59 protein-coding genes and 1 other annotated feature (2 of these 60 cut by a window edge) are annotated in these 57,671 nt (G+C 38.1%); of the genes, 13 read left to right on the top strand and 46 right to left on the bottom strand.

Features of this window, described 5'->3' with window-relative positions; genetic code table 11:
* Positions 1 to 739 carry the 3' end of a metallophosphoesterase gene (locus tag IGJ14_RS02985; RefSeq protein ID WP_430608264.1) on the top strand. 803 nt of this gene lie to the left of the window's left edge, so 739 of the gene's 1,542 nt are visible here — the last part of the coding sequence; the start codon falls outside the window, past its left edge; its stop codon occupies positions 737 to 739.
* Between the two features lie 135 nt (positions 740 to 874).
* Here IGJ14_RS02985 and IGJ14_RS02980 read toward each other — a convergent pair whose 3' ends face one another.
* The 4 genes from IGJ14_RS02980 to IGJ14_RS02965 form a co-directional block, all read right to left on the bottom strand.
* Positions 875 to 2,320, bottom strand: a complete 1,446-nt coding sequence (locus IGJ14_RS02980; RefSeq protein WP_066025120.1) for a glycoside hydrolase family 1 protein — start codon at positions 2,318 to 2,320, stop codon at positions 875 to 877.
* A gap of 205 nt (positions 2,321 to 2,525) precedes the next feature.
* Complete coding sequence (locus tag IGJ14_RS02975; RefSeq protein WP_195274196.1) at positions 2,526 to 3,338, bottom strand: amino acid ABC transporter substrate-binding protein; 813 nt, start codon at positions 3,336 to 3,338, stop codon at positions 2,526 to 2,528.
* A gap of 18 nt (positions 3,339 to 3,356) precedes the next feature.
* Complete coding sequence (locus IGJ14_RS02970; protein ID WP_010736165.1) at positions 3,357 to 3,992, bottom strand: amino acid ABC transporter ATP-binding protein; 636 nt, start codon at positions 3,990 to 3,992, stop codon at positions 3,357 to 3,359.
* A gap of 20 nt (positions 3,993 to 4,012) precedes the next feature.
* Positions 4,013 to 4,654, bottom strand: a complete 642-nt coding sequence (locus IGJ14_RS02965; protein WP_010736166.1) for an amino acid ABC transporter permease — start codon at positions 4,652 to 4,654, stop codon at positions 4,013 to 4,015.
* A gap of 91 nt (positions 4,655 to 4,745) precedes the next feature.
* Positions 4,746 to 4,976: a binding site (T-box leader), on the bottom strand.
* A 93-nt stretch (positions 4,977 to 5,069) separates the two neighbouring features.
* Between IGJ14_RS02965 and IGJ14_RS02960 the strand changes: the two genes are divergently transcribed.
* Positions 5,070 to 5,555: a YbaK/EbsC family protein gene (locus tag IGJ14_RS02960; protein ID WP_195274198.1), complete on the top strand. Its 486-nt coding sequence runs from the start codon at positions 5,070 to 5,072 to the stop codon at positions 5,553 to 5,555.
* Between the two features lies 1 nt (position 5,556).
* Here IGJ14_RS02960 and IGJ14_RS02955 read toward each other — a convergent pair whose 3' ends face one another.
* The 3 genes from IGJ14_RS02955 to IGJ14_RS02945 all read right to left on the bottom strand — a co-directional run bounded on the left by IGJ14_RS02955 (position 5,557) and on the right by IGJ14_RS02945 (position 8,633).
* On the bottom strand, positions 5,557 to 7,632 hold the full coding sequence (locus IGJ14_RS02955) for a DNA topoisomerase III (protein WP_195274200.1): 2,076 nt from the start codon (positions 7,630 to 7,632) through the stop codon (positions 5,557 to 5,559).
* Complete coding sequence (locus tag IGJ14_RS02950; RefSeq protein WP_066025124.1) at positions 7,565 to 7,942, bottom strand: DUF1033 family protein; 378 nt, start codon at positions 7,940 to 7,942, stop codon at positions 7,565 to 7,567. Before IGJ14_RS02950 ends, IGJ14_RS02955 begins: the two co-directional genes overlap by 68 nt.
* A gap of 124 nt (positions 7,943 to 8,066) precedes the next feature.
* Positions 8,067 to 8,633: a TetR/AcrR family transcriptional regulator gene (locus IGJ14_RS02945; RefSeq protein WP_010736170.1), complete on the bottom strand. Its 567-nt coding sequence runs from the start codon at positions 8,631 to 8,633 to the stop codon at positions 8,067 to 8,069.
* Between the two features lie 146 nt (positions 8,634 to 8,779).
* On the opposite strand from IGJ14_RS02945, the gene IGJ14_RS02940 reads away from it, so the two are divergent.
* On the top strand, positions 8,780 to 10,042 hold the full coding sequence (locus IGJ14_RS02940; protein WP_195274202.1) for a multidrug efflux MFS transporter: 1,263 nt from the start codon (positions 8,780 to 8,782) through the stop codon (positions 10,040 to 10,042).
* A gap of 51 nt (positions 10,043 to 10,093) precedes the next feature.
* Here the strand turns inward: IGJ14_RS02940 and mnmA are convergent, their stop codons facing one another.
* The 4 genes from mnmA to IGJ14_RS02920 all read right to left on the bottom strand — a co-directional run bounded on the left by mnmA (position 10,094) and on the right by IGJ14_RS02920 (position 13,854).
* Positions 10,094 to 11,215 carry a tRNA 2-thiouridine(34) synthase MnmA gene (mnmA, locus tag IGJ14_RS02935; RefSeq protein WP_195274204.1) on the bottom strand — a complete coding sequence of 374 codons (1,122 nt, stop codon included), beginning with the start codon at positions 11,213 to 11,215 and terminating at the stop codon, positions 10,094 to 10,096.
* A 199-nt stretch (positions 11,216 to 11,414) separates the two neighbouring features.
* On the bottom strand, positions 11,415 to 12,038 hold the full coding sequence (locus IGJ14_RS02930; RefSeq protein ID WP_195274206.1) for a hypothetical protein: 624 nt from the start codon (positions 12,036 to 12,038) through the stop codon (positions 11,415 to 11,417).
* A gap of 945 nt (positions 12,039 to 12,983) precedes the next feature.
* Positions 12,984 to 13,250, bottom strand: a complete 267-nt coding sequence (locus IGJ14_RS02925; protein ID WP_108143881.1) for a hypothetical protein — start codon at positions 13,248 to 13,250, stop codon at positions 12,984 to 12,986.
* Between the two features lie 337 nt (positions 13,251 to 13,587).
* On the bottom strand, positions 13,588 to 13,854 hold the full coding sequence (locus IGJ14_RS02920; RefSeq protein ID WP_019724199.1) for a hypothetical protein: 267 nt from the start codon (positions 13,852 to 13,854) through the stop codon (positions 13,588 to 13,590).
* Between the two features lie 648 nt (positions 13,855 to 14,502).
* On the opposite strand from IGJ14_RS02920, the gene IGJ14_RS02915 reads away from it, so the two are divergent.
* The gene (locus tag IGJ14_RS02915; protein WP_430608261.1) at positions 14,503 to 16,425 is read left to right on the top strand and encodes a hypothetical protein; all 1,923 of its coding nucleotides are present in this window, start codon (positions 14,503 to 14,505) and stop codon (positions 16,423 to 16,425) included.
* Between the two features lie 150 nt (positions 16,426 to 16,575).
* On the opposite strand, the gene IGJ14_RS02910 is transcribed toward IGJ14_RS02915, so the two are convergent.
* Together IGJ14_RS02910 and IGJ14_RS02905 are read right to left on the bottom strand one after the other, a co-directional pair.
* Positions 16,576 to 17,172: a metallophosphoesterase gene (locus IGJ14_RS02910; protein WP_019724421.1), complete on the bottom strand. Its 597-nt coding sequence runs from the start codon at positions 17,170 to 17,172 to the stop codon at positions 16,576 to 16,578.
* Between the two features lie 92 nt (positions 17,173 to 17,264).
* Positions 17,265 to 18,536, bottom strand: coding sequence for an MFS transporter (locus IGJ14_RS02905; protein ID WP_267472068.1), 1,272 nt, complete (start codon positions 18,534 to 18,536; stop codon positions 17,265 to 17,267).
* A 91-nt stretch (positions 18,537 to 18,627) separates the two neighbouring features.
* Here IGJ14_RS02905 and IGJ14_RS02900 point away from each other — a divergent pair, with 91 nt between their 5' ends.
* Positions 18,628 to 19,407, top strand: a complete 780-nt coding sequence (locus IGJ14_RS02900) for a hypothetical protein (protein ID WP_065096113.1) — start codon at positions 18,628 to 18,630, stop codon at positions 19,405 to 19,407.
* Positions 19,408 to 19,549: 142 nt separating this feature from the next.
* Here IGJ14_RS02900 and IGJ14_RS02895 read toward each other — a convergent pair whose 3' ends face one another.
* The 4 genes from IGJ14_RS02895 to IGJ14_RS02880 form a co-directional block, all read right to left on the bottom strand.
* Positions 19,550 to 19,897, bottom strand: a complete 348-nt coding sequence (locus tag IGJ14_RS02895; protein WP_010736189.1) for a DUF1831 domain-containing protein — start codon at positions 19,895 to 19,897, stop codon at positions 19,550 to 19,552.
* A gap of 75 nt (positions 19,898 to 19,972) precedes the next feature.
* Entirely contained in the window at positions 19,973 to 21,103 is a 1,131-nt protein-coding gene (locus IGJ14_RS02890; RefSeq protein ID WP_104776630.1) for a cysteine desulfurase family protein, read from the bottom strand.
* 165 nt (positions 21,104 to 21,268) lie between these two features.
* The gene (locus tag IGJ14_RS02885; RefSeq protein ID WP_019723536.1) at positions 21,269 to 22,249 is read right to left on the bottom strand and encodes a ribose-phosphate diphosphokinase; all 981 of its coding nucleotides are present in this window, start codon (positions 22,247 to 22,249) and stop codon (positions 21,269 to 21,271) included.
* A 77-nt stretch (positions 22,250 to 22,326) separates the two neighbouring features.
* Positions 22,327 to 23,181 (bottom strand): dihydrolipoamide dehydrogenase, encoded by an 855-nt coding sequence (locus tag IGJ14_RS02880; RefSeq protein ID WP_065096112.1) that lies wholly within the window; start codon positions 23,179 to 23,181, stop codon positions 22,327 to 22,329.
* Positions 23,182 to 23,417: 236 nt separating this feature from the next.
* On the opposite strand from IGJ14_RS02880, the gene IGJ14_RS02875 reads away from it, so the two are divergent.
* Positions 23,418 to 25,325 carry a M13 family metallopeptidase gene (locus IGJ14_RS02875; protein WP_195273810.1) on the top strand — a complete coding sequence of 636 codons (1,908 nt, stop codon included), beginning with the start codon at positions 23,418 to 23,420 and terminating at the stop codon, positions 25,323 to 25,325.
* Positions 25,326 to 25,513: 188 nt separating this feature from the next.
* Here IGJ14_RS02875 and IGJ14_RS02870 read toward each other — a convergent pair whose 3' ends face one another.
* The 7 genes from IGJ14_RS02870 to IGJ14_RS02840 all read right to left on the bottom strand — a co-directional run bounded on the left by IGJ14_RS02870 (position 25,514) and on the right by IGJ14_RS02840 (position 29,868).
* Entirely contained in the window at positions 25,514 to 25,600 is an 87-nt protein-coding gene (locus IGJ14_RS02870) for a putative holin-like toxin (RefSeq protein WP_396349504.1), read from the bottom strand.
* A 301-nt stretch (positions 25,601 to 25,901) separates the two neighbouring features.
* Positions 25,902 to 26,264, bottom strand: a complete 363-nt coding sequence (locus IGJ14_RS02865; RefSeq protein ID WP_195273811.1) for a hypothetical protein — start codon at positions 26,262 to 26,264, stop codon at positions 25,902 to 25,904.
* A 13-nt stretch (positions 26,265 to 26,277) separates the two neighbouring features.
* Positions 26,278 to 27,015, bottom strand: coding sequence for a hypothetical protein (locus tag IGJ14_RS02860; RefSeq protein ID WP_195273812.1), 738 nt, complete (start codon positions 27,013 to 27,015; stop codon positions 26,278 to 26,280).
* A 718-nt stretch (positions 27,016 to 27,733) separates the two neighbouring features.
* On the bottom strand, positions 27,734 to 28,285 hold the full coding sequence (locus IGJ14_RS02855) for a cysteine hydrolase family protein (RefSeq protein ID WP_195273813.1): 552 nt from the start codon (positions 28,283 to 28,285) through the stop codon (positions 27,734 to 27,736).
* A 12-nt stretch (positions 28,286 to 28,297) separates the two neighbouring features.
* Positions 28,298 to 28,990 carry a 5'-methylthioadenosine/adenosylhomocysteine nucleosidase gene (locus IGJ14_RS02850; RefSeq protein ID WP_195273814.1) on the bottom strand — a complete coding sequence of 231 codons (693 nt, stop codon included), beginning with the start codon at positions 28,988 to 28,990 and terminating at the stop codon, positions 28,298 to 28,300.
* Positions 28,991 to 29,007: 17 nt separating this feature from the next.
* Positions 29,008 to 29,292: a cell wall synthase accessory phosphoprotein MacP gene (macP, locus tag IGJ14_RS02845; RefSeq protein ID WP_010736198.1), complete on the bottom strand. Its 285-nt coding sequence runs from the start codon at positions 29,290 to 29,292 to the stop codon at positions 29,008 to 29,010.
* A 12-nt stretch (positions 29,293 to 29,304) separates the two neighbouring features.
* Entirely contained in the window at positions 29,305 to 29,868 is a 564-nt protein-coding gene (locus IGJ14_RS02840; RefSeq protein ID WP_034688952.1) for an NUDIX hydrolase, read from the bottom strand.
* A gap of 217 nt (positions 29,869 to 30,085) precedes the next feature.
* On the opposite strand from IGJ14_RS02840, the gene IGJ14_RS02835 reads away from it, so the two are divergent.
* The gene (locus IGJ14_RS02835) at positions 30,086 to 30,742 is read left to right on the top strand and encodes a 5-bromo-4-chloroindolyl phosphate hydrolysis family protein (protein ID WP_023519185.1); all 657 of its coding nucleotides are present in this window, start codon (positions 30,086 to 30,088) and stop codon (positions 30,740 to 30,742) included.
* Between the two features lie 89 nt (positions 30,743 to 30,831).
* Positions 30,832 to 32,031 carry a toxic anion resistance protein gene (locus tag IGJ14_RS02830; protein WP_010736201.1) on the top strand — a complete coding sequence of 400 codons (1,200 nt, stop codon included), beginning with the start codon at positions 30,832 to 30,834 and terminating at the stop codon, positions 32,029 to 32,031.
* A gap of 64 nt (positions 32,032 to 32,095) precedes the next feature.
* Here the strand turns inward: IGJ14_RS02830 and IGJ14_RS02825 are convergent, their stop codons facing one another.
* The 4 genes from IGJ14_RS02825 to sapR form a co-directional block, all read right to left on the bottom strand.
* Positions 32,096 to 33,475 carry an APC family permease gene (locus IGJ14_RS02825; RefSeq protein ID WP_019724164.1) on the bottom strand — a complete coding sequence of 460 codons (1,380 nt, stop codon included), beginning with the start codon at positions 33,473 to 33,475 and terminating at the stop codon, positions 32,096 to 32,098.
* 43 nt (positions 33,476 to 33,518) lie between these two features.
* Entirely contained in the window at positions 33,519 to 34,385 is an 867-nt protein-coding gene (locus IGJ14_RS02820) for a GRP family sugar transporter (RefSeq protein WP_019724165.1), read from the bottom strand.
* Positions 34,386 to 34,717: 332 nt separating this feature from the next.
* Complete coding sequence (gene sapS / locus IGJ14_RS02815; protein WP_010736205.1) at positions 34,718 to 35,743, bottom strand: two-component system sensor histidine kinase SapS; 1,026 nt, start codon at positions 35,741 to 35,743, stop codon at positions 34,718 to 34,720.
* A gap of 17 nt (positions 35,744 to 35,760) precedes the next feature.
* Positions 35,761 to 36,435 carry a two-component system response regulator SapR gene (gene sapR / locus IGJ14_RS02810; protein WP_010736206.1) on the bottom strand — a complete coding sequence of 225 codons (675 nt, stop codon included), beginning with the start codon at positions 36,433 to 36,435 and terminating at the stop codon, positions 35,761 to 35,763.
* A 635-nt stretch (positions 36,436 to 37,070) separates the two neighbouring features.
* Between sapR and IGJ14_RS02805 the strand changes: the two genes are divergently transcribed.
* Complete coding sequence (locus IGJ14_RS02805; RefSeq protein ID WP_010736207.1) at positions 37,071 to 37,901, top strand: manganese catalase family protein; 831 nt, start codon at positions 37,071 to 37,073, stop codon at positions 37,899 to 37,901.
* Between the two features lie 50 nt (positions 37,902 to 37,951).
* On the opposite strand, the gene IGJ14_RS02800 is transcribed toward IGJ14_RS02805, so the two are convergent.
* The 3 genes from IGJ14_RS02800 to IGJ14_RS02790 form a co-directional block, all read right to left on the bottom strand.
* On the bottom strand, positions 37,952 to 38,158 hold the full coding sequence (locus IGJ14_RS02800; RefSeq protein ID WP_023519183.1) for a hypothetical protein: 207 nt from the start codon (positions 38,156 to 38,158) through the stop codon (positions 37,952 to 37,954).
* A gap of 189 nt (positions 38,159 to 38,347) precedes the next feature.
* Entirely contained in the window at positions 38,348 to 38,803 is a 456-nt protein-coding gene (locus IGJ14_RS02795) for an arginine repressor (RefSeq protein WP_010736209.1), read from the bottom strand.
* Between the two features lie 57 nt (positions 38,804 to 38,860).
* Entirely contained in the window at positions 38,861 to 39,511 is a 651-nt protein-coding gene (locus IGJ14_RS02790) for a GyrI-like domain-containing protein (protein ID WP_065095720.1), read from the bottom strand.
* A gap of 209 nt (positions 39,512 to 39,720) precedes the next feature.
* On the opposite strand from IGJ14_RS02790, the gene IGJ14_RS02785 reads away from it, so the two are divergent.
* Complete coding sequence (locus IGJ14_RS02785) at positions 39,721 to 41,103, top strand: MFS transporter (protein WP_065095719.1); 1,383 nt, start codon at positions 39,721 to 39,723, stop codon at positions 41,101 to 41,103.
* Between the two features lie 174 nt (positions 41,104 to 41,277).
* On the top strand, positions 41,278 to 42,384 hold the full coding sequence (locus IGJ14_RS02780; RefSeq protein WP_065095718.1) for an NAD(P)/FAD-dependent oxidoreductase: 1,107 nt from the start codon (positions 41,278 to 41,280) through the stop codon (positions 42,382 to 42,384).
* Between the two features lie 65 nt (positions 42,385 to 42,449).
* On the opposite strand, the gene IGJ14_RS02775 is transcribed toward IGJ14_RS02780, so the two are convergent.
* The 6 genes from IGJ14_RS02775 to IGJ14_RS02750 form a co-directional block, all read right to left on the bottom strand.
* Entirely contained in the window at positions 42,450 to 43,058 is a 609-nt protein-coding gene (locus tag IGJ14_RS02775) for a LysM peptidoglycan-binding domain-containing protein (RefSeq protein WP_023519180.1), read from the bottom strand.
* Positions 43,059 to 43,435: 377 nt separating this feature from the next.
* The gene (gene queG, locus IGJ14_RS02770; protein ID WP_065095717.1) at positions 43,436 to 44,602 is read right to left on the bottom strand and encodes a tRNA epoxyqueuosine(34) reductase QueG; all 1,167 of its coding nucleotides are present in this window, start codon (positions 44,600 to 44,602) and stop codon (positions 43,436 to 43,438) included.
* A 15-nt stretch (positions 44,603 to 44,617) separates the two neighbouring features.
* Complete coding sequence (locus tag IGJ14_RS02765) at positions 44,618 to 45,364, bottom strand: hypothetical protein (RefSeq protein WP_010736215.1); 747 nt, start codon at positions 45,362 to 45,364, stop codon at positions 44,618 to 44,620.
* A 273-nt stretch (positions 45,365 to 45,637) separates the two neighbouring features.
* Positions 45,638 to 46,573, bottom strand: coding sequence for a metal ABC transporter substrate-binding protein (locus IGJ14_RS02760; protein ID WP_065095716.1), 936 nt, complete (start codon positions 46,571 to 46,573; stop codon positions 45,638 to 45,640).
* 31 nt (positions 46,574 to 46,604) lie between these two features.
* A complete protein-coding gene (locus tag IGJ14_RS02755) occupies positions 46,605 to 47,462 on the bottom strand; it encodes a metal ABC transporter permease (RefSeq protein WP_019723140.1) in 858 nt (285 codons plus the stop codon).
* Positions 47,459 to 48,205, bottom strand: a complete 747-nt coding sequence (locus IGJ14_RS02750; protein WP_065095715.1) for a metal ABC transporter ATP-binding protein — start codon at positions 48,203 to 48,205, stop codon at positions 47,459 to 47,461. Before IGJ14_RS02750 ends, IGJ14_RS02755 begins: the two co-directional genes overlap by 4 nt.
* A 242-nt stretch (positions 48,206 to 48,447) precedes the next feature.
* Here IGJ14_RS02750 and IGJ14_RS02745 point away from each other — a divergent pair, with 242 nt between their 5' ends.
* Complete coding sequence (locus IGJ14_RS02745) at positions 48,448 to 49,818, top strand: amino acid permease (RefSeq protein ID WP_065095714.1); 1,371 nt, start codon at positions 48,448 to 48,450, stop codon at positions 49,816 to 49,818.
* 337 nt (positions 49,819 to 50,155) lie between these two features.
* On the opposite strand, the gene IGJ14_RS02740 is transcribed toward IGJ14_RS02745, so the two are convergent.
* The 8 genes from IGJ14_RS02740 to IGJ14_RS02705 all read right to left on the bottom strand — a co-directional run bounded on the left by IGJ14_RS02740 (position 50,156) and on the right by IGJ14_RS02705 (position 56,983).
* Complete coding sequence (locus IGJ14_RS02740; protein ID WP_065095713.1) at positions 50,156 to 51,514, bottom strand: HAMP domain-containing sensor histidine kinase; 1,359 nt, start codon at positions 51,512 to 51,514, stop codon at positions 50,156 to 50,158.
* Complete coding sequence (locus IGJ14_RS02735; protein ID WP_065095712.1) at positions 51,511 to 52,167, bottom strand: response regulator transcription factor; 657 nt, start codon at positions 52,165 to 52,167, stop codon at positions 51,511 to 51,513. The genes IGJ14_RS02740 and IGJ14_RS02735 overlap by 4 nt, the downstream gene beginning before the upstream one ends.
* Before the next feature lie 12 nt (positions 52,168 to 52,179).
* Complete coding sequence (locus IGJ14_RS02730; protein WP_065095711.1) at positions 52,180 to 53,412, bottom strand: ABC transporter permease; 1,233 nt, start codon at positions 53,410 to 53,412, stop codon at positions 52,180 to 52,182.
* A 6-nt stretch (positions 53,413 to 53,418) separates the two neighbouring features.
* Positions 53,419 to 54,102 (bottom strand): ABC transporter ATP-binding protein, encoded by a 684-nt coding sequence (locus IGJ14_RS02725; protein WP_019723145.1) that lies wholly within the window; start codon positions 54,100 to 54,102, stop codon positions 53,419 to 53,421.
* On the bottom strand, positions 54,089 to 55,342 hold the full coding sequence (locus IGJ14_RS02720; protein ID WP_065095710.1) for an efflux RND transporter periplasmic adaptor subunit: 1,254 nt from the start codon (positions 55,340 to 55,342) through the stop codon (positions 54,089 to 54,091). The genes IGJ14_RS02725 and IGJ14_RS02720 overlap by 14 nt, the downstream gene beginning before the upstream one ends.
* Before the next feature lie 60 nt (positions 55,343 to 55,402).
* Positions 55,403 to 55,633, bottom strand: coding sequence for a hypothetical protein (locus IGJ14_RS02715; protein WP_019723147.1), 231 nt, complete (start codon positions 55,631 to 55,633; stop codon positions 55,403 to 55,405).
* Between the two features lie 233 nt (positions 55,634 to 55,866).
* Positions 55,867 to 56,226: an MmcQ/YjbR family DNA-binding protein gene (locus tag IGJ14_RS02710; RefSeq protein WP_065096214.1), complete on the bottom strand. Its 360-nt coding sequence runs from the start codon at positions 56,224 to 56,226 to the stop codon at positions 55,867 to 55,869.
* A gap of 130 nt (positions 56,227 to 56,356) precedes the next feature.
* Positions 56,357 to 56,983 (bottom strand): pentapeptide repeat-containing protein, encoded by a 627-nt coding sequence (locus IGJ14_RS02705; RefSeq protein WP_065096215.1) that lies wholly within the window; start codon positions 56,981 to 56,983, stop codon positions 56,357 to 56,359.
* Between the two features lie 231 nt (positions 56,984 to 57,214).
* Here IGJ14_RS02705 and IGJ14_RS02700 point away from each other — a divergent pair, with 231 nt between their 5' ends.
* Entirely contained in the window at positions 57,215 to 57,391 is a 177-nt protein-coding gene (locus tag IGJ14_RS02700; RefSeq protein ID WP_019724362.1) for a hypothetical protein, read from the top strand.
* Between the two features lie 125 nt (positions 57,392 to 57,516).
* Here the strand turns inward: IGJ14_RS02700 and IGJ14_RS02695 are convergent, their stop codons facing one another.
* Positions 57,517 to 57,671 carry the end of a DUF7006 family protein gene (locus IGJ14_RS02695; RefSeq protein WP_019724361.1) on the bottom strand. The gene runs 229 nt beyond the window's last position, so only the last 155 of its 384 coding nucleotides appear in the window; its start codon lies off the right edge, out of view; its stop codon occupies positions 57,517 to 57,519.

Below are 57,671 nucleotides of genomic sequence, written 5' to 3'. Positions count from 1 at the left end.
TGGAACGTTGCGAGCCGTTTTTGCAGGGCATTATCACAAAACAATCGGTAAGGTTTCTTACCCACAGTATTTTGGCAAAGTCCCAGTTTATTCTTCTGGCAGTGCTTCTCAAAAAACTTACTTAACTGCAGAAGTCGATCATTCAAAAAATGAGATGAAAATCTATCGAGTGATTGGCAATGTTTGGGAAAAGAAACAACTCATTGATACAATTGCTATAAATTCGAAAGGACTCACTGCTGTGAATGATGACAGAGACTACCAACAGCAAAAAGAATTGGCTAATAGAGTAGGTAATTCTTATCACATCATTAATTCTCTTAATAATAGTAGAGCGCTAGATGATTCAGCAAGTAGTGATGATGTCATCTATTTTAATGAACATCGGAATACGAACCAACAATGGAGATTTGTATTCTATGAGGCTAACAATTCCTTTGTCATCCATAATCGAGCAAATAATTTTTCAATGTATGAATCAGATAGTAAATGGGATGGCTTCTCTATTGTACGCACTGGGGTTTTAAATGCTTCAGATAAACGAGCACAATGGCGAGTAGTAAGCGCAGGAAATGCCTATGGAACCATTCCTTTGTACAAGTTCAGAAACGTTCGAAGCGGAAAACTACTTACACTAAATTCATATAGTGGGAAATTGACGGATGCCGCAATCGGCGCAACATTATTGACTGCACCTGATTTTGGTGTAACGGTGCTTCAACAATTTATGTTAGACTAGTGATCAACAGAAATTCTAGGTGATGTAAAAGCTAAAAGACAAACAAAAAGGAACAAAAGATGAGCAGAACCTCCTCTTTTGTTCCTTTTTTTAAAATTGTGCCATCCACTTTAGTACGTATTCTTCGTGCAATATTTATTGGTTCCCAATATTCGCGCCATTCTCACGAATTACTTGTTGGTACCAGTAATAGCTATCTTTTTTGTAGCGATCAAGTGATCCTTCTTGTGTTTCATCCTGATCTACATAAACGAAGCCATAGCGTTTTTGGTAGCCATTTAACCAGCTCAGCAAGTCTGTGTAAGACCATGTGCAATAGCCCAAGACTTCTGCACCATCTGAAATAGCTTCTTTGATGGCTTTGACATGACTTTCCAAGTAGTTGATACGGTAGTCATCATGGATTTTTTTATCTTCTGTCAATTTGTCATATTCACCTAAACCGTTTTCCGTGATCAACACAGGGATACGGTAGCGACTCGTGATTCGTCGCAAAGCAATACGTAAACCTTCTGGATCGATTTCCCAATCCCAATTTGTACGTTCGACAAATGGATTTTCTACTTTTTTGTACATGCCAGGCACGCCTGTTTCTTCTGATGAGCCTTTTTTACCTGTAGTATTCATCTTACCAGCACCGACACCATCTAATGGATTAAAGGCATTCGTTGCTGTTTGGTAGTAGTTGATGCCTAAAAAGTCAGGTTTCGCAGATGCTAATAGCTCCTCATCGCCTTCTTCAATCGTTGGCGCCCACCCTTGTTCTTCCAAGAATTTCATCGCAGCGATTGGATATTTGCCCCACATATAAACATCCATCCAATAATGTGCCATCAAATCTTCCGCATTTTCAGCAGCCAAAATGTTCTTTGGATCACTGTCGATCGGATAGTTTGGCGTATACGCAAAACTTGGTCCGATTTTCCCAGGCATATCCATTTCATGGAACGCATTGATCACTGCTGCATTAGCTAAGTTGGCAATGTGGTTCACTTGGTACATTCGTTTTGGATCAGTCACTCCTGGAGGATGTACCGCTAATAAATAACCGAGTGAAGTAAAAATATTTTGTTCGTTCAAACTAACCCAATAGTGGACTTTGCCACGAAATGCTTCGAATAATGTTTTTGCATAGTTCGTAAAATCTTCGATGATCTGACGAGATTCCCATCCTTGGTATTCATCTTGCAATGCTTGTGGCAGATCCCAATGATACAATGTCAGCATTGGTTCAATGTCGTGTTTGATCAATTCATCAATCAAATCCATATAGAAAGCTAAGCCTTCTTGATTGATCTCGCCGCGGCCATTTGGAAAAATACGTGTCCAAGCTACAGAGAAGCGATACGTTTTCAAACCTTGTTCTTTCATTAAGGCAATATCTTCTTTATAACGATGGTAATGATCAACAGCTAAGTCGCCATTTGTTCCTTTAAATGTCTTACCTGGAATACGAACAAAGCGATCCCAAACAGACTCACCTTTTCCGCCCTCTTGCCATGCGCCTTCTACTTGATAGGCAGCTGAAGCAGATCCCCAAAGAAAATCATCAGGAAATGCCGTTAATTTTTGGTGTTCCATGAACATCTTCCTTTCCTAGTTCAATCTTTACCTCTTTAGAATAACACGAAACCCTTTTCATTACCAAGTAGATTTTTGACATTTCTAAATAAAAGTCTAGTCATTTAAAAAATAAGTCCAAAACAAACAAAAAAAGCGGAGCAGCAGATGCTGTTCCACTATTTTGACTTCCCCTATGATTCGATCCTTCATGTCATCCTGTTACCTATTCTGGTGTGACATCTTCACCAAACCACTTCTCTGAGATCTTTTTAAATTTTCCGTTTTCAACCAATTCGGCTATGCCATCATTGACTTTTTCCACAAGTATTTCGTCATTTTTTCGCGCACCGACAGCAAAATCTTCTCCATCAAAGTCCCCTTTGATCACATTGAAATTGTCTAATTCGTCTCGTATGTTCAAAAAATACTCGGCATAGACTTTGTCGATCAACACACCATCTGTACGGCCACTTTTCAAATCGATCAATGCTTCATTGAAGCTTGCGTACAAAACTGCCTCTTGATTTTTCACATAGTCTTTGAGTATTTCTGGATGTCTGACAAACATATCATAACCAGAAGAACCGTTTTGTGCCCCTAAGATTTTGTCTTGCATTTGTTCAAAGCTTGTAATACCAGAAATTTTTGGTGTGATCAACACTTGATCATTTTTCATATATGGTTTTGTAAACAAGACTTTTTCTTCACGTTCTGGCGTTTTTGAATACCCGTTCCAGATCAAATCAATTGTTCCGTTGTTTAATTCGAACTCCTTCATTGACCAGTCAATTGGTTGGAACTCAACAGTAATGCCATATTCATCAAAGACAGCTTTCGCTAACTCAATATCAAATCCTGTCAGTTTACCATCTTTATCACGAAAACCCATTGGTACAAAGCTGTCGTCTAGTCCTACGATAATCTTTTTTTCTTCATTGATTCTTGACCAGCTTTCTGTCGCTGTCCGCTCATTCGTGCAGCCAGTTAAAAAGAAAAAACCAATCAAAGCTAAAATCAAAAAGCTGAATTTTTTCATTTTCTCCCCACCGCTTTCCTACTTACTTGGCATAACTTTGATCAATTGATCCCCAACGTTTTCAGCAAAGACTAAATCGTGGGTCACGATGATTTGTGTCACGCCTTCTTCTTTTAATGAAAGAATCAACTTCTCTACTTGTTGGCGTAACTCTGGATCTAATGCACTCGTCGGTTCATCATAAGCTAACACTCGTGGGTTCATCGCTAACGCACGAGCAATGGCCACACGTTGTTTTTGTCCTCCAGATAATTGATAAGGATAATTTCCTAATAAATCACGAATCCCTAATGAGTCCGCTAATTCCTCCGCCTTTTTCGTGTATTCTTCTTTACTTTGTTTCAACACCATTTTAGGTGCCAAAGTAATATTGTCAAAAATACTCAAGTGTGGGAAAAGCTGGAAATCTTGAAACACGACGCCTACCACTTGTTCTTCTGTTTTCAATTCAAAAGGGTCAAATTTCGTGCCATCCAGGTAAAACTCACCACTGTCAGCTTTTTCTAAACCGGCTAAAATCCGTAACATCGTTGTTTTACCGCCTCCTGACGGTCCGCCGATCGCTAATGTTTGTCCTTCCGGTATTACTAAATCAAAATCTTTGATCACTTGTTTGTCACCAAATGATTTACTAATCTTTTTTAATTCAATCATCGCTGTTCCCTCCTCGTTTCTTAGCGGTAATAATTTAATTTTTCTTCAATTTGCTTCAACACGATCGTCAGCACTCCTGTTAGTGCGAGATAGATCAGTGCCACGCCAAGCAATGGAAGTAAACTTGCATCTCTCTCCATCGCGATCTTACCCGCTCGCATCACATCACCTAAACCTAAGATGTAGATCAACGAAGAATCTTTCACTAGATTGATGACTTCATTGCCGACAGAAGGTAACACGATTTTTGTTACTTGCGGAATAATGATTCTTGTCACTGTTTGGAAAGGACTCAACTGTAAGACTTGAGCTGCTTCATACTGCCCTTTAGGGATCGACTGGATACCACCACGGAAAATCTCAGCAAAATAGGCAGCATAATTTAAAACGAATGCGATTAAAGCAGCTTCGAAACGATCAAACACGATCCCGATCGTTGGCAAGCCGTAAAACACGAAGATCAATTGTAATAATAGCGGTGTTCCTCGCATGATCCAGACATACGTTTGTAGGAAATAACGGATCGGTTTAAAATGTAACGACAACCCTAAGGCTAAAATAATTCCTAATGGCAAAGAACCAATCAAGGTAAAGGCAAATAATTTCAAGGTTGTCAGCGCCCCTACTAACAACTGTGGCATCACTTCTAATAAATCATTCATTTTCTTTTCCTCCTCTTTTCTTTAAAGGGGTACATTGTTAGCTGTCCCTTCCAACCACATGAAAAACAAAAAAAGTCCTTTGATCCGAAGATCAAAGGACGCAAAATACGTGGTTCCACCTTTTTTTATTAGTTTCTCGCAAAACTAACCTTATCTGGTCGTCTAACAACGACCGCAGCTATAACGGGCTTCCCGGATTTTCTTACTGGCTGTTCAGAAAATCGACTCCAAGATGTGTTTCACAATCAGTTATTGCCTCTTCTCACCAACCAGAGACTCTCTTCAAACACTTAATTGCTACTCTTCTTTTCGATGTCTTTTATTTAACTTAATGAGTAATTTACCTGATTCATTTTTATTTGTCAATCTTTTTTGTGCTAAAATAAATAAAAAAATGAATGGAGGGTTGTTTTTTATGTGTCATGCCACGAAACAAGAGGCCTATGAATTACTTGATCTTTTGGCGATCAATTACCAAGAAGTAAGCCATCCAGCCATTACTTCTGTCAAAAATCTAACTTTTACTTTGCCAGGTCCACAAGTCAAAAATCTTTTGGTCAAATCAAAGAAAGGCAAACAAATTTATTTTGTCGTCTTACCTGATGAAAAACAAGCCGACTTGAAGTTATTGGCAGAACAGTTGAATGAAAAACGTTTATCGTTTGTGTCAGAAGACCAAGTCAAACAGTTGTTACATGTTCCGCCAGGTACCGTCAATCCATTTGCCTTAGTCAACGATTTAGAAAACGAGATCCAAGTCGTCATTGATTCCTCGATCGATCGCAAAGATACCGTGGGCTTTCATCCAAACAGCAACACCAGTACCATCATTTTTCCCTTTGCAGATTTTGAGCGACTACTCGCTCATGTGGATCATCTGCCAAGGTATGAAGTCTTGTAACTTAATTATTCTTCATCGCAGCTTTTAAGGCTGCTGCTAATGGGCTTTCTTCCGGTTCTTCTGCTTGAGAATATTTCTTCATCAAGCGACGTTCTTCATGTTTTGTCATTTTTTTCTTCTGCTCTTTTTTCCCTAGCATCTTCTCTGTCGTCCCGTCAAATTTACAACGGAAGTAAGCGCCATTTTTGCCTTCAATGATCTCCATTTTGCGGTGACATTGTGGACAACGATGGTTAGAGACTTTCGGATCTTTCCGACGACGATAGCTACAATCTTGATTCGTACACACATAGATTTTGCCATCTTTTGTGTTCTTCTCACGAAGATTCGAGCCACAATCCGGACATTTCTTTTGGGTAATCGAAAAATCTTGGTATTCTTGCTTACTTGTTTTGATTTCTTGGACAAGTCGCTTCGTTTCTTTTTCGATGGATTGTAAAAAGACGTTGGCTTGTTTTTTTCCAAGCGCGATCGCTTCTAGATCTCTTTCCCAACTTTCAGTCAAATCTGGTGTCACAAGTGATGGATTGACCAGTTCTAACAACTGCTTGCCCTTCGGTGAGACTTGTAAGCCTTGCGGTGTGCGTTCCATCAATTCGGATTTGATCAACTTTTCAATGATCTCCGCACGAGTCGCGGGCGTGCCTAAACTGTGTTTTTCCATTAAGCCTAACAGACTTGCTTCCGTCAAAGGTTTCGGCGGTGCTGACAATTCTTTTTTGATCGTAAAATCAGGTTGGATACGCATGTCTTTTTTCCAGTCAAACGAATCCACATGACTTTCAGCAGAGGTTTTCCAACCAGCTTCCAACACCCGGTTTTGGCGGAAAACAAATTGTTCGTTCCCAAATACGACAGTGATTTTCGTTTGACTGATTTTATGTGGTTCTGCAAATAAGCCTAAGAATCGTGTCACGATCATTTGGTAGATTTTTTGTTCTTCGTTACTTAATTTTTCATAGCGTGGACGATTTTCCGTCGGTAACAAAGCATGGTGATCTGTTACTTTACTATCTTGGAAGACACTCGTTTGACGAACCACTGCCCCATTCTTCAAATAAGTTTTCACTTCTGGTGCAAAATCGCTGATGGCTTGAAGTCTTTCTTTCATGGTATTTTTCATATCATTCGTCAAATATTTACTATCTGTTCGTGGATAGGTGACGATCTTGTGCGTTTCGTATAAACTTTGAACAAGTCCTAACGTTTTCTTTGCAGAATAGCCATAACGTTGGTTGGCTTCTCGTTGGATCTCCGTGAGATCATAAGGCAGAGGAGCTTTTTCTGTCTTTGTTTTTTCTTCAATGTTGACTACTGTTCCCTTACTCTGACTAAGGGTTTTAACAAACGCTTGGGCTTCTTCATGGGATTTCAAAGCAAACTGGTTTTTTTGGACCATTTTTGCTTGTTCATTGCCGACTGTCAATGAAATCGTAAAATACGTTTGTGGTCGGAACGATTCGATTTTCTTTTCCTGATTACGCACTAAAGCTAAGGTTGGGGTTTGTACCCGACCCGCTGATAAATTGTCTTGATATTTTACTGTCAGTGCACGTGTCACATTCAATCCGACCAACCAATCTGCTTTTGCCCTAGCCAAAGCAGACTCATACAGCGCATCATAGCTTTTAGCTGGTTTCAATTGGCTGAAACCTGTCTTGATTGCTTTGTCCGTTTGAGAGGAGATCCACAAACGTTTCACCGGCTTATTGAAGTGAACGTATTCCAAGATCCAACGTGCAACGAGTTCTCCTTCACGTCCGGCATCTGTGGCGATCACTGCTTCTGAGACATCTTTACGACTAGCCAATTGCTTGATGGCTTTCAATTGATGACCAGTTTTTGGTAAGGGTTTGATCCCTAGTTTTTTAGGGATCATCGGCAAGGTTTCCATCTGCCAGCTTTGCCATTCCTTATTTAGGTCTTCTGGCATCTTTAGACCTAATAAATGACCAAGGGCCCAAGTCACGATCACCTTGGGTCCTTCGTAATAGTTTTTGTGTTTTTGATTAGCACCAAGCACCTTGCTTAGGTCTTTCGCAACGCTTGGCTTTTCCGCTAGAATTAGTTGTTTCATAAAAATCCTTTCTGCTTTCCAAAGTAATCGGTTGATAATCTTTCAGCAAAGCAAGTCCTTTGTATTGCTGCAAATCATCATCGCATTCTTCACACCAGCGCTCATCGCCATCATTCCAAAAAGCGCTAAGAAAATTATTTTTGGCATGGATATACTCATAGTTGTCTTTAATGGCCAGCCATTTTTCTTCATAGTTTTGTTGTGCTTCTTCAAAAGAGGTGAAAGTTTCCTCCATTTGAATATCTTCTTGCCAATCTTCAAAGAACCACCAAGGCTCATTATCACCGAACATTGTAATTACTTGATACATACATGCGCTCCTTTTCTCAGGTCATCTTAAAAACATATTAGTCACTTTCCAAGAAAGTTGCAAGAAATTTTGCTTAAAAGGGGCTTTTTATGAATGTTCAGAAAATTAATTTAAATGATGCCTTTTATTTTATTGGTAAAGTTGCAATAAAGTCGTCGATCATCCAGACATAACTTTCTTCTGGAGAAACATTCGGTTCATTGGTAAAGTACCCTAAAAAACGTAACGAAAGGTACCCATGGATCATACTTCGCAGTTCTCGACTTCGATGGACCTTTTCTTCTTTCGACAAAGAAAAAGCGTCAAATATTTGTAAAATGATTTGGTTCGTTTCGTGTATTCCCTCTAATAGAATTTCTTCATTTGTATGCGGTACACTGATCAGCAGTTCATAGACTGCCTGATTTTGAAACGCAAATGACTGATAGGTTTGCGCGTACGCTTGGATCGCTTCTCCTTTACTTTTCCCAACTAACACTCGACGTAATTGATCATTCAACTCCGTCAAAAGTTTCGCAGTCAATGCCGTTTTCACTTCTCGAATATTCTTAAAGTGGTTATAAAGCGACGGTGATTTGATATTCAATGCCTTAGCTAAATGTTGGAAAGTGATTTGCTGTACAGCCATCTCTTCTGCCAATTCTCGAAAGCAGTCGATGATTTTCTCTTGTGACAGCGTTCGTTTTTTCATTTGATTTCCCCTCTTATGGAATAAACTCAATCCCTTTCAGTTTACCATGAAAGACGAAGAGAAAAAAGACTTGTTGTTGATAAACTACACATTGTAGTTTATAATAAATAATTGTAGATGAAAATTTTCAGAAAGAAGGCTTTATTGTGGTTTCAAAAGTAAAGGATGCTGTATTCAGAAAAAGAGAACCTTGGGAGAAAAATCTAGTGGTTTTGTGGTTTGGTACATTTATGGCAGGGATTGGGTTTAGTCTAGTGATGCCTTTTATGTCACTTTACATAGATACGTTAGGAAATTACAGTACAGCACAATTGAATTTCTGGAGTGGCTTGACCTTCTCCTCTACATTCCTTGTTACTACCTTGATTTCTCCATGGTGGGGCCGTCTTGCCGATCAAAAAGGCCGAAAGTTGATGTTGTTACGCGCTTCTCTAGGGATGGCGGTAGTGATTTCCTTGATGGGACTAGTAACCAGCGTGTATCAATTAGTCGCATTACGTCTGTTGCAAGGGATTTTTTCCGGCTATATCAGTAACGCTACAGCTTTAGTCGCCACTGGCACCCCGAGAGAAAAAAGCGGCCAAGTACTTGGCACTTTGGCGACTGGCTCTGTGACCGGAACATTGCTCGGTCCTTTACTCGGTGGACTTTCTGCTTCTGCTTTTGGGTATCGCCCTACCTTCTTTATTACTGGGACAATTTTGTTCTTCGTTTTCTTACTTAGTTTATTTTTTGTCCATGAACAATTTGTTCCCGTAGAAAAAAGCGAGTTGGTTTCTGCTAAACAAATTTTCCGTGACCTGAAATACCCACATGTCGTCATCGGTATGTTCATTACGACAATGATCATCCAAGCATCAAACAATTCGATCAGTCCAATCATTAGTTTATATATCCGTCAATTGTTACATGGACACGGCAACGTCACGTTAATCAGCGGGATCATTGCTTCTATTCCCGGCATAGCCACCCTGATAGCCGCTCCTCGTTTCGGTCGCTTAGGCGATAAGATTGGAAGTGAACGAATCTTAGCCATCGGATTAGGCTTTGCCTTGATCGTCTATATCCCCATGGCTTTCGTAACGAATGTATGGCAACTTGCAGGACTACGATTTTTGATCGGGATTTCCGACGCTTGCCTCCTTCCAGCGGTGCAAGCATTGATTACTAAATACTCTCCCGCACAAGCTGCCGGAAGAATCTTTAGTTACAATCAATCCTTCCAAGCAACCGGGAATGTCGTTGGCCCATTGATTGGTTCAAGCGTTTCAAGTATCTTCGGTTATCGTGGTGTCTTTTTATCCACTTCCTTACTTGTACTTGCAAACTTTGTGCTTGTTCGCCATAATACGAAGGAGATTCATAAACAGGAAGAAACAAGCAATGGTCATGCTTTCGTCAATAAATAGCAAAAAAGCCACAGGATTCGTAAAAAAATCCTGTGGCTTTTTTAGATTATCTTAGACGTATTGCAAAACTTTCGCTTCTTGATACGCATGATCGATCAATCCGCCCCCTAGACATTCCATTCCGTCATAAAAAACAACGGCTTGTCCTGGTGTGATTGCGCGTACGGGTTCGTCGAAGATGACTTCTGCCCGATTATTTTCTAATAAGCGCACGGTTACCGGCACATCTTGTTGACGGTAACGGAATTTCGCTGTACATTTGAATTCTTTTGGCATTGGTTCATTCGTTGTAAAATGGATTTCGCTTGCATCTAAACTTGTTGCATACAATGCAGGATGATGGAACCCTTGTCCAACATATAACGTGTTCGTCGCAAGATCTTTTCCAACCACGAACCAAGGTTCTTGTGAATCGCCACCGCCGCCGATGCCTAAGCCTTGGCGTTGTCCGATCGTGTAGTACATCAAACCAGCATGTTCACCTTTGACTTCACCGTCAAGGGTCACCATATTGCCTTTTTTAGCTGGTAAATAGTTACTTAAAAATTGTTTGAAATTCTTTTCGCCGATAAAACAGATACCTGTTGAATCTTTTTTCTTCGCCGTTGCTAGCCCGGCACGTTCTGCGATCGCACGTACTTCTGATTTTTCCATACCGCCTAACGGAAACATCGTTTTTGCTAACTGTTCTTGTGACAATTGGCTAAGGAAATACGTTTGGTCTTTGTTATTATCGACCCCACGCAACATATGTGACACGCCATTTTCATCACGTGTGACTTGCGCATAATGGCCAGTAGCAACATATTCCGCTCCTAAGTCCAGTGCATAGTCTAAGAATGCTTTAAATTTGATTTCCTTATTACACATTACATCTGGGTTTGGGGTACGTCCCGCACGATATTCTGCTAAGAAATATTCAAACACACGGTCCCAATATTCCTTTTCAAAATTGACCGAGTAATAAGGAATCCCGATTTGGGCAGCGACTTTCGCTACATCCTTATAATCTTCTGTCGCCGTACAGACGCCATTTTCATCGGTATCATCCCAGTTTTTCATAAAGATCCCGATTACGTCATAGCCTTGTTCCTTTAACAAAAGTGCTGTTACAGATGAGTCAACACCGCCACTCATCCCAACGACAACGCGTGTTTTGCTGTTGTCTGTCATGGTATCACCATCATTTCAATTAGATTCTGAAACATCTACGAGTTGAAGGTCGCAACTTTTCAGTATTTTACATTATACGTCATCTTTCTGAAAATTTCACCCCTAAATATTCAATTTAAAAAAGCGACGTTTTTTAGTTGGCCCATTCTGTACTTTTCAGATACCAAAACTTTGCTATAAGAGGCGTTTTATTCATGATTTAGTTTCTTACTACATTCACCAAAAACAAAAGTAACAGCACAACATTGAAATATGTAGAAAACAAATAGTTGATAAACAATAAGTAAAATTTTCGCCGGCTAGTTTCAAGCTTTGTTGCGGCGTATAATCCAATCAAGCCAGTGATCACCATCAACATCAGTAAAGGAATCAAATAATAACTTTCGAATGAATGACTTTGAAAAATAATCAAATAATGAGCATAAATAAATGCGAGTGTAGAAATAGACATCGGGATGATCAATCCCATGATAAAGAATGCTTTCTTTTTCTCTAACTCATGAAGCGCGCCCACAATCAATACGTACGCCACAGGGAACAATAAATACTCCACCTTACCAAAGCTGACAAAACCTAATAAAGTTCCTAGTACAATACCGTACATCAAAACAAGATGAATGCCAATGAGCACTCTTTTTAAGAATGCTGAGGGGATTCTAGTTGAGTAAAACAAACTGATTCCACTGATGATCCACCAAGAATATTGGACTGTTGCAAATAACCAATAAAATTTGAAAACAAAAACTAAACTTCCTAATAGAAAACAAAGCGCCAATAGATAGAACGAAATATATTTATTCGGCATACTTTTTTTTACAAACATTCCACTCACTCCTTTTAAAAAATACTTATCTAGTAGAAAACCACCAGCCAAAGATACAGAACCAGTTAACCAAAATGATCAATACTTTTACCCAACCGAATTTTATTCCTGTTGAAAAAAATAAACTAATCCCACTCAAGAACCAGCAAATAGTGGAAATCATCAATTTAATCTCGCAAGTATATGGTGAATAAGGTAAAAAATAAAAACTCGCAAAAAAACTGACAAGCACATAAATAGTAGGCAAAAAAACTTAAATCTTTTAGGTTCAGTCGAAATCATTCATCTCACTTCTTTTTTCAACGATTAACGATCATAGCTTACTAGAAATAAACTCAATCACACGCATCAAACTCATAGCGGTCGCAAATCCATAATTTACGACTAAGAGAAATCCTTTCTGATAGTTAATCATCGTAAGACAGTTCGTAAAATAAATCCCCATAAGTCCGGGAATTACCATGTACAGGATAAATGCAAAACTTGAAAGTGGCTCTTCTCGATATAGAAAGCTCCCTATCATAAATAAGATAGACAACAGCATCGACAGACCCAATCCTATTTTATGGAATTTCATGGTGATCTCCTATTCATCTTTTATTCATTGTGGCGTTATGGTGCTTTTTTCTATGTAAAGTTACTGTTCATTTCATCAGTAATAGACACTTAGCCAAAAGAAAACAACCAACCGTAGATACAACTAAAGTTAAAAAAAACGACTAAGTTTTTTAAGACTTTACTTTCAATGAACGTTGAAAAAAATAAACTTATACTGCTAAGTAGCCAACAAATCGATGTCAATATTACTCACCATTCAATACGATAGCGACCTCCTTGAACCATACTGAACGTAATCACACTGATCGATAAGAGTAAAATAATCAATGAACAATATCTTTTGTATGTACTTTTCATTTCAATCTCCCTTTCAAGTAATATTTAACTCTATTTTTTGTTCAAAGTTAAAACAATTAATTGAATGAATTGTCCAATAATAATAAATGTAGCAAAAAAATAATTCAGAGAAACAATCATCCATTTGTATCGTCCAAGATTGGCTTTCATCGAATAATAAAACCCAGCTAATCCAGGAAATGTCATAATGAAAAATAATAAGACACTCTGAGGACTATCTCCATAAACGATTCCTCCAACAAAACAACAAATCGAAAAAAACATCGCAATTAATAATCTGAATTGATTATTCGTCATCTTATTCTCCTTTTAATTTTATGAATATCTGTAGTTTCAAAAATCATATATAAACCACCAACCATAAATACAGAAAATGTTGATGCTAATGACAATACGCTTCAGAAATTTATTACTGATCGCCCGACAAAAAAATAAACTAAATCCGCTTAGTATCCAACAACCGTAGACAATAATCCTTTGATATACAAGTGGATATAGTCTATAGGATAAAAAATAATGTCTAGCAAGTAGACATGAAAGTATCAATAATACAAACGACAAAATCCAATATTTTTTATTTTGAATCATTTTTTTCTCCTTCTTTCAATATCTTTCTTGATACGCCTGTTCCTTTTTATTTATAAAAAAATTGTAAGAAAACATAGACCAAATCCCATATGGTGAGCGTAGTCGCAAATAAATAATTCACGACTAACAGAGACCATTTCAAGTACCTTCTCATAGTGATTTTTGTGGTAAAATGGATTCCCGCAAGTCCTGGGATAATGATCACAAACACCAAGATGAAGCCGATATATCCTCCGTAATCTATGATTGCTCCCAATAAACATAAAATCGATAAAATCATAGAAACAATTAACCTGATTTTATAACCGTTCATCTAATCTTCCTTTCTTTTCACACCTTTTAGATAGTACCATTCATTGATTCAGCTGATTTTTATTCGTTGCGCTCTTACACCCTATAGAACCCTTGTTAAAAACTGGATTAACTACCTGATATGAAGATGCGTGGCGAATAAATAATTTACGATAAACAAAAAGATTTCAGATACCTAGCCATAGTGATTTTAGTTGTAAAATAGATTTCAAAAAATCCTGGAATAATTGTTAAAAAACTAACAACAATCCAATTAGTCCACGTCCATCAATCAGCGAACCAATAATACACAGAATAGATAAGGACATTGACATACACAAGCCGATTTTGTCCCATTCATAAGCTACTCCTTTCTTCGCTTCATTTAAAATAATCGAAGCTATTTTTGGATTAATAAAAAATTATACACCTAACAATCAAAAACCAATAAATAGTTATTTAAAATAAAAGTTAAAATAACTTTAAAATAAATCGATTAACTTGCAGATAAATAATAAAAAATCCTTCACACAAACTTTTAATGATAAACATAATTAGATAAAAGTTTTTCCATAAATCCATATAAAAAAACATATAAAATTAAAAAAATAGGTGTTTTTATAAATGTTTGTATGTTATTATTTTATCATAAAATTAAGGAGGAAATATCATGAAGCTCAAACTTTTTTTCACAACTTTTTTATTAATCGTTTCACTTCAATTCTCAAATATGCAGGTACATGCCGAAGCGGACTCTTATCAGTCTTTAGAGGATTATTATGAATTTTTCAAAAATGAATACGCTTCCTTCGAGCAGACATTTGAGGAATTTTCAGCTGGTTACTACAACCAGACACCTTATTTAGATGAGGATCACTTAAAAGAATATGCACATTCCGTCAATGACACGTATTTAACCGAGGAAGCAGAACGGTTAGCGAAAATCCCGCCACTATGGTCCTTCAATATTGGAAATTCTCTAGATAATATTACTTTTGAAAAGAAGCCGGAATATGGTACTTATGACTTATTGAATACGGTCCAGCCTGGAGATCTCATTTTTGAGGTAAATCGAGCGGATATTTTAGATCTCGGAGTGATTGTGCTTCATCATATAATGATTGTCGATGATATTGTTGAAGAAACTCATATAATCAATGGAAAAGAAGAAACCTTTACCTATATTCGAACAATTGAAGCAACAAAAGGAAACTTTGGTGCCAAAAGTGATGGCGTTGTCTACGGTGTATTAGATGACGAGCGTTTTGATTATACCAATGCCTCCATCCTAAGAGTTCCTGAGGCAACAGTGTTACAAAAACAAGCTGCTATTTTATTTATGAAAAGTCAATTAGGAAAAAGTTATTCTTTATCATTGTCGCTCGGACATCGGGATCGTACTTTTAGCAGACAAAGTTGGTACTGTTCCATGCTCGTATGGGCTGCTTACATGAACGCTACACCTGATGGCAACATTGATGACCTGACGCCTGGAGATGACCCAAATTTCCAAGGGATTGATCTTGAGTCTAAAGATGATCCGATCGAGGCGCCATCGATTACACCTAACGATATCTGGCGCTCCGATAAACTGGAAAAAATTAGTCCTTCGTTTCCTGAATACAATGATTATACAAAGAATATCACTTGGGCGGGGGGAGGTTCCCCCATGGAAGGTGAAGACTTTATTTTCAGTAGAAACTCTAACCTCTATTACCTTGAAAACGACTATCATTTCTTAGCCATCGATCAAAACAACCAACGTCCCTACACCAACAAATCCCTTACTCTCGGTCGTAACGCCAGTGGAAATGTTGTTGCACAATTAGATTTATTCACCAATTTCGCTTTGACTGATGAAGCGAAGCAAAAATACGCAGATAAAAATATCCCTGTTGTACCTAATGGTATTGAACTTGCGGATATCCCAAATTACGTGATGAATTGGATCAATCGCTATACTCAGTGTAGCTTTGATATTGTTTACTCAAAAGATATCACGACGGATAGTAATCACCTACGCTATAATCCAACTTATTCAAAAATCGATCAAAAAGCACATCCTTCATATGGCTATTTAGTTAGTCAAGTAGTACATACTCCTCCAGCATTTACTCAAAGAAAATTTGATTACACGGAGAATTTAAGTGTCTATGAAAATTATGATCTAGCCTATCCGAATCCATTGAATTATGATGTATCCTACACGAAGAACCGTCCGACTTGGTATTATTTCTTTAATAATTTCCATGCATTGATCAAGCTAGAAAATGGCACCTATCGCTCCGCTACTTATCTACGATTCCATGGCTCTTTCACTACGCCTGCTTCTCAGAGAAATGGGTATGGACTGAATCATGACTTTACAATGACCGATGAAGCCAAAACGATTTACCAAAACTATTACTATCATATCGGTGTCAACCAATCTGTGGATTACGCGATCGACTGGTTGAATCAATATACAAAAGAAGAGGTCCTTATCGTCTACTCAACAAATATCACGAATGATCTTAAACGTTTGAATGATGGGACTGCTTCCGTGGGTAAAGGGCTGAATGATCAAGGAAAATGGGTGAACTGTATTATATAGAAAAAGTAACTTTTCTTTAGCTAACTCATCTACCGACAATAAAAAGCATTCAAGTACTCCCCTTACGAGTAGTATTTGAATGCTTTTTCAACTATCTATCGACTGACCGCTTTTACTACGATCTCGTACTTGCGGTTACATTTTCTTCAACTATTCCAGTTCTTCTTGTTTTTTCTGATAGATTTCTTCAATATTATTTTCAGATAAAGGAGTGCCAAAAGGTAATGATTTTGCCATCAGTTCTCGCTCTGGTGCGTCTACTCCTACATTGACGTCGTTGCCGATGGGTACGCTGTAGTGATGGATATGCCCATGAAGATTGCGTATTTTATCATTGCCTCCGAGCAACAATGGATAATGGGTCAGATAGTATTGCTGATGATTGAATTTTATGATGACACCTACATTATAAAAGTGAAACTTTTGCTTTCCTTCATTTTTCCACGGATCATGTTGTTCCAAATAGTTGAAAAAGGCCCGACTGTCATGATTCCCTTTGATAAAGTGGATTGTGCCATTCAGTTCTTTGACTAAGGAAAGAATTTCTGCGCTACCTTTTTCATACTTAGGGTGCATCGCGAGGTCTCCTAGATGATAAACATGGTCGGATTCCTTTACGACTGCATTCCAACTAGTGATTAATTGATGGTGCATATGGGCAATATTTTTAAATGGTCTCGGCGAAAAATCACTATTACCGAGCAACCGTTCATGGAAAAAATGCATATCGCTGATAAAATAATTCATCTAAGCTCACTCTCCTTTATAAATATCGTATGTGAAAACAAAAAAATAGGCAATCAATGCCTATCTTTAAAAAAGAAATTTATTGCTTTGTCTTAGCTATGTTTACTTTGTAATTCTAAATCGTAGTTTCTGGCTGAAGGAACCAGGTAAAGTGCAATTGCGCAAAGTAATGTACCGACACCAGCAATCACAAACAATTTCTCCACGCCAAGAGCATCTGCTAGTGGCCCGGCAAAGATCAAACCGATTGGACCAGGGAGAGACATCAGTGAATTGAACACGCCCAATACTCTTCCTAAAATACTTGGCTCAAAACTTTGTTGGATCATCGCCATGACTAATGTATTGTAGTAAGGCGTAGCCAAGCCGGAAATGGCATTCAACAGAACAAAGTAAATAAATCCTTGTGAGGTTGCTGGTAATAATCCACTCGCTGCGACCGATAAACCTAAGACGATATAGGAGATGATCACTAGCTTCATTCGATTCTTAAAATGACCAGAAAAACCGATGATTGCACCGCCTATTAACATCCCAACAGCGTAAATGACTTCGATCAACCCTGCTTGTCCGACTGTGCCATTAAAATAGCCCATGGTCATCAGTGGATATAAGCTTGCAGCGGGCATGAACAACAGCATGAAAACTGCCCCATTGAGCATGATATGCCACAACCCTCGCTTCTCATATAGTTTCTTTACTCCAAATTTAGTATCAGCTAACAAATGAACCGCTTCTCCTTGGATGTCCATCTTGGGAATTACCACAAGAATCAACAATCCTACACCAAGAATGGCACCTAATACATCCAAAAGAATCAAAGCATTCATCGGTACCGCAGCAAATAAAAAAGCACCTAATCCAGGAGCAACGATATAATTCGCTGATTGCACCATCCCCAATCGACCATTGATCCTTGTTAATTCTTCTTCTGGAACCATTGTCGGTAAAATCGATTGGATCGTCGGCATTTGAAAGGTCTGTGCGACCGAACGAATAAATAAAGAGACAAACACTAACCACAGCGGAAAGGTCGACATCACTGTTCCTACAATGGATAAAATAAGTGCAAAGATCGCAACAATGATATCCGTATAAATCAATAATTTTTTCTTATCCCAACGATCGATCAGCGGCCCAACAAACGGACTTAATAGAACCATCGGCAGCATTCCTAATAATGTGGCAAAACTTAAAATAGTCGCAGAACCTGTTTCTTGCGTCAAATACCAAATAATAGCATATTGAACGACCATACTTGTGATTCCTGATAAAAATTGTCCCATCAAAAATAAATTAATATTCTTTTTCCAGTATTTCTGCATAACGCCTCCTAATTTTGTATTCTTTCTGTATTTTACCATTCATTTGTCTTATATTTTTTTATAATTATGATTATTTTATTATTGCTTGAAAAACATGGTACACTGTAGAAAAAAACGGGAGGATACACCTATGACCAAGGTTAGCTTTCACACAACGATCACTGCTTCTGAAACACAGATCCAATTAGAGGAAGAACAAATCCAACTCTCTATTTGTTCAAAGCCAGTAAAAGAAATAGAAAATTCTTTTTATCTTTATTACTTAGACAAAAAGTGTCTGGCAATTGGTACAAAGATCCGCCCAAAATCCTTTGACCAAGTCATCACTATCCATTTACCATGGGATCTTGAAGCAGATTATTTTATGTATCTAATGAATAATCAAGCCGCCGAAGCTGGTCTAACATTAGAAAAAGACAAAGATTTCAAAGAAAAAATCCCAGTTGAAGCAACCAAAAAATTAGCCCCAACTGTCGAAAAGGTAACGACTGTGTTGACGACTTTCGGCTATGGCTTCGCTCCGCTTCCTGAGACGAAAAAGAGACCTGCCAAAGCGCGTCATCGGTGGACGAAACAAATCAGCGAGATTCCTTTTACTGTGGAATTTCGTGGTAGCAAGGCAACACTTTACTGGATCAGTCGCAATGAGATGTTGATCAAAGCTGGCGCTACGTTATTACTTGATGCCCCTTTGAATAAAGATGGTTCGGTTAGTTATGCCGCGAAATATGGAGATAAGATGCGGGCTGACTACCAAGAGCAGATCAAAGATGGGAAAGTTGTGGAGGATATCATCGTCAAAAGTGTGAATGAAGCTAGCCTATTACTGTATTATGGCGGAACAAATAGTTGGCTAGAACTAAAAGATGCCCAAGGAAAAACATTAGATGAATGGTCAAAAGTTGAATGATCATTGACCGATAAATAAAAAAGTACCCAAGCGCTAGGAAGGACAGTTACGCATGCTCGCCGTCACATGAAGACGATACATGCACTTGTTTTTCTAGTGTTTGGGTACTTTTTTGTTTTTCTTTATTGTGTCACATGAGTGCTTAGCCTTCTACTTTTTCAAATAGTCCACGACTGATCATGCTATCCATCAAGAAATAAAACTTATCTTGACTCATTTTTTGCTTTGGATCTTTAAAAATATCGACTGCACGCAAGCCATTGGCTGTCGTGATCGACATCTTCATTGTCTTGATGTCTTTCGCAACCGTGATTTTTAATTTAAAACCTTCTTTGCTTTGTGGTGTTGCATCAAGCGGACGAATCAATTGATAGTTCCCGCCGTTTGTTTCTGTAAAGCCATTGTCGCGTAATGTGTATCTTTTTGCATCTGGATGTAAACGGTAGCTAACTGGAGAACCGAGTACGGACGCTGTTTGTTCAAATGCCATCTTTTTCACCTCAGTAAGTTTAGTTTCCTCTTTATTATAAAAGTTTCTAACTCGTTTTACTAGGTTTTTTAGCGCTTAGATTGCTTTGACTAAACCATCAGCAAATCGTTGGACTTCTTCTTCTGTATTCCCATAGCCAAAACTGATGCGGATGGATTCTTTCAAGAATGGTGTTCCTTTTCCATACATGGCTTCTAGTACATGAGAAGGTTCGATATTTCCAGCAGTACATGCCGAACCGATCGAGATCGCAAAGCCTTGTAGATCCAATTTCATCAACAATAGATCGTTGACGATCCCTGGAATACGTAAATTCAGTACATGAGGTAATTTATTCGTCAAATCTCCATTGATTGCATATTCAATCTCATTTTCTGTCAATTTATCTAAAATCAGTTGTTGGAAGCCCAAGTATTTTTTATTACGTGCTTCTCTTTCTTCCAGCGTTAATATTTCTACCGCTTTCGCTAATCCACAGATCCCCGCTAAGTTTTCTGTACCGGCACGGCGTTTTTCTTCTTGTTCTCCCCCTAAAAGCAAAGGTGGGATATTTACGCCATCTCTTTTATATAAAAAACCGATTCCTTTCGGTCCATTGATTTTATGACCAGATATGCTCAAAAGATCGATTCCTAACTCTTGAGGATGAATCGTTTGATTACCATAAGCTTGAACAGCATCCGTATGGAAATAGGCTGGATGTTCTCGTAAAATTTCACCGATTTCTTTGATTGGTAATAAATTACCGATTTCATTATTTCCGTACATGATCGATACTAGAATCGTGTCTTCTCTTAAAGCCGAACGGAAATCAGCGATCGAGATATTTCCTTTTTGGTCAACTGGTAGATATGTAACCTCAAAACCCTTTTTTTCAAGATACTTCATCGTATTTAAGACTGCTGGATGTTCAATAACTGTAGTGATTAGATGTTTCCCTTCATTTTGACGTGAGAATGCTGTTTCAAGAATCGCAGTATTATCACCTTCCGTTCCGCCACTGTTAAAAATAATCTCATGCGGGCGGGCGTGCAAACTATCTGCCACGATTTGTCTAGCATTTTCTAATTTTTCATGAGCCATCCGACCAAATCCATGAATGCTCGAAGGATTGCCAAATGTCCCTTCCATGATATCCATCATTTCTTTGATTACCAACGGATGCATCGGCGTCGTCGCTGCATGATCTAAATAAATATTGCCCAATGTATTCATCCCTTTCAAATAGAACTAGGCACATTCTAGCATAGAAATAGCCAGTTACCAAAAATAAACTTAGACAAAAGGAGGATTTTTTAGTAGATATGTCCAAGTTCTTAGCAAAAAACACCATAAAATGACCTAAATTCCGTCATTTATGGTGTTTCATTTTTATCTAAAGCTCTTCTCTTCCAAACGGAACAGTGGGCTCATTGGCGTGTTTTCATGGATACGTTTGACGGCTTCACCCATCAAGTTTGAACAAGTGACGATCGTCAAGTTTTCAGGGTGACGGTCTTCTGGTGTATACACAGAATCAGTGATACAGATATCTTTGATTGGTGCTTCGTCCAAGATCTCTTTTGCAGGCTCTGACAACAAGCCATGGGAAGCACAAACATAGATATCTTTGGCGCCATTTTCTTTCAAGACTTTGGCTGCTCGAGCGAATGTCAATCCAGTATTTAAAATATCATCAACCAGTATACACGTTTTTCCTTGAACATTCCCGATCACGTAACTTGCTGCTGTCCCTTCGACTTCTTCGTCCGCATGATCAACGATCGCTAACGTACTATTCAAATACTCTGATAAGCTACGCGCGCGTTGGACACCACTGTTCTTTGGTGAAACAACGACAATGTCATCGCCGACCAGACCAAGTTCACGGTAATAATGCGCAAATAATGGCATTGTAAATAAGTTATCTACTGGAATATCAAAGAATCCTTGTACTTGCACCGTATGCAGATCTAAGGTCAATACACGAGTTGCTCCTGCTTCTTCAAGCATGTTCGCAATCAATTTTGCTGTAATTGGTTCATGGGGCTTCGCTGTACGGTCTTGTCTCGCATAACCATAATAAGGCAACACCACATTGATCGTTTTGGCACTTGCACGTTTCATCGCATCGATCATGATCAATAATTCCATGTAGTAATCATTGACTGGTGCATTCGTCGATTGAACGATGTAGACATGGTCGCCACGGATACTTTCTTCAATGTTGATTGAAATTTCTCCATCACTAAATTGTTTGACTACACTTTTCCCTAACTCTGTTCCAAATACTTTGGCGATTTTTTCTGCTAACGGTCGATTCCCATTCAAACTAAAGATTTTCAACGTGTCGTCCTGATACTTTTTACTCATGACATCCTCCCAAACTTCTCTATTCTTCGATAGTTTAACATATTTCGTTCCGTATTTCTGGTATTTTCTGAAAATAATCAAGGAAGTGAGACTGTTCCATTTCCCCAACTTGCAGGAATCACTTTATTTGTGTTTCCCCAATTATCATGGACTTTATAATAACGCTCACCAGAAGCTGATTCATAGTAAGCATAAGCAGTGACCCAATGATTGCCGTAGGTACTGCCTAGCAATCTTAAAATACCGATCATCACAGGTTTTCCTTCGCGAATCCGCTTTGTTGCTCGTTGCCAAGAACCGACTACTGTACTTCTGGCATAAATCGGTTGTTGTTGTGTTCTAAAAAAGGCTGAGATCCCTGTACTTACTTGGATAGGTACGGTAGGCAAGCCTAAAGGTTGGATCGTTTTACGCAGTTTTTGGATCAATTCTTTCGCATCGCGGGAATCTTTTTGACGAATAGCTGAAGGAATCAGATTCGGCATACGATAATCTTGATAGTAGGCAAGTAACACTGCTGCCGCATAAGTGCCACAAAGATAACCAGACGTTGTTCGCCACTTTTTATAATTCAAGAAACGTTGCTCTGGCAAGCCTACCCAACAATCAACTAAATAAGTCGTTGGCGCTTGTTGCGCCCACTTTGCCAGAAGTTTATCGATCAGCTCATCGTCAATTCCTTCTGCATTTATACTGGCTTCTTGCCACATAGTGGATGTTGCAATGCTTGTTGAATAGGCGTTTACCGCTGTCATAAATTCGACTGGTTTTCCATGAGGATCAACGATCAAATAACTCTCATTTTCAAAAATCACTGCTAAATAGTATTCGTTTTCCTGTTTCCTTTTGAGCAGACGAAACTCACTGATTCGCTCTGTTTTGCCATCGAGCGTGATTTCTTGCCATTTCCCACTTACTTTACTCAGAATCAATCACCTCCACCTACATTATAAGGGATAGTCCTAAAAAAATAAATCAGAGTGACTAATGGTCGATTGCGCGTTTTGAACATTTTTCCTGATTCGTATGTAAAATGATTTTAGATCTTGTTTGCAAAAGAAACCGATTACAAAACTTGTCGCTTTGAAATAGATTTTACATTCCATTTGTTTATTCTGCTTTTTTGTTAGATAATGGGCACACGGAACTAAAAAGGAGCGATGATTCAATGAACCAAGAACGTTTGAAACAAGATTTTTTTGAAGCAGTAAATGAAGAATGGTTAAAAACAGCAACAATTCCTGCCGATAAGCCAGCAACTGGTGGGTTTCAGGATTTAGTTGATGGCATTGATCAACTAATGATGCGAGATACAGATGAGATGTTAGCTGATCCAACAAAAGTTACATCTGATAAAATGCGTCACTTCCTTGCTTATTATCAACTAGCAAATGATTATGAATATAGAGATCAATTAGGTGCGACACCTTTAAAACCTATCCTCGAAAGGATCGAGCAACTCACTTCCTTTGACGAATTAAATCAGCAATTTCCCGAATGGACATTGGACAGTTTACCGTTACCTGTTGTCTTAGATGTGGATGCAGATATGAAAAATGCGCAGGTCAATGCCTTTTTCGCTTCACCACCCTCTTTATTTTTACCAGATAAAACTTATTATGAAGCAGAACATCCAAATGGTGCTCAATTATTGTCCGTCTTTTTTGATATGATGGTCCAACTTTTAGAAATGACAGGAAAAGAAAGAAGTCAGGCAGAAGCAATCGTCGAACAAGCGATCCAATTCGATAAATTGATTGCGCCTCATGTTAAAAGCGCGGAAGAAAATGCAGATTATAGCCAAATGTACAATCCACGTACCTTTACTGAATTTACGGCATATACCGATGCTCTTGACTTAACTACCTTGACCACTGGCTTGATCGGCACACGTCCAGACCAAGTGATTGTTACTGACCCTGTCTACTTTGAACATTTAGCTGAACTTTTGACGACACCACATTTCCGATTACTTAAAAGCTGGATGATCGTAAAAACGGTGCGTTCACTAAGCAGTTATCTATCTGAAGATTTCCGTCAAGTCAGCGGGATCTTCTCTCGGACTTTATCAGGAACCGATGAAGCAATGCCACAAAAGAAAGCAGCTTACTACCTTGCTTCAGGACAGTTTGATCATGTGTTGGGCGATTACTACGGGAACAAGTATTTTGGCGAAGCAGCGAAAAAAGATGTCGAAAAAATGGTCAAGAAAATGATCAATGTTTACCAAAAACGACTCGAAACGAATGAATGGTTAAGTGATGCGACACGAGAAAAAGCAATTGTGAAATTGAACAAATTAGGCATCCAAGTCGGTTACCCTGATAAAATCCCTGCCTTGTTCGATGCGTTCCAAACAGTTCCCGCAAATGAAGGTGGAACCTTGCTTTCAAATGCGTTGAACTTTAGTCATCTAACCCTAAAAGACCGTTTCAGTAAATGGAACAAGCCTGTTGATCGTGATGAATGGGAAATGAGCGCGGATACAGTCAATGCGTACTATCATCCATTCCGAAATGTGATCGTTTTCCCAGCTGCGATTTTACAAGCACCATTTTATAGTTTGGAACAATCTAGCTCGGCAAACTTCGGCGGAATCGGTGCAGTCATTGCCCATGAGATTTCCCATGCGTTTGACAACAACGGCGCGAAATTTGATGAATTCGGTAACTTGAATAACTGGTGGACAGAAGAAGACTTCGCTCATTTCCAAGAAAAAGCGCAAGCCATGATCGAACAGTTTGACGGTGTACCTTTTGCTGATGGCACAGTCAATGGAAAACTAACCGTTTCTGAAAATATTGCAGATGCTGGCGGATTAAGTTGCGCACTAGAAGCTGCAATGACAGAAGACGATTATTCAGCAGCCGATTTCTTCATGAATTGGGCGACAATCTGGCGTACAAAAGCGAAAAAAGAATACCAACAATTACTTTTACAAATCGATGTTCATGCACCTGCGAAACTTCGGGCGAATATCCAGCCACAAAACTTAGCAGAGTTTTATGAAACATTTGCGATCACTGAAGAAGATCCGATGTATCTAGCACCTGAAAAACGTGTGCATATTTGGTAAATAATTCCCTAACAAACTATGCGTATGGGGCAAAAAAATAAATTCATTTACAAATTCATTTTTGTTTCTGATTTAAATTCAAATAAACGGTGTTCCAAAAGCTAACCTTAGTTAAATAACAAGTCAAAAGAGTATAGAGCAGACACACCAAAATGTTTGCTTTATACTCTTATTTTTAAAGTTATATTTCATTGTATTAACGTCTTAAAGTTAATAATCAGCAAAACTAACGTCGCGAAAGTAATCATCAGTTGAATTGCTTCAAAACTTGACACTTGCCTACCCCCTTCTAGGGATAAAGCTATGAATCATAGGCATCACCCCTTTTTCAAGAGATTAGCCACCATCTTTTCACTTCTCCTATCAACCACAAACAGAAGTCTGAATCTGAAAATAATGGAAAATTACCGATTCTTCTTATTTGTTATATTCTTCCATTCATTATTAATAAATAAACACCAAAAAAAGGAGTGATACGTTAGTTCCCTTCCACCACCTAACGGCGGAAACAGAATTAACCTCTTCGGAAATAAGGCTGAACTCTTCTGTCACGACCCCTTTTTATCTAATCTTCTTTTAGTGTAGGGAAATCCCTTTTTTTGTTTTTATAATCAATCTAGCAAAAAAAATAATTAAAAGAACTCCTAAAATAATAAGATAAGGTATTAGTGTAAAGGTTATTTTTTCTAATCCTAAATAATCAAACAACTTTTTCAGTAAATAATCACTCAAAAAAATGGTAAAAAGAGATTTAAGCGTACCCCAGCCTTTATTAATTGGTATCAACCCAATCACAACACCAACAACAATCGCAACTCTAAAATAAATTTCATCGAGAGTAAATGAATGATTGCCTTTCCAAATAAATTCTAAGATTCCTTTTAAAATAAACAGTAAAAGAAATACACCTACGAAATATATGGAATCCAGCTTTTTCATCATTTCACCTTACTTACATTGTTTTATGTTGTGTTCCATAGTAAACAGTCTGTGAATCATTCCATAGTTCACGAACATATAATCCAATCCAACCATTTCCACTTGTATCCAATGCTCTAGCAATAGCATCTCCAGTACTTAACCCTTTTGCACCCATGTATCCAAGTGCCCATTCAGCAGCTTTTGCGGTAATTCCAAAAATACCTGCAAAAAAAGAAACTACTGCTCCAAACGAGACATCAGTAAGTAATGAAAATACAGCTGTCCCTACTGCAAGATTAGTATATCTCCAAGCTGTATAGTGATTTCTTGGACTGATACTGGATATATCATTAATATCACCGTTCTCATTCAGTGCAGCTAATGAAAAATGATGGGTCTGTGTATCGTATTCACCATTGTACCCTTTAATTGTTTTTTCAACAATAACTTCTGTAGCTGTTCTCGTAACAGCTACAATTTCTGAAGTTACAGGATTTGAAATTTCAGTAGCTAGTACATTTTGATTTTCATCAATTAACATAGTGATTTTAGTATTACCATCATAAGAAACATCAATACTAGAATTAAGGTCTTTGTTGGCAACCGTTTTATTAAATAATTTAGATTCTGGTAAACTAGCATTTGTATCAATTTTTGTTCCAATCTCATCAGCAAAAATATCATTACTTAATCCTAACATAGGTGAAGCAGAAGTCGCTGCTAACATAAGAGTCACAGTAGATAACACAACAAACTTTTTAGTATTCATTTAATTAGCCTCCAAATGTATATGTTTTTTATTTTGATACACAACCCAGAAAGCGCTTACTAAGTTAATTTAATTAAAACACAAAAATATTTACTTTTAATAATAATTTGTGTTTTTTAATCAAATATATATAACTTTATAATATAATTCATATTGTCATTTATCATCTGGAAATTTTCGATAATTATAATTATTTAATTTGCAATAATCACAGGAATATTTATAATTTCAACCTATTACCAAACTTGCAAGTACAGCTATGGGGCTAAATCACTTTTTTCATTTCTACTACTCTTTTAATAGTTGAAATGGCAATACTTACACTGAAAAGAAATGGAAAAGCACCAATAACTATACATTAATAATATTGAAACATCCAATAGTTCAGAGTTTACACTTTGAAATTTTCTCCAGATTTCCAAATCTTCTTTCAGTTGCTACATCACACTACTTCCTCTCCACTAAAATACAAAATATTGTTATTTTTAAAAATTTATCCTACCAACTTATTTGTCATCTTAAATTTTTATAAACGTCCCAAATGAATTGAAAATTTATCTTGGATTATACCTGTGTTTTATACATGATATGAAAAAATATACATCAATTGCTTATTCTAGTAACTAATCCTATAAAAACAACTTCATTATTGTGTTTTGCCGATAGAAATAGTGGATAAAATATTCGATCGAATATTTTATCCACTATTTCACTCTTTCTATCCCTTAATGATCTCCGCACCAAGGGCTGTTTGAAAATGTTTCAATGCCCAGTCATGTCCGATTGGATCAAAGCTGGTAACTGCATCTTCGTAAATAAATAATTGATAGCCTAGGTTATAGGCATCGACTGCTGTATGCAAGACACAGATATCTGTACAAACACCTGTCAAATAAATCTCTGTAATCCCACGTTCCCGTAAACGAATGTCAAGATCTGTTCCACTGAATGCAGAATAGTGACGTTTATCGATCCAATAAACATTGGCTTGTGTTTGATGTTCCGCATAAATCTCTTGCAATGAACCATACAGATCGCGGCCACTGGTTCCGACTACATTATGTGGTGGAAACAATTGGTTTTCCGGATGAAAAGCATCTTCGGGATCATGTGCATCGATCGCAAATACGACAAATTCTTTCTCATCAATAAACTTTTTTGTATACTTCGTTAAAGCTGGTTCAATTGCCTGACCGCTCTTTCCAGTCGTCAATTTCCCATCATCTGCCACAAAATCATAGGTGTAATCAATCGAAATCAATGCTTTCATTCGGTTCACTCCTTATACAAGATGTTTGACAAATTCAATGACCATTTCAGCTGAACGTTTCCCTGCTTCTTCGATGAATTCGTCAAAGCTTTGTGTCGCTGAATGGTCCGCAGTATCACTCATTGCTCGCACGATCAAGAAAGGAATATTGAATTGTTGCGCCGTTTGACCGACTGCAGCCCCTTCCATCTCACAAGCAAGTGCTTCAGGGAAATTGCCTAAGATCTCTTGGACTTTGACTGGCGAATCAATAAATGTATCTCCTGTGACGATCAAGCCTTCTTTTGCATTCAAGTTGGTTGCTTCTGCGGCTCTTTTCATTTCTGAACGTAAATACGTGCTTGCTTCATAATAAAGAGGCATACCTGGTAATTGTCCTGGCTTGTAACCGAACCCTGTAACATCTGCATCAAAATAGGCAACTTTGTCAGAGATCACTACATCCCCTACACGTAGACCTTCACCAATGCCGCCAGCTGATCCGGTATTGATGACCATGTTGACACCATATTGTTGGATCAATAGGCTTGTTGTGATCGATGCCAAGACTTTCCCGATACCTGAACGTACAACAATGACTTCATGATTGCCTAATGAGCCTGAGATAAACAGAGCACCTGCTCTTTCCCATGATAAGGGTTGTCCTAGTTGCTCTCTTAAAATTTTTACTTCTTCTTCCATTGCTCCGATGATTCCAATTTTCATTTAGTTGTTCCTTCTTTCTATATAAATGCAACTGCCAGAAAAACGATGGCTAACAATAAAATGACGATAACCAAGCCTTTCATCAAAACAGCATTCCATTTACGTGTTTTTTCTCGTTCGCCTGCTCTTGTTTTCGTGATTGGCTTATTTTTCTTTTGTTCTTTACGATAAAAACTCGCGATCTTTTTTTCTTCTTGTTTGTACGTAGCTTCCGCTTTTCTTTGTTTTTTTAATGATTCTTGTGCTTGTTCTTGCTGTCGTTTACGGATTTCGCTACGTGTGACTAGCGGTCCTTTGACCATCAATCGATCCCTCTACTTTCCTTTGTTCATTGATTCCCAGTATTGAATCGCATAAATCGTTTTTGCATCGCAAATGACTTGATCTGACATCGCTTGTTTTGCTTCTGCTAAAGTCAACGCATAAAGTTCCAATACTTCGTCCTCATCTTGTGCGAGAGGCTGTTCCACTTTTTCGATATTTACTGCATGATAGATATGCAGGAGTTCATTCGCAAATCCTGGTGACAAATACATAGAAGTCAAATGCTCCAAACGCTCTGCGCGGTATCCAGTTTCTTCTTCTAATTCTCTAGCAGCAGTGATCTCAGGCGCTTGTTTTTCTCCTGGATCAATTTTACCAGCTGGTATTTCGAGGATCACTTTTTCTAAAGGTTTGCGGAATTGTTTGACTAATAGTAGACGATCCTTTTCATCAAAAGCAATGATTCCTACACCACCGGGGTGAAAGACTAATTCACGTTTCCCGATATTTCCATCTGGTAAGCGAACATCATCCACAGCGACATCAATGATCGCTCCATGATAAATTTCTTTTCGTTGGATCGTTTTCTCTTCAAACTGTTCATATTCAAGCATCTTTTCCCCTGCTTTCTTTTGTCCTATAATAACTACTTTTTTTGTTTTTTTCAATTTTCTTTTTGATTTCTTACTTAGTTTACCATATCCAAACCTTAGAAATTCTATAAACTCATAAAATCCACCTTTAGTCCGATACTAATTATTAAGAAGGTTGTGCTAAAATAAAGAAGTAGATGAGCAGAGTGGACAATGAATATACACGGAGGTTTTTAGGATGATTAAAAAGAATTGGAAATGGATCGTAGGTTTACTCTTAGTGATACTGTTCTTCAGTTATAATGATGTATCGATCATATCAATGATCTTGTTAATTGGCGCAGTTTTGCTGATTTGGGGGCTTTTTGGTTTTCGTAAAAAACCTAAGGACAAAACAGCTTTACCAAATCTATCTGACAAATTAGCGACCCATTATAGCGAAAACGGCATGACACCGAGTGAAATCTCTTTTTTCAGAGAAACGATGAATCAAACAAAAAATGAAATCGAACAACTAGAAAAAAATATGTACGAAACGGCAAAGCTTAAAGCGATCGATCTTCGTCACGAACCGGTAAAAGCAGCAAAAGGTTTGTTCAAAGAACTCGTAAAAGAACCCACTCGATTGCACGATGCGAGTCAGTTCCTTTACACCCACTTGCCAAACCTAGTGGATTTGACAAACAAATATATTGAGATCAATGAACACGAGATCAAAAACAAACAGACCTATCAAAAACTGGAAGAAAGTACCCAGATCATTGATCAACTTGCTTCACTAGTTGCGAAAGACTATCAAGATTTCGTTTCGGAAGATTTGGAAGATATCGATGTAGAGATATCTGTTGCGAAACAAAGCTTAAAGCGTGATAATAAAGATGTACCAGAAGAATAAGCACGTTTATTTCTTGGACTCGGAACACTTAGACATCGTCTGATTGTTTCGGGTACTTTTTCTAGCTTAATCGATAAGGAGGAATTTTAATGGAAAATAATCCACATGAACCAAAACACGAAGTAACCCCTGTAAATGATACTTTAGAAGATTTATTGAATAATCCTTTTTCGACACCCGTCGATAAATTGACTCAAACACAACAAAATGAAATCAATGCACTTCAAGAACAGCAAACTGCTGCTCGGCTGATTGATAAATTACCTGCTGAAAGACAAGAACAAGCCAAACAATTAGCTGAAAAAATCGATGTCACTGATTCTCAATCGGTCATCAGCTACGGTTCAGCTGCTCAAACAAAATTAGGTGAGTTCTCACAGTCGATGTTGAATCACGTACAAGCACAAGATATCGGCCCAGTCGGTGATTCATTGACTGAACTGATGTACCGCCTTCAAGAAGCAAATCCAGATGAATTACGTGCAGGAGAAGGAAATATTTTCCAACGCGTATTCGGTAAAGTCAAACAATCGATTTATGAAGTCACTGCCAAATACCAAAAAATCGGTGCGCAAATCGACAAGATCTCAGTCAAATTAGACAAAGAAAAAGATGGCCTATTAAAAGACAATCTGATGTTAGAACAACTTTATCAAAAAAATAAAGATTATTTTGATGCGTTGAACATTTATATCGCTGCTGGCGAATTAAAAATGGAAGAATTACAGACAAAGATCATTCCAGAAGCCATGCGAAAAGCAGAAGAAACAGGGGATCAAATGGATGTACAGATTGCCAATGATTATACACAGTTTCTTGATCGCCTAGACAAGCGCACTCATGATCTACGCTTAGCCAGACAGATCACGATCCAACAAGCGCCACAGATCCGTTTGATCCAAAATACAAACCAAGCATTGGCAGAAAAGATCCAAGCATCGATTGCTACAGCCATCCCATTATGGAAAAACCAAGTGGTTATCGCATTGACCTTGCTTCGACAAAAAGATGCAGTTACAGCACAACGACAAGTTTCTGAAACAACCAATGATTTATTGAAGAAAAACTCAGAAATGTTGAAAATCTCTGCCATCGAAACTGCTAAAGAAAATGAACGTGGCATCGTGGATATCGAAACATTACAAACCACACAAAATGATTTGATCGAAACGATCCAAGAAACACTTCGTATCCAACAAGAAGGAAAAGAAAAACGTCGTCATGCAGAAGTCGAACTTGGCCATATGGAAGAAGACTTGAAACAAAAATTACTCGATTTAACGCAATAACAAATAGAATGAAAAAACCTTGTATCAGCAACGCTGCTTAATACAAGGTTTTTTGTTCATTTGTTTATTTTTCGGTATTCATCTTACTGTGTTTGTAACCATAGCCAAAGTAAATCACTAGGCCGATCACCATCGTAATCCCAAAGACTAACCAAGTCACCGCTTGTAAACGTGACATCAAGACTAGACAAGATAAGATCGAAATGATTGGTAAAATCGGTACCAATGGCACTTTGAACTCGCCTGCTTTTGGTTTGCCAAACATTTTACGTAATTTCAGTAAACCTAGACTAACTAACATTAGATAAGCCAATGCCATGATGTTCGTCAACTCTGCCAAGATATTCAATGGGAAGAATCCTGCGAAGAATAATGCGGCGATACCTGCTGCATACGTCGCTTTCTTCGGTGTGCGATGTTTCTTGTCGATTTCTGTCATGAACTGTGGTAACAAGCCATCTTTACTTACTGCAAACAATAAGCGAGCCAATGAATACATCATGGAGATCGTCACAGTCAATAAGGTCAAGATCGCGCCAACTGCGATGATCGCTCCTACTGTACCATGTCCTACATAACGCATCGCGAATGCCACAGGATCATTTACACCTAATTCTGTATAAGGCACGATCCCTGTTAAAATCAATGTCACGATGATGTACAACACGGTTGCGATCAAGATCGAGCCAATGATTCCACGTGGTACATCTTTTTGAGGATTTTTTACTTCCTCCGCAGCCATTGCTACCGCATCAAATCCTAAGAATGCGAAGAAAACTAGTGCTGCACCATCTAGGACACCTTCAAAGCCGAAGGGTGTGAATGGTTGCCAATTCTCTGGTTTAACAAAAAAGATTCCTACAATAATAAATAATGCAATGATTCCAAATTTCACATAAACCATCATGTTGTTCAATCGTAACGCTTTCTTCGCTTCCAAAGAAACAATGTATGTGACGAAAATCACAACAAGCACCGCAATTAAGTCGATGTATGTACCATTGGCTGGATTATATCCACCTGTTAGCGCCGTTGGTAAGCCAAAACCAAGACTTTCAATAAACCCTTGTACATAACCGGACCAACCTGACGCAACGGATGAAACGGCCAACAAGAACTCACCGATCAATAACCATCCAGTCAACCAAGCGGCAAATTCACCGAATACGACGTATAGATACGCATATGGTCCGCCAATCACTGGTACCCGCGAAGCAAATTCTGCAAAGCTTAGACCAGATAAAATCACAACGATCGCTGCTAAAACAAACGATAATGATAGTGCCGGACCTGCATTTTGGTTTGCTGCCACTCCTGTTACGACAAATATACCTGTACCGATGATCGCGCCAATGCCAAGCATGATCAAATCGGATGTTTTTAGTTCTTTCTTCATCTCACTCGTATGATTGAGACTGATTTCTTTCTTACGAAACAAATCCATTAAATTCCCTCCCCCTGATTTTTGAGTATATAAAAAAACAGCTTTACGCTGTTTTCATATACCCTAAAAGGATACCACCAAAAATAACTAAAAGGCAACCTACAATTACAAATATAAGCTCTTTTTTTGTCTTTTTCTCCCCTAAGATAAAAATACCACCTAGAGTTGAAATGATGATCCCCATTTGAGAAAGAGAGAAACCGACTGCTAGTCCTAATGACTTCACGGTCAATAGCATACATACGTTACCGATTCCCCATAGCAAGCCACTCGCCATATTTTTCCAAACATATTGATCCACTTTTACTTTTCGGAAAGCAAAGAAACTTGCCCCTAAGATCATACCGATACTTTGCGGTAAAATAATCGACATCGCATCTAAATTCGCCCAGTTGACGATGATCGTATAGACACCATAACCTAAAGTAGAATAGATCAATGCTCTGAATCCTTTACCAAAATCAAGCATTTTATTATCTGTATCGACTTTTCCTTCATCATCTTGTCGAGCAGTCAAATACGCACCGCTTACAAGAAGAATCAGCGCTAAAATACCATAAACGTAATCTTTTGTTTGTGTCCATTCATGGAAAAAGACAGCGCCCGCAATCGTATTCAAAATTAATTGAAAACCAGTGGATAACGGCAATCCTACAGATACTCCCATAAATTTCATCCCATGAAACTGCCCATTTTGTCCGACACTCCACGCTAAACCAGATAAAAAGCCAATCAATGTGATCCATGGCGTGATCGTTGGATTAACGATGAAAAAAGCAACGAGTGAAAAAAGAAATGCACCGATCGTCATTCCTAATGTTTGTTGATTGGCATCGCCACCGATCTTTCCACTGACTAAACCAATACTTCCCCACGCGACCATTGGGACTAATGCGATTAATAATTCCATAAACATTCTCCTTCTTTTAAATGTCACATGTTATAGAACATATCAACGAAAACGTTAACAACACAAGAGTTATTTTTTATTTCTCACTTTTTTCTAACTTAACTTCCTTGACGATTCTATGAAGTTCAATCAGTCACTAATAAATCCATAAACAAAATCAACCGTTACCTCGAAAATTCTTCTACTTTCGGGGCAACAGCTGATGTATAACTATATTAAAACTTTTCCAATCATCATCTAAGGTCAACACACTTCTATCACAACCAAATTAGACCATGTTCAACCGGTAGTTCCTTCAGAAATACGCGTGAACATGTCGCATTCCCATTTTTTTAGCGTTCTTCTTGGTAAAAACTCAAGATAGGGAAAAACAAAGACATAGTCGTCCCTTCTCCTTCGATCGAGTCAACAGTGAGAGAAATCCCTAATTTTTCCGCAAGATTTTTAGCGAGGTATAATCCTAGGCCAGTAGAGTGGGTTTTGCTCAGACGGCCATTCGCCCCTGTGAAACCTTTGTCAAAAATCCGTCCAACATCTTCTTTCGGTATACCGATGCCTGAATCTTTGACAGAAAATTTTACGCCTTTTGTCGTCTTCTCGATCAAGAGTTTGATCTCGCCTTCATCCGGCGTATACTTAATGGCATTACTAAGAATCTGTTTGAAAATAAAAGCCACCCATTTGGAATCAGTCAAAATCGTTTGATCTTCACCTATCACTTCATAACGTATTTTCTTTTGGATAAAATAATTTGCTTGGCTACGAATGACGGGTTGGATGATACTCTTGATACTGTATTCTTGGATCAAGTAGTCTCTTGAAAAACTATCCAAGCGCGCATAATACAATACTTGTTCCACATACTCATCGATTTTAGACAACTCATTTTCTAACAATGTATATTTTTGATCATCGATATCAAACTCGATCGATCGTACTAACAATTCTGAAGCCGCTACGGGTACTTTGATTTCATGGACCCATGAGTCGATATAATCTTTTTGATCTTGCTGGTTCGTGATGGCTTCTTGCATCACTTCCTGATGTTCACGTATCAGTTGATTGATATAATCTTCTATCAACTTCTCTTCCTCTGTATGTCCACCATCTAAATAATTTTGCAAGGGAGAATTTTTTTGTAGATTCGCCAATTTTGCCCACCACCGACGTTTACTCAAGTAACAGACAAGTAAAAAAAAGATTAAGAAAACACCTTCGATCAATGTTAAGTAAGCAATCGTGGCCCAATCGACCGTAATATTAGGGGCTAACCACATCACAAATATTGTCAATAAAATAAAAAATATCCAGCCGACGATCAGTGACCATTGATCTTTCAAATACTTAAAAAAGTTCATAGTTGTATTTCATCCTTTCAGGGAACAATATACCCCTGGCCGACTTTTGTTTCGATATAATCGGTGATCCCTGCCTGTTCGATTTTACGACGTAAGCGATTGATGTTGACCGTCAGTGTATTGTCATCGACAAACCGTTCATCATCCCACAACGCACGCAACAATTTTTCACGAGTCAAAATTTTCCCGTGTTGCTTCATTAAAATAAACAACAAGCGATACTCATTCTTACTCAAATCGATCATTTCACCATTGATCTCCATACTGCCATTATCGACATTCAACGTGATTCCATTATGGGTCATCATTTCACTCGACAACTCACCATAATTATATGAACGACGCAACAAAGCATTGATTTTAGCAATCAAGACATCGATTTGAAACGGCTTCGTCACAAAATCGTCTGCCCCCATGTTCATCGCCATGATCATGTCCATATTCGTATTACGACTTGAAATAAAAATGATTGGGACTTTGGAAATTTCTCGTATTTTCTGGCACCAATAATAACCATCAAACACTGGTAAATTGATATCTAAAAGAACAAGTTGCGGTTCTTCTTTCTCAAAATCAGCAAAAACCTGATTGAAATCTGACGTTCCATACGTTTCAAATTGCCATTTCTCCAACTCTTCCATAATCAGCTGACGAATGATCTCTTCATCTTCCACTACCATAATTTTAGCCATGATATACCTCCGATGTTTTTCTTGTACTAACCATATCAAAGAAGCAAACATTCTACAAGTAACAATAGGTTGTGAGAAAGCCGTTCAGCTCCAAGTATTAAGACGGAAATTGAGAAAATAGCTTCTCATATTTTTCAATTTTTGACTTAATATCGTAGGAGTTGGCTTTCGAACACCGTTTATCAAGGTCGTGACAAAAGCGTTTTGACCTGAGCAGTAAGATGGAAAATCAGAAAATAGCTTTTCATATTTTTTGATTTTCCAGCTTAATGTTGAAGGTCAGCTTTTGGAACACCGTTTATCGAGGTCGTGACAAAAGCGTTTTGATCTGAGCAGTAAGATGGACTTAAAAACAATCGTTCTTTGATGTGACCATCTCTTCTTTCTCGTTACTTACTTTCCGTTAACAAAAATGAGAATACAATTGGAAATTATCAATAGTTATCATTTATAAACAAAAAAATTTCATTGAGCTATTCCTAATATTTTCTTTTAACAAAGTCATTCTCACAGAATAAAACATTGATAAATCAACATTTATAAAATAACTCTAATATCTAGAGCGTTTTCTTTGAATTTTTTTTCATTACATATAACAATAGTAATGTATTAAAAAATGATTAGGAGGAGATTTGATGTTTAGACACCAAAAAGAATTACAGTTTGAGGCAAAACCAGATCGTCCAAATCCATTAATCGCAAAATATTTACAAGAATTGATTGGCGGACAGTATGGTGAAATGAGTGTAGCGATGCAATATCTTTTCCAAGGTTGGAGCTGTCGTGGAGAAGAAAAATATAAAGATATGCTGATGGACATTGCAACAGAAGAACTTGGACACGTTGAAATGTTAGCGACAATGGTTGCTCGCTTACTTGAAGATGCACCTGTTGAAGATCAAGAAGAAGCAATGAAAAAAGACCCAACGATTGGTGCGATCATTTCCGGCATGAATCCTCAACACGCTATTGTAGCTGGCTTAGGACCTCGTCCTGCGGATAGCGTTGGTAATCCTTGGAGTGGTGGTTATATTGTTGCTAGTGGAAATTTACTTGCTGATTTTCGTGCAAACTTAAACGCAGAATCTCAAGGAAGACTACAAGTGGCACGTATTTACGAAATGATCGATGATCGTGGCGTAAAAGACCTACTATCAGTTTTATTGGCTAGAGACAGTTATCATCAAAACCTTTGGGCAGCAGCTGTCAAAGAATTAGAAGAAACAGAAGGCGGTATTCTTGTTCCTACGACTTTCCCAAGAGAAGAAGAACGTAAAGATATTGCTTATGATTTCTATAACTTTTCAGAAGGTGACGAAAGTAGCGAAGGTTCTTGGGCAAAAGGTAAAGCTTTAGATGGTGAAGGGGAATATCAATGGTTGGAAGAACCTAAGATCGAAGGCAAAGCACCTAAATTAAAACCGGTAACACCTAAAATGTACGGTACCCCTCCCAAAAAAAAATAAATGAGACTTAAAAACTGATGCCTTATATTAATGGGCATCAGTTTTTTCTATTATTCTATCAACAATATTCCGTCTTCGACGATCTTACCAAAAAATAGGAAAATACTACTGGTGAACAACAAGGTCATGTTCACACCAAAATAAATCGCAATTTTTTCTAGGTAATTTTTGATCTCTTTTATTTTAATGTACATAAATGCCAAAAAATTGACGCCGTAAACTAAAATCGTCAGAAAAATGATCATGTTTGTCATCACTGGACTGCTCGCCCCTCTTTCACTGTATACTTGTTCAATTGATTGAAGCTTTAGAATGATCCAGATTGTAAAGACACCCTTCCAATCATTACGTACCATTCTTGCAAGTCCAGTATCCATGGAATTTAGTACGATTTACACAACGTCAATATGTTTAGCGCTTCCATTGATCATTAGACTAAACGTGAGCTATTCTCTCATTTGCTCTAATTTTTCAGCGAAAGCCTGGGCTTCTTCTTCTGTGCGACAAATAATAATGAACGTATCAACGCCGGCAATCGTCGCAGCCACTTCTGGATAATCCACTTCATCTAACCAGTTTGTTACCACATCCGCACCATCTTTTTCGGTTAAGACAACGATCATGAATTGAATCCGTTGAATTCGTAATACTTCTCGTTTGACCGCACTTCGCAAGCGATCTTCCATCAAAGAATCCGCTTGTTGATTGAATAACGCATAGCGTATTTGTTTATTCTCATCTTGGATTTTCACAAGTTTCAACTCGCGTATATCTCGTGAGATCGTTGCTTGCGTTGCATTGACCCCATTCATCTGCAAATGATTCAATAATTCCTCTTGCGTACCGATGGCATGCTCAGTAATCAATTGGCGAATCAATGATTGTCGTTGATTTTTTTTCATACAAAAAACACCTCTTCGTATCTATTATAGCAAAAAAACAGGGAATCTTTCTCTCTTTTAGTTGTCGTCTGACACTTCGACTGATTTGTCTTGTTCAACGGTTACTCGCAAAATCGTCTTTAATTTTTCTGGTGCCGTCCTTCTGGGATCACTCATATAGATTTCTTTATGCTCTTTTGAAGTTCGGCGATAGCCTTTTTCCTTGATAAATAAAGCCAACTTTTCAAATGTTTCTGGTTCATCGTCGTAGGAACCAATGTGTAAGATCTGTGCCACAAGGCCTTCTTCAATCGTCTTAAAAACGAGCTGACTCGCTAGGTCTTCTGGAATTTTGGTTTTGGCTCGTACTAACGCCTCTGCAGCAACTTGAGGAGTCACAAAATCCGGTTGCTTGATCATCAACTGATAAGAAAAATGCTCTTTTAACATCACTGGCTCATTCAAAAATTTTTCTTGCAGTCCCCACTGGCCTTCTAAAGGATACACAGTATAGGGGGAGTAATCAGGGATCAGCCAATCATTTTTCGGTGCCATTCGGATCGTATAGCTAACAGCGTATAAACAACCTACACGGCGCTTAAATTCTTCTCCATTTGGATCACCTATTCCGTTGATACAAAAAAAATTTTGAGCAGGGAGTGTGATCAATTGCGGTTTCTTTGACATACGATAACTAGGGTCGGTTTTTCTCCATTCGATTTTTTCCATAGGCCCTCCTTGTTTTCTTCTTCATTACTATCATAACTCTTTTACATTGGATTGGCTAATCTGGTTGACACTATTTTTAGACTTGTGCTAGAATAAGCCGAACGATAAATCGTACAGATAACACGCCTAGCGTGTCGAGAGAGAGGCGGTTTCTATTTTCGAATAGAAATCTCTCTCTTTTTTTACGAAATAATTTAGAGGTGAAAAACATGCAAAAACAAAAACAACTACAATTAATTCCTGCTGTACTTGCCACAGGGATCATGTCATTTGCAGGTGTTTTGATCGAAACCGCAATGAACGTGACCTTCCCAACGCTGATTCAGGAATTTCAAATCAGTACCTCCCAAGTACAATGGGTAACAACCATTTACTTATTAATGATTGCGATCATTGTGCCACTTTCAACTTATCTGACAAAAAACTTTAGCCTGCGAACTCTTTTCTTGAGTTCCAATTTACTATTTATTGCTGGTTTATTGGTCGATTACTTTTCCCCTACCTTCTTGTTACTGCTTTTAGGACGGGTACTCCAAGGTGCTGCGACAGGGATAGCCTTGCCATTGATGTTTCACATCATCTTGACTTTTGCTCCTATGGGAAAAAGAGGAACGATGATGGGTCTTGGTACTTTAACAACCGCCATTGCACCAGCGATTGGTCCTACGTATGGTGGGATCTTAACTGCTAATTTCTCATGGAGTCATATTTTTCTCTTTCTATTACCAGTGTTACTCCTTTCACTTGGGATTGGCTTATACGCGATTCCTAAATTTAAGGTGGAAAAATCTGGCCGCTTAGATTTACTCAGCGTCCTTGGTATTAGTCTGATGTTCAGTGGAAGCTTAACTTTTCTAAGCATGTTCAGAGACTGGATTGGCTGGGCATCCTTAGTCATCGCCATTTTAGGATTCATCCTTTTCTATCAACGAACAAAAAAAGCCGATCATCCTTTGATCCGACTTGAGATTTTTAAAAACCATACGTTCCGCTTATTCTTATTTAGCTTTTTAGTTTATCAATTTTTATTACTTGGTGTTTCTTTTGTCCTACCGAACTTTGTCCAAATCGTCCAAGGGAACAATGCCTTTGTCGCAGGTTTAGCTATGCTACCAGGTGCAGCGATTGGTGCCCTCTTATCTCCTTTTTCAGGAAAGCTACTCGACCAACATGGACCTAAAAAACCAATTTTCATCGGTCTTTTGTTTTCACTTGTTGGCTGGACCGTCCTTGTGCTGATTTTAGGTCACGCATCATTAGGATTTTTGATTGCCTGTCATTTCTTCTATATGATCGGTATTGGTTTGTCTTATAGCAATATGATGACTACTGGAATGAATGCTTTATCGATGGAATTACAAGGTGATGGCAACGCCGTATTCAATACGTTGCAACAATTTTCCGGAGCTGTCGCTACTACGTTGGTAGCTGTGATCATCAACTTTTTCCAAGACCATCGTTCAGATAGTTATGAAGCAGCAACAACGTTAGGATCAAAAGTTGCTTTAAGTGTCCTACTTGGTTTGTTGATCATTAGTTTGATCCTATTTATCCGCTATATGGTGCAAAAACCTAAGCAAATACAAAATTAATAGATAAGGAGGTGTGAGAGAATGAAGCTCACTCCTCCTTGTTTTGGCTCTAACTTTATCAATAATCAGTTTTCACCATACAATCGTTCGGAGGAAATAGAAAAAAATCCTTGGATAAAATATTGTATCTCTAATGATTCTATGAGATGGTAGATAAGTAAAGGAGGTTTTTCTATGGAAAAAATTGCTATTATCGGTGGTGGCATCATCGGTATGACATTAGCCAACTATTTAGACACCTCTAAATTTGAGGTGACCTTATTTGATGCAAAAGAAGGACAAGCCACTCGCGCTAGTGCAGGCATCATCTCACCTTGGCTTTCAAAAAGACGAAATAAACAGTGGTATCAGTTAGCAAAAGATGGTGCGGCTTTTTTCCCAAAACTAATCCAGGATCTATCACTTGATGATTCCATCTATAAACAATCCGGCACACTGATTTTTCGCCAAAAAGAAGCTTTGGAAGATCTTGCTGCACTTGCCGAACAACGAAAGAAAGACGCACCTGAAATCGGCGAGATTTCGCTGCTGAGCGCTGAAGAAACGACAAGGACTCTCCCGCTACTAAAACCAACACCTGCTTTATTCGTGACTGGAGGAGGGCGTTTAGACGGTCATGCCTATCTATCTCACCTTGCCACCCGCTTGGAGAAACAAATGGTCAAAGTAATCTCTGAACGTGTCCAGTTACGCAAAGAAACCGCACACTGGGCCATCTCTGGTACTTTTGGACAACTTGACTTTGACCGAGTCATTCTAGCGCCTGGCCCTTCATTGAAGCCGTTACTGGAGCAGATTGGCTTTCATGCCGATATTCGACCACAAAAAGGACAGCTGATCGTTTTTCAAACACCTTATGCGAATAGCCAAGAATGGCCTGTTGCCATGTTAGAAGGGGAAGCCGATTTTATCCCATTCAACGATGGGACTATACTAGTTGGCGCAACCCATGAAAATGATGCGGGTTGGGATTTGGTTCCTACCGAATCTGCTTATCAGCAATTGATAAAAAGTACAGTACCATTTTTAGCTGAACCCGATCAACTTGCTACATGGAAACACACCATGCGAGTAGGCACACGGGCGTACACCTCCGATTTTGCGCCGTTCTTTGCACCTGTTCCAGATGAACCAAGCTTGATCGCCGCAAGTGGCTTAGGCTCCTCTGGTTTGACTACTGGCCCTTATATCGGCTATTTGATTGCAGAGTATCTCAACACAGGGATTTGGCGAGGCGACCATTATCAAAAACCGATTGATACGTATCTTTCAAGATTATAAAAGAAGTAAAAAAAAGAGGCCTACTTGCGTAGCCCTCTTTTTTGGATTTATGATTGATGGTTATCTTAGTACCAACCGTTTGCTAACCAGAATGCTTTTGCAGCATCCCATGAACCATAGCGTCCAGCAACGTATTCTTCTACAACACGTTCTTGGTTCGCTGGTGAGTAGTCACCGTTCAAATATGCTGAATCTAATTGGTAACGTCCGATGTAACGGCCGTTTGTTGCAGTGTAAGAACCACCTGATTCTTTTTGTGCAATCCATTCTTTCGCAGAGTTGCTGTTTGTTGTTACAGTAGTTGTAGCTGGTGCTACTTCAACTGTTTCAACAGGCGCAACGTATGTATATTCTTGCGCTGGTGTTTCTGTTACTACAGGAGTTTCTACTTTTTCAGTTGTTGGTGCTACTTCTGTTGTTTTTACTGATGAAGCGTCAGTTGGAATTGTTAATTCTTCACCAACGAAAATGCGGTTGATATCGTCAATCGAATTTTGCTCTGCAATAGCCTTGATCAGTGAATTGTCACCTGCAAATTTTTGTGAGATTTTAGATAATGAATCTCCAGCTTTTACTGTATAGACTTCATCTGCATGAGCAGTAGTCCCTACAAACATTGCAGTTGCTCCAGCGGCAACAGTTGTCCCCAAAACGATCTTTTTAATTGAATTCATAGTAAGCTCCTTTTTTTCTCTTTGATTTGTTTCAACGTCACTAACTTTATCATCTAGAAATATTTCATAGGTGAAAGAATTATGACATTTAATGACAAAATCGTCACATTTTTAATATTTGTAATATTTGATTTTCCGAAAAACTAGGACTAAAGTCGTAGAAGCTTTATAAATCAACGTTGGAATCGTTTTTCAATCCTTTCCCAGAAACTTTAAAAAAACTTACATTCTGTAATATTTAGAATAAATTTTTTTCAATTTATTGTATTTTTCTGCGAAATTCTTCTCATTTTTCCAAAAATTGATGCAATAAACACAAAAAAACCAGTAATTGTTACAACAATTACTGGGAAAAATGACGTATTTGAGTAAAAAAGTCATTTTTTAGGGCTTTTTTTCTTTTGTAACAATTGGATTGCTTGGTTCATTTCATGGATTGCTTCTTCGTCTGTTTCTTTTTCCAGTGCGCAACTTAATACCTCTTGCCATTTTTCAGGATCTTTGATTCCTAACTTACCGATTGCCCACGCTGCTGTCCCGCGAATCACTGGACGGACATCACTTAGACACTCTTCAATATGAGGCAAAGCGGCACGTTCTCCTAAATTGGCTAAAGCAATCAGCGAATTTCGTTGAAGAGGTTTCCTTCCACGCCATGAGCCAGCCAAATGACCGTATTGCTGTTTAAATTCTTTATTAGAGATCGTTAACATAGGCGTGAGTTTCGGATAGACTTCGTCTACTTTTGGTTCCATTTCTGGATGAAAGTGAAAATCTTTCCCTCTATTATAAGGACAAACCAACTGACAGATATCACAACCATAAATGACGTTGCTCATTTTCTTTCGATACTCCTCTGGCATCATGCCTTTTGTCTGCGTTTGATAAGACAAACAGCGTTTAGCATTCATTCGCCCATCACCTAAAAGTGCATCCGTTGGGCAAGCCGTCACACAACGCGTACATTCGCCACACCCAAAGACACCAGGAGTATCTGGTTCTAGGTCGATATTGGTCACGATCTCACCTAAATAGACAAACGAGCCAAATTCCTCTGTGATCAATAATCCGTTTCGACCGATAAACCCTAATCCAGCACGTTGCGCCACAGCTACGTCGATCAACTCACCTGTATCTACTTGCGGCGCCAAGCGCCATTCTTCTTCCTTTTGCCAATGTGTCGCTCGTGACTCAATAAATGAAATCAATTGTTGCAGACGATCCCGTAAGACATCATGATAATCGATGCCCCAAGAAGCACGAGCAAACTGTCCACGCTTTTCATCTCTAGGCATCTTTTCATGGATCTTTGTCGGATACGCTAAAGCAATTGCAATAATGGATTTCGGTCGATCAAACGTCATCTCCGGATATAAACGTTCATCGATATTAGGGTGTTCAAATCCAGAAGTATGTCCAGCGGCTTTTTGTTCTACTAACGATTCTTTCAAATGATCAAATGGCTCTGCTGTAGTAAACCCGATTTTATCGATCCCGATCCGCTTACTTTCTTGAATGATTTCTTCCTTTAATGTTAGTGCCATCATTACCACCCTCGATCAGACACGACTATATAATCCATAATATAATCGTTCTTTTTTCAATTGAACGAATTGGATCTGTTGATCTGGGATTTTTCTTTCTTCCATCCAACGATTTCTAGCAGCAAATACTTCCCAGAAATTCACAGATACCCATTTTCGACGTTGGTCTAATGCATTGAAAAAGTTCAACGAAACAGGTTTTGTGTGGAGTAGTTCATGTAAACGGAGTTGTTCTCTTGCTGAGAACTCAGATAGATCCCGTGAATAAACAACATCTTCGTATAGATTTTTTTGTTGCCCATAAGTGAACGTTTGTGGAATTTCTCCTGGACGAGCAATTTCTACTAAACGATTATAATACGTATTCATTAGTTTGCTATTTGCAATAAATGCACTCTTGAAAAATGCAGATTGGATTTTTGGAATCACACCCTCTGTTCCTATCAAAGAAAACAATGCGGGCCATGCTTGAACCTTTAGTTCGTTCTTTTGTTTGACTAATACGCCAGGAGTAAAACCGACGGATGAAAGAAAGACAAAGTAGCCAATACCTGTTTCTTCATCTAATGGCTGAAAATCATCAAATAACCATTTCCCAGGGTATTCCTCTGTTTCCAATTCTTCTGGGCTTGCTATGAACGCTTTCGCCATTTCTGCTTCAAGAAATAGGAGATCTTGATCTTTCTCCTTATTTTCTAGTTGGTTGATTTTTTTTGTTATTTCTTTTGCAATCAATTGTTTGTCTTTGCTAGTAAAATTCATAGCTTCACCTTCCTTTCCTCTCTTTTAACTATAACGGAATTTCACTAAAATTGGTATCTTTAAAACAATAAACGAACGAATTTTTATTTGTATAAAGTGTGGAGACATTAGTCCTCACGTCTCCAAAACTGAGCAAACGGAAGGAATAGAAGGACTCTCTTCAAAAACAAAGCGCCATCCACAAAAATTTAAAGAACAATTTCCGTGGATGACGCCTTATTTATCGAGGCTACACACTTTTGCCTCTTTTTAGATTATTAGATCGATTAGTGATTATTTCTTTTCTTGAGATAGACCATCGTGGATCGTTTCGATGTTCCATTTCATCATTCCATAATAAGAATCACCAGTTTCTCCTTCTTTTGCAATGGAATCAGTGAATAGCTCATCATAGATTTCAAGGCCTGTTTCACTTGCGACACGTTCCATACTTCTCGGATCAACACTTGTTTCCACAAATAAGACTGGAACATCTGAAGCACGAACTTGGCTGATGATCGATTGCATTTGTTCAGGTGTACCTTGGCTTTCTGTGTTGATTTCCCAAATATACCCTGCTGGTAGATCGTATGCTTGTGAGAAGTATCTAAAAGCTCCTTCACTTGTTACTAATAGTTTTTTATTGTCTGGGATCGATCCAAAACTCTCTTTCGCTTGTTTATCTAATTCTTTCAATTTTTCGATATATGCATCTGCATTTTCTTCATATTGCGTAGCATGGTCTGGGTCTTTTTCAGCAAAGATGCGTGCGATTTCTTGTACATATTTGATTCCGTTTGAAAGATCCAACCACGCATGTGGATCTGCTTCTGTCTCTGATTCTCCGCCGGTCAAATAAAGTGGTTCAACTTCTTTACTTACTGCAAAATAGTCTTCATCTTCTTTTTTATTTGCCGTATCCATCAAGTTTTCAAACCAAGCATCCCCTGTTTCCAAGTTTAACCCATTGTATAAGATGACATCAGCATCACTTGCTTTTTTGATATCTTCTGGCAATACCTCGTATTCATGTGGGTCAGTTCCAACAGGGACGATACTATGCACATCGACATGTTCTTTTCCAACTTCTTTTGCCATATCGGCGATGATCGAATTTGTTGCTACGACGGTCAGGTTTTCTTCTTTCTCTTCTGCTGCGGAACTGCCACAACCTGCAAAAATAAATAAGACAGCTCCCATTAACCATAAGATATTCAGTTTATTTTTCATGTACATACTCCATTTCTATTCGTTAGATTTTTTACGACTCGGCATTTTTTTTCGTTTTGTTTCTTGAAAAAACAATCCCTTTAGTCGGTGAAAATAAAAAGGCCAACGTAAAGAATACTGCACTGGTCAACACGATGGTCGCCCCAGAAGGCCAATTATAACTATAACTATAAAACACACCGATGATTGCACTTAATACGCCGACTGTTGCCGAAATAAAAATCATTTTTGCCAATCGATCGGTCAATAGGTATGCAGTTGCTGCTGGTGTGATCAACATCGAGATGACCAAAATCGTTCCTACTGTCTGTAAACTCACAACGGCAACCAGTGTTAAGAAGAACATCAACAAATAGTGAACAAGTGTCGTATTCAACCCATAAGCTTTTGCCATCATTGGATCAAAAGAAGTGATTTTCAGTTCTTTATAAAAAATAAATACAAACAATAAGACGATCCCACTCACTATGGCAGTCATCAACATATCACTTTCTCTAACTGCTAAAACATTTCCAAATAAGATATGGTACAGATTAGTTGCACTTTGAGCAAAAGAAATCAAGATGACACCTAATGCAAAGAACGAACTAAAAACGATCCCAATAGCTGTATCATTTTTCAAACGGCTACGCTGTGTGACAAATCCGATGATGCCAGCTGTCAACATCCCAAATGCAGTGGCTCCTAGAATGTAACTAAAACCAAACATATACGAAATCGCGACTCCAGGCAATACCGCGTGAGAAATCGCATCCCCCATCAAAGACATCCCTCTCAAGATAATAAAAGAGCCAATCACCCCTGAAGCCAATCCAACTAACATAGATGTAATCAATGCATATTGCAGAAATTGATAATCCATTAACCCCTCAATAAACGATTGAATCATTTTTCCATTACCCCTTTAACTAATTGCCCAATGATCTCCCCATAAGCCAACTGTAGATTTTCTGAAGTAAATACTTCGTCAACTGATCCAGCTGCAATCAATTCTTTATTCAATAAAATTACTTCATCAAAATAGGCTTCGACTTTGTGCAGATCATGATGGACGATCACAATAGTTTTCCCTTCATTTTTCAGTTCATCCAAAATAGCAAAGATTTTTCTTTCACTGACCGCATCAATCCCAACAAAGGGTTCATCTAAAAAAATCCATTCTGCGCCTTGAGCCAAGGCTCTAGCAATAAATATCCGCTGTAATTGTCCTCCAGATAATTCACTAATTTGTCGATTTTCATAATCTGTCATGTCTACTTTCGCTAAGGCTTGTTTTGCTCGTTCCTTTTCTTTTTTCCCAGGACGTTGCCCCAAGCGCAAGGATGGATAGGTTCCTAACAAAACTACCCCTAATACATCGATCGGAAAAGAAAGATCCAGCTCACTACGCTGTTCGACATAGGCAATTTTTTTGCGAATCGTTTTTATGGAGCGACCGTCGAAAGTGATTTCTCCGGAAATTTTAGGAACTAATTCTAATAAAGCTTTCATAAAAGTAGATTTCCCAGCGCCATTCGGTCCAATGACCCCTGTAAATTTTTGTGATTGGATAACTGTTGATACATGATTTAATACTGTCTTTCCTTGATAAGCAACCGTCAAATCTTTAACGGATATTTCATTTTTAGACACCTCTTACCACTCCTTTTCGGTGTACCTAACTTTTTGTTCAAACTTAGTTTAACTAATATCAAAATCTTTTACAAGTGTTATAGCTAATTTTTTTGATTTTTTAGATTTTTCTCGCAATTTTTGAAAATTTTCTGTAAAATCACAAACAAGAGCTATAAAGTAATGGGCGTTATTTATGTTTGCTAGTTATAGAATAAACTTATTTTTTACTTTATCACTCAACTTAAAAAAGGAGTTTTTGTATGGAAGAAGAAAAATTAACTCGTAGTCTCAGTGCACGTCATATTCAAATGATTGCGCTAGGAGGAACGATCGGTGTCGGTCTGTTCATGGGTGCTTCATCCACCATCCGTTGGACAGGACCTTCTGTAATGGTTGCTTATGCTGTAGCAGGCTTCTTTTTGTACCTGATCATGCGTGCATTGGGCGAGATGTTGTATCTAGATCCCTCCACCGGTTCTTTCGCTAATTATGCAAGTGAATACATCCATCCCGTCGCAGGTTATTTGACGGCTTGGAGCAATATTTTTCAGTTTATCGTGGTCGGTATCAGTGAAGTCATTGCTGTAGGGGAATATATGAACTATTGGTGGCCAGACTTGCCCCAGATCATTCCAGGAATCGTTGTGATCCTTTTCTTGATGTTCGCCAACCTTGTTTCTGTCAAAGCATTTGGTGAATTAGAATTTTGGTTTTCTACTATTAAAGTAGTGACAATTATTTTGATGATCATCGCCGGTTTAGGCATCATTTTATTTGGATTCGGTAACCAAGGAGAAGCAATCGGGATTTCAAACTTATGGAAAAATGGTGGTTTCTTTACTGGTGGCGTGAAAGGATTCTTTTTTGCTCTATCGATCGTCGTTGCCTCTTACCAAGGAATCGAGTTGATCGGGATGACTGCTGGTGAAGCGAAAGATCCCCAAAAAACGATTGTAGACGCTGTCCAATCAACGATCGGGCGGATCTTGATTTTTTATATTGGGGCGATCTTCATCATTGTCAGCATCTATCCTTGGAATCAATTGAGCGAACTAGGATCACCGTTTGTTCAAACTTTTTCTAAAATCGGGATCACGTTTGCTGCTGGTTTGATCAATTTTGTTGTCATCACAGCTGCGTTATCTGGTTGTAATTCCGGTATTTTCAGCGCCAGTCGCATGGTCTACACATTAGCCATCAACGGCAAAATGTCTAAAAAGTTTTTGAAACTTACACGTCATGGAGTACCATTTTACCCAGTAGTAGCCATCTCATTTGGTATTTTGATTGGGTTGATTTTGAATTATTTGTTGCCCTTCGTCTACTCCCAATCACAGGATTTATTTGTTTTTGTCTATAGTTCCAGTATCTTACCAGGGATGGTACCTTGGATCGTTATTTTGATCAGTCAAATCAAATTCAGAAAAAAACATCCGATAGAAATGCTTGAACATCCATTTAAAATGCCCTTATCCCCATATACCAATTACTTGTCATTGGCCTTTTTGGCAGTGGTATTAATCTTTATGTTCATCAATCCCGAAACAAGAATCTCATTGATGATTGGTTTGATTTTCTTGATCTATATGACGGGTTACTATTTTGTACGCGAAAGAAAAATCAAGGAATAGTAGAAGAAACTATACAAAAAGAAGTCAGGACTGCGCGAACGTAGTCCTGACTTCTTTTAATCTATCACAACCTGATTGCACAACTGCTACTTACCAGGGACTAAATTTTCTACAAGAGTTTCTAGTACGTTGTGAGTTTTTTGATCATTTTGTTCTTACTATTTAGTGGTATGGTATAGTGTGGTTTTGTACATTCCAGTTGAGTGTGTAAAAATAAAAAATCAAAGTCCCTGGCAAATAGCAGTTGTGCAATTTAGCTATTAGCTTCGCTACCATCACAAAAATATCCAATAAATCTTGTGGCGACAGACCGTTTATCCTTTAGCGATACCATCGATCAATTTAGGCTTCTTCCACTAAAAATGACAGAAAAGCACATTCTGGAATTAGCAGTTGACTTGAATGAATACTCCCAGCCATATTTTTCAAAAAGTTGTTGTACGATAAACAATCCTAAACCAGAACCTCCAGTATCTCGACTTCTGCTAAAATCCGGTCGATAAAAAGGTTGGAAAATCTTACTTAATTCCTCCTCCGTAAGTATCTGATTCACTTCATTTTCAATCACTAATTGTTTACCATCAAAAAACAGACTGATTTCTCCCTCATGCTTCGTATATTTGAAGGCATTACTTAGTAGGTTATCTAAAATTTTATCAATATCATTTTTATTACCGATGATTTTCTCCCCTTTTAGATTGACGACTAGTTTTTTCTGTTCTGCTTCAGCAAGTATCCGGAAAGAAGTCAATTTATGTTCGATCATTTCTTTGATTGAGACTTCTTCATAGACCACATCATCTGAAGGCAAATTGTTTCTTGAGGCAAAGAGGATATTATTGATCATTTCTGTTTGTTCTTGCAAAATATTTTTACAAACTTCTAAATATCGCTCTCTGTCTTTAAATTTTCCGACATTATAGATCATGCCATCAATCAGCCCCATCAATGAAGCAACAGGTGTTTTCAATTCATGAGAAGCGATTTGCATAAACTCTGACTTTGCTTGTTCCAATTCTTTCGTTTTAGCTACTTCAAGCTCTAACACTTCAATTGTTTGGATCAAAGAAACATAGAGATGGTTGATATCTTGCGCTAAAAGTGAGATTTCATCCGTACCTTTGACATCACAACGAATATCCGCATCTAATTCGATCATTTTTTCTGTTACTTTGGATATCTCTTTGATTTTTTTTGTCGAATAAATACTATAGTAGTAAGCGCCGATCCCCCCAATGATTAGTGAGACGATGATGATAAATGGATATAAATGAAGTAACACTTGACTTGCTTCTGCGACTGGTTGCATCGAGTATATGCCAAATAAATAATAAGTGTTACCTTGTTTGTCAGTAATCTCTTGAAAAATTCTCTTTTCATCAGATAAAAGACTGATGCCTGAATAGTCAAGATTCCCGTCAAAGAAAGGACCAAGAACTAGGCCATTATTATCCAACAGCATGATATCAAGATTTTGTTCTCTTTCAAGCCAGTATTGATCAACAGCGTTTTGCATTGTAGCTAAATCTTTGTTCTCTATACTCTTTGCCACTTGATTGAATTCCTTGTTTATTTCGTTCAGCTTCATTCGTTCATAGTAGACTGGCATCGTAAAATATAAGACAATCAACGAAAGAATCGAAACTAGAAAAATGATGATCCCAGAAAACAGAAAATTTTTCAGCATGATACTCATGGGGTGTCCTCAAGCTGGTAGCCTCTATTTTTGATCGTTTTTATTGATAAAAGTGGCATTTTCTTTCGGATATTTTTTATATGATTATCTAATATTCGATTTTCCAAATGATATTCATACGACCAAACTTGATACACTAATTGTTCTCGCGTGATGATTTTCCCTTTGTTTCTTATTAGAATCACTAAAATATCATACTCTTTTCTTGTTAAATGGATTTCTTCCTCTTGGTATTTTACAAGACCACCATCGAGATCAATGGCGTACTCCCCGATAGTGATGTGGGGATTTCCTTGATTCATCCGAAACACATTTTCGATCCGTTTGATCAAAATAAGTGGGGAAAAAGGTTTGACGACATAGTCACTGATCAAATGGGAAAAACTGAGCAACTGCGTATATTCATCATCCAAGGCAGTCAGCATGATGATCGGCACATCCGACGTTTCCCGAATTTTCTTTAAAACATCCGTCCCCCTTATCCCAGGCAACATAATGTCTAATAGGATCAAGTCAAATGTTTCTTCAGCAAAAGCTTCCAATGCCTGTTCGCCACTTCTTACCGAATAAACTTCATACTTGCGTTCTTTTAAAAATTCCGTCACGATCTGATTGATCATATATTCATCTTCGACAACTAAAATTCTTTCCATATCACTCTCTCCTTATTCAAAGCGTAATGCCTCGATAGGGTTTAATTTCGATGCTTTCATCGCCGGTAATAGACCAAATATCACACCCATCAGGGAACAAAATACTAAGCTAACGACAATGGAAATCACGGATACGATATAAGGATAATCCAGTGATAGCGTAATGGCATAGCCACTTAACAAACCAACAAGCACACCTAGTACCCCACCAATCAAAGTCAGGACGACCGCTTCTACTAAAAATTGTTTTAAAATTACTTTTCTTCTTGCGCCGAGTGCTTTCTTTATTCCGATTTCTTTCGTTCTTTCCGTGACAGAGACCAACATGATATTCATCACACCGATTCCACCCACTAATAACGAGATACTTGCTATACCAGACAAAAGAATAAAACTTGACTGGTTCATTCGTTCCAATTCTCTGGCAAATTCTTTCTGATTCATCACTCCGTACTCATAATCAGATGGCGGGATCTGTTGATTGAGGATCTCTGCAGCTTTTTCTGCAGCGCCTTGTAATTGATCGGTATTATTTGTTTGGATCGTGACAAGAGGAACAATATCCAACTCATCAGATAGTTTATGCGCTTGCTGTAAAGGAACATAAGCTCTTTTCTCAAAGCTAAATAGATTACTACTATTGGGATCTAACTGAAATACACCTTGAACTTTGAATGGCACCCCATTCACTTCAACAAACTGTCCGATCCCTTCTTCATTTGGAAATAATTCGTCATACAAGGAATCTTCCAGAAAAATTGCTTGTTGTTGCTCTTTGAATGCTTGGGCAGTAAATCCTTCCCCTTTGATGAAGTTTAACTGCTCCAAATCCTGAACAGAAGAAGTGACAGCAGAAACTTTGGCGTCGGTCCCTTTGGCTTTCCTGTAGATTTTCCCATCCTTTTGATAAGACAAACCACTTGCTATGACCTCTGGTATCTCATTGACTTTTTTTAGGACATCCTCGTCTAAAAATGGAAAATATAACGGTTTTTTCTCTTCCTTTTCAGATAGGATTCCATCTGACATAGTGTTCTGTTGAAAAGCACTTTTTCTGTCATATTGGATATTCATCGTATTATTGTTACTACCAATCATTTCTCGTTTCATTTTTTCGGTGTTTCCTCCGATGATGCTGAAAATCGAAATAATGGCAGCAATCCCAATGATGACACCTAGCATAGTCAATACCGAACGCATTTTATGAGCAAAAATCGATTGTAAGGCAAATCTGATTTCTTCCATTCTCGATCACCTCACTTCATTTTGTTCGTCGCTGATTATTTGACCATCTCGTAAAGTGATCGTTCGCTGACATAACGCTGCGATTTCCGGCTCATGGGTAATTAGAATAATTGTTTTTCCTGCTTGGTGGAATTCCTTAAAAAGGTCCATGATTTGGCTACTGGTTTTTGTATCAAGTGCCCCTGTTGGCTCATCCCCTAAAACAAAACTAGGGTTAGTCACTAAAGCTCTCGCAATTGCGACACGTTGCTTTTGTCCTCCTGATAATTCCATCGGTTTGAAGTCACTTCGATCTTCTAACCCTACTAATTGCAACATATCCAAAGCACGCTTACGCCGCTCTTTTTTATTGACTTTTTTATACGTTAATGGCATTTCCACATTTTGCGAAACGGTTAATTTTGGCATGAGATTGAAATTCTGGAAAACAAAGCCGATTTTTGCATTACGAAAATCAGCCAATGAATTGTCCGCTAACGTTTTGACATCCGTTCCTTCAACGATATAATCCCCTGATGTAGCTGTATCCAGACAACCAATGATATTCATCAACGTCGACTTTCCTGACCCCGATGGCCCCATGATTGCGACCAGTTCTCCTTCATTGATTTGCAAAGAGATATCTTTAAGGACTTTTAGTTCTTTGCCGCCTTGCCAATATGACTTCTGAATGTTGTTAAGCGTCAACACTTGCACCAACCTCCATTCCCTCGACCATTCCTGTTTGAGGCAAAGCAAGCTGATCTTCAACAGTCAATCCTTCGACTATTTCTGCGAGTTCATTATCCATCGGATTTACCTTTACTTCATGCTCTTTGATCCGACCATTTTCTACTTTCCATACATAATATTTTCCATCTTTTTCCATGAGGTATCTTTGGTTGATGATCACTTTTCCTGACACAAAATCTTTCGGTAAAACATTGACATACACATTGGAACCAATCAGTGGCATTTCTTCTTTTGGATCGATCTTAACTTTATAAGGAAACTTAGACAAATTAGGGTTTTCTTCTTTTTGGTCCTCTTGTTTTGCATCATTCGTTAAGTTCGCTACTTGTACAATGTTTCCTTGCCAAGTGTTCGCTTGATCTTTACGATCCATGATTTCTACTCGCTGATCGACAGCGACTTTTTCACGATCAAACTCGGTGACTTGGCCATCAACGTATAAGTTCGAATCATCAAGGATCTCCATAAAGTTTTCTTCTTTTTGACGCTCTTTTGATTGATTGATTAAGTCACGATTCAATGATTTGATTCTTCCTGGGTGATCAGCTGTCACTGTGTCTTCATTCAGTCGTTCTTTTTCACTTTCGTGAAGTAATTGGGCTTTTCGCAATTCTGTTTCGGCATTCTTCACTTCATTGTCGCCAGCAATAGCTTCTGCATGTAGACCAGTGATTTCTCCTTCTAATGCTTTGATCGTACTTTGTAACTCTTCGGATTTTTCCTTCGCATAATCTTGTCTTGCTTTTCCAAGCTCTGCTACTTTTTGGTTATGTGCTGTCCATTTTTGATTTGCAGTCACTCGTGCTTGTTCTACTGCTCTCACTTTGATTTCTACGTCCATTTCAGCTTCCTCAACTTTTCTCTGTTGATCCGTTTGGTATGTAAACAAAGGTTGCCCTTTTTCTACGACATCTCCTTCATTTACCAGAATATCTTTCACTGTTCCTCGTTCTGGATCAATTTTGATTTTGTTGCTATTATTTGGCATGACTTTTCCTGCTAAAATCAAATTCGCCGCTTTCACCTCATCAATAAGGGATTTGACAGACCGGGCTTCAATATTTGTTTCTGAATTTTCTTCTTTTGTTTTCCCACTAGAAGCAACTATACTGATTGCACCAACCACTAGTAAAACGGTGACGACTGCTACTGGCAAATACCATTTTCGGTTGAATTTTTTTCTTTTTTTAGGCTTCATGTACCTACTCCTTCATTCAGATTAGTCATAAAAAAGCGCTTATGACATCCTGTCCACTACTTAATCCTCGTCTTTTTCCGACACTTGTTCATCAAACTCTTGAACAATCGTTCCATTATCCAAAACTTTTTCCGTCCCTTCCTTTCCATCAATGGTTACTTTTCGTTCACTTTTTACTTTTGGTATCTCTGACTCACTCGTATCTTTAGTCTCTGAACTGCATGCTGCTAAAAGACCGATAGAACATACTAATACCAGATAACCTTTATACTTTGTTCCTTTTTTCATCATAAAAAACCATCCTCTTCTATTTGTTTTAGTTATGTTTCTCTTGTTATATTTACTATCATACATAACAGACCTATTCTCTTTCTAAAGCTAATCTGTTTTTTGTGTAATTTTTTTGGTAATTTTTTTTGAACAAAAAGATAGCGCTTAAATTTCAAAAAAAAAAAAACAATCCAAGTGATCGTTGGATTGCTTTTGGCTAAATTGAGATATTCTGCTATTATTTTGATTTTTTATTAACCATTTGTTAAATCATAACTCTCTTTCAGCAGATAAAAGAGTTGCTTTTCTGCGACTGCACCATTCAAAGCTACACTTATCCAATGGTTTTTATTCATATGATAAGCAGGATAATAGCCTTTACTCTTTTTCAGGATGGAGATGATTTCTGGATCTGCTTTGACATTGACGAGGGGGACTTGACCTTCGCCTTCTATACCTAATTTGTCTTTTTCAACAGATACGATCAAACCAAACCATTTACCTGTTGATTGATGGCGGAACACGATATAATCTGGAAATTTTCCAAACGGATGATCCATTTGGACGGCTTCCAAGGTAGCAGCAAAACCGACAAGTTTTTCTGTCAAATCCATCGGTAAGTTCTCCTTTCTGCCAATAAACTAAATTTAGTGGTCATGAAATAATTCAACTATGCTCTAGGTTGATTCTAGGATGTATTCGATCAAATTGACTAATTTCTTAACATTGTTCGTTCTGTTTTACCTACTCAATCACCAATCCCAACCCCGCCGAAATAATGATTGCTTGTTCCTGATTGACGATCAGTCCGCGAAGTAATTCCAATGACAGGTTGATTTGAGAAAATGTATTCGTTGTAAAATCTAATCCTTTCAGTGGCGTATTGACCCAATTTGAGCCTGAAAGGTCATTGTTTTCTACTACTAGATCTTTCCAATTGCTATCGAAAAAATCAGTATTTTTCAATTGATTGTCGCTAAATCGAACGAACTTCATATTCGTGTAGCTAAAAGAAGACAGGTTTGCCACACATTCTTCAAAGACGCAGTCTCTTAAAAAGCTGTCAGAAAAATTGGTTCCAGTCAATTTGCATTGCTTGAAATGCACACGATGAAAGCTTGCACCAAACCATTCTAAATTTGAGAAATCACACTTTTCAAAAATGATATCGCTACATTCAAACCGCTCCAACCGAGATTTTTGCATCGCTAATTTTTTGATATGGCTATTCTTCAACACGATATTGCGAGAACTAAGATAGCTTTGGTCTTCCCCTTCAGAAAAAATACCTGAAAAGGTTGTTTCATCTTCTAAATAAAAGGTTCCCTCAACTAATTCGGGCAACTCTGGTGAAGCAATTTTCTTTGCCATACATTCAGCTCCTTTCTATCTGTTTGTTTTACTATCCTTATCATAACAGAATAAAGAAAAAACAACGTGATTTATTTCATAGATAAACCTGCTTTTACTCGTATCTTCTTGCGAGCTAATTGGCTTTGATCCCTGTAGGAATTTGACAATGAAATAGCTTTCACCGTACACTATAGGTAACGAGTATTTTATTGTTTAAATAGGATATGTATCTTTCAGGAGGCTTTTATTTTGACTAATTATCATTCCAAACCATTCACATTCCTACGCTTGGCATTATACACCCTTTGCAGTTTAAATCTATACTACCAATTCATCACAAATTCGATCTTTACTTGGGCGCTTTATTTGCTTGCAATGGGATTTGTTGCTTATGACGTTTTTGATATGATCAAGACACGGAAATAATCTATTAATTTTTATATGTATATGAGGTCGGGATAGAGATAACTTCTCTTGTCCCGACCTTTGTTTTTTTACCTGCGACTAGTTCGTTGAATTTTTTCTATCTTAATGAGAGCAATCAAGCTTCCTCAAGATTCACTAAGATAAATCAACTGCCATGGTACTGAGTGATTCATGTCAAGACCTGTTAGTTCTCTGTAAAAACATTTTTTATCTTTGGCGATCATTGAAATGATTTCTGATTCTGTCATCCCTAATTCTTCACATAAACTTTTGTTTGTAC

Source organism: Enterococcus sp. DIV1304_2 (assembly GCF_050555445.1).
In the GTDB taxonomy this organism is placed as follows: Bacteria; Bacillota; Bacilli; order Lactobacillales; family Enterococcaceae; genus Enterococcus_B; species Enterococcus_B pernyi.
This window is presented reverse-complemented; position numbering and strand designations above follow the sequence as displayed.

Coding starts and splice junctions, on each gene's coding strand:
- IGJ14_RS02785 (WP_065095719.1), top strand. CDS start 39,721: ATGCAAAAACAAAAACAACTACAATTAATTCCTGCTGTACTTGCCACA.
- IGJ14_RS02710 (WP_065096214.1), bottom strand. CDS start 56,226: ATGGATTTGACAGAAAAACTTGTCGGTTTTGCTGCTACCTTGGAAGCC.
- IGJ14_RS02780 (WP_065095718.1), top strand. CDS start 41,278: ATGGAAAAAATTGCTATTATCGGTGGTGGCATCATCGGTATGACATTA.
- IGJ14_RS02865 (WP_195273811.1), bottom strand. CDS start 26,264: ATGAAAAAGCTGGATTCCATATATTTCGTAGGTGTATTTCTTTTACTG.
- IGJ14_RS02965 (WP_010736166.1), bottom strand. CDS start 4,654: ATGAATGATTTATTAGAAGTGATGCCACAGTTGTTAGTAGGGGCGCTG.
- IGJ14_RS02730 (WP_065095711.1), bottom strand. CDS start 53,412: ATGGAAGAAATCAGATTTGCCTTACAATCGATTTTTGCTCATAAAATG.
- IGJ14_RS02950 (WP_066025124.1), bottom strand. CDS start 7,942: ATGTATCAAGTAATTACAATGTTCGGTGATAATGAGCCTTGGTGGTTC.
- IGJ14_RS02970 (WP_010736165.1), bottom strand. CDS start 3,992: ATGATTGAATTAAAAAAGATTAGTAAATCATTTGGTGACAAACAAGTG.
- IGJ14_RS02960 (WP_195274198.1), top strand. CDS start 5,070: ATGTGTCATGCCACGAAACAAGAGGCCTATGAATTACTTGATCTTTTG.
- IGJ14_RS02765 (WP_010736215.1), bottom strand. CDS start 45,364: ATGAATTTTACTAGCAAAGACAAACAATTGATTGCAAAAGAAATAACA.
- IGJ14_RS02820 (WP_019724165.1), bottom strand. CDS start 34,385: ATGGAATTATTAATCGCATTAGTCCCAATGGTCGCGTGGGGAAGTATT.
- IGJ14_RS02945 (WP_010736170.1), bottom strand. CDS start 8,633: ATGAAAAAACGAACGCTGTCACAAGAGAAAATCATCGACTGCTTTCGA.
- queG (WP_065095717.1), bottom strand. CDS start 44,602: ATGGCACTAACATTAAAGGAAGAAATCATTCAAGAAAGTAAGCGGATC.
- IGJ14_RS02840 (WP_034688952.1), bottom strand. CDS start 29,868: ATGCTTGAATATGAACAGTTTGAAGAGAAAACGATCCAACGAAAAGAA.
- IGJ14_RS02740 (WP_065095713.1), bottom strand. CDS start 51,514: ATGAGTATCATGCTGAAAAATTTTCTGTTTTCTGGGATCATCATTTTT.
- IGJ14_RS02835 (WP_023519185.1), top strand. CDS start 30,086: ATGATTAAAAAGAATTGGAAATGGATCGTAGGTTTACTCTTAGTGATA.
- sapS (WP_010736205.1), bottom strand. CDS start 35,743: ATGAACTTTTTTAAGTATTTGAAAGATCAATGGTCACTGATCGTCGGC.
- IGJ14_RS02775 (WP_023519180.1), bottom strand. CDS start 43,058: ATGAATTCAATTAAAAAGATCGTTTTGGGGACAACTGTTGCCGCTGGA.
- IGJ14_RS02925 (WP_108143881.1), bottom strand. CDS start 13,250: ATGACGAATAATCAATTCAGATTATTAATTGCGATGTTTTTTTCGATT.
- IGJ14_RS02705 (WP_065096215.1), bottom strand. CDS start 56,983: ATGGCAAAGAAAATTGCTTCACCAGAGTTGCCCGAATTAGTTGAGGGA.
- IGJ14_RS02720 (WP_065095710.1), bottom strand. CDS start 55,342: ATGAAGCCTAAAAAAAGAAAAAAATTCAACCGAAAATGGTATTTGCCA.
- IGJ14_RS02915 (WP_430608261.1), top strand. CDS start 14,503: ATGAAGCTCAAACTTTTTTTCACAACTTTTTTATTAATCGTTTCACTT.
- IGJ14_RS02830 (WP_010736201.1), top strand. CDS start 30,832: ATGGAAAATAATCCACATGAACCAAAACACGAAGTAACCCCTGTAAAT.
- IGJ14_RS02910 (WP_019724421.1), bottom strand. CDS start 17,172: ATGAATTATTTTATCAGCGATATGCATTTTTTCCATGAACGGTTGCTC.
- IGJ14_RS02795 (WP_010736209.1), bottom strand. CDS start 38,803: ATGAAAAAAAATCAACGACAATCATTGATTCGCCAATTGATTACTGAG.
- IGJ14_RS02920 (WP_019724199.1), bottom strand. CDS start 13,854: ATGAACGGTTATAAAATCAGGTTAATTGTTTCTATGATTTTATCGATT.
- IGJ14_RS02855 (WP_195273813.1), bottom strand. CDS start 28,285: ATGAAAGCATTGATTTCGATTGATTACACCTATGATTTTGTGGCAGAT.
- IGJ14_RS02790 (WP_065095720.1), bottom strand. CDS start 39,511: ATGGAAAAAATCGAATGGAGAAAAACCGACCCTAGTTATCGTATGTCA.
- IGJ14_RS02825 (WP_019724164.1), bottom strand. CDS start 33,475: ATGGATTTGTTTCGTAAGAAAGAAATCAGTCTCAATCATACGAGTGAG.
- IGJ14_RS02850 (WP_195273814.1), bottom strand. CDS start 28,990: ATGAAAATTGGAATCATCGGAGCAATGGAAGAAGAAGTAAAAATTTTA.
- IGJ14_RS02745 (WP_065095714.1), top strand. CDS start 48,448: ATGGAAGAAGAAAAATTAACTCGTAGTCTCAGTGCACGTCATATTCAA.
- IGJ14_RS02955 (WP_195274200.1), bottom strand. CDS start 7,632: ATGAAACAACTAATTCTAGCGGAAAAGCCAAGCGTTGCGAAAGACCTA.
- sapR (WP_010736206.1), bottom strand. CDS start 36,435: ATGGCTAAAATTATGGTAGTGGAAGATGAAGAGATCATTCGTCAGCTG.
- IGJ14_RS02895 (WP_010736189.1), bottom strand. CDS start 19,897: ATGGCATTTGAACAAACAGCGTCCGTACTCGGTTCTCCAGTTAGCTAC.
- IGJ14_RS02760 (WP_065095716.1), bottom strand. CDS start 46,573: ATGAAAAATAAACTGAATATCTTATGGTTAATGGGAGCTGTCTTATTT.
- macP (WP_010736198.1), bottom strand. CDS start 29,292: ATGGTCAAAGGACCGCTAGTCACACGTAGCGAAATCCGTAAACGACAG.
- IGJ14_RS02875 (WP_195273810.1), top strand. CDS start 23,418: ATGAACCAAGAACGTTTGAAACAAGATTTTTTTGAAGCAGTAAATGAA.
- IGJ14_RS02715 (WP_019723147.1), bottom strand. CDS start 55,633: ATGATGAAAAAAGGAACAAAGTATAAAGGTTATCTGGTATTAGTATGT.
- IGJ14_RS02975 (WP_195274196.1), bottom strand. CDS start 3,338: ATGAAAAAATTCAGCTTTTTGATTTTAGCTTTGATTGGTTTTTTCTTT.
- IGJ14_RS02900 (WP_065096113.1), top strand. CDS start 18,628: ATGACCAAGGTTAGCTTTCACACAACGATCACTGCTTCTGAAACACAG.
- IGJ14_RS02885 (WP_019723536.1), bottom strand. CDS start 22,249: ATGAGTAAAAAGTATCAGGACGACACGTTGAAAATCTTTAGTTTGAAT.
- IGJ14_RS02860 (WP_195273812.1), bottom strand. CDS start 27,015: ATGAATACTAAAAAGTTTGTTGTGTTATCTACTGTGACTCTTATGTTA.
- IGJ14_RS02735 (WP_065095712.1), bottom strand. CDS start 52,167: ATGGAAAGAATTTTAGTTGTCGAAGATGAATATATGATCAATCAGATC.
- IGJ14_RS02980 (WP_066025120.1), bottom strand. CDS start 2,320: ATGGAACACCAAAAATTAACGGCATTTCCTGATGATTTTCTTTGGGGA.
- IGJ14_RS02930 (WP_195274206.1), bottom strand. CDS start 12,038: ATGTTTGTAAAAAAAAGTATGCCGAATAAATATATTTCGTTCTATCTA.
- IGJ14_RS02755 (WP_019723140.1), bottom strand. CDS start 47,462: ATGATTCAATCGTTTATTGAGGGGTTAATGGATTATCAATTTCTGCAA.
- IGJ14_RS02805 (WP_010736207.1), top strand. CDS start 37,071: ATGTTTAGACACCAAAAAGAATTACAGTTTGAGGCAAAACCAGATCGT.
- mnmA (WP_195274204.1), bottom strand. CDS start 11,215: ATGACAGACAACAGCAAAACACGCGTTGTCGTTGGGATGAGTGGCGGT.
- IGJ14_RS02905 (WP_267472068.1), bottom strand. CDS start 18,536: ATGGTAAAATACAGAAAGAATACAAAATTAGGAGGCGTTATGCAGAAA.